Source organism: Ruegeria denitrificans (assembly GCF_001458295.1).
Classification (GTDB): Bacteria; Pseudomonadota; Alphaproteobacteria; order Rhodobacterales; family Rhodobacteraceae; genus Ruegeria; species Ruegeria denitrificans.
In genome coordinates, this window is record NZ_CYUD01000001.1 from 1 (window position 1) to 56,993 (window position 56,993).

Sequence of the window (56,993 nt, forward strand, 5' to 3'; positions counted from 1 at the left end):
GCTTACCTCCCAACTCAACATGGAGATCGTAAAGGGGGGTGCGTTTCGGTTCGGTCATAGTTTCAGCCTTTCAATCAACGGGATTGGTCACGAACGACCATGACAGTGCAATGCGCGTTGCGCACGACACGGGCCAGGTTCGGGCCAATCTCATAGTTCGGGAAATCGCCCTTGGTCGACCCCATGACGATCAGATCAAAGCCGTCCTTGTAGGCAAGCTTCAGGATTTCGCGGTAGACGCTGCCTTCTTCGACATGCACCGGCACATCAGAGGCATTGCCATGATCCAGAATAGCCTGAACCGCATTGCGCACGTGGTCTTTGGCGCCTGCGCCATAGTTGGCGGGCAAGTTCGGCAGTTGGACGATCTCGGGGATTACGGCGACCGCATGCAGTTCGGCACCATAGAATTTTGCCTGTTCCAAAGCGACGGGCAAGGCCAGTTTCCACGAGCGGTCGTCGGTGTGATCAATAGGCAGCAGGATTTTCGTGGCCATCACGTCTCTCCTCGAGATAGGGAATTTTGTTTCAAAGGCGGGGGGCCGGGTTGGCCCCCCGTTTTCGTCAGGGCCGGAATTATTCGGCTGGTGAGCCGCCCGGTTCTTCGGATTTGCCGCCAGAGGCAAAGAACTCTTTCGTCAGTTTGAAGACGATCGGGCTCAGCAATGCCAGGGCAATCAGGTTCGGAATGGCCATCATAGCGTTCAGCGTATCCGCCAGCAGCCAGACAAAGCCCAGATCTGCGGTTGCACCGAAGTAGATAGCAACGATCCACAGCACCCGGTACGGAAGCAGGGATTTGACGCCCAGCAGGAACTCGACGCATTTCTCGCCGTAGAACGACCAGCCCAGGATGGTGGTGAAGGCAAAGATCGACAGAGCAATTGCGATCAGGTGACCGCCGCCCGGCAAAGAGGTTGCAAAGGCCAGCGAGGTCAAAGCCGCACCCGATTCACCGGAGGTCCATGCACCTGTCGAGATGATCGCCAGACCGGTGATCGAGCAGACGATGATGGTGTCGATGAACGTACCCAGCATCGCGATCAGGCCCTGGTTTACCGGACCTTTGGTCTCGGCTGCCGCGTGAGCGATGGGAGCCGAACCCAGACCAGCTTCGTTCGAGAACACACCACGAGCCACACCAAAGCGGATGGCGGCCCAAACGGCTGCACCTGCAAAGCCACCTTCGGCAGCTGATGGGGTGAAAGCATAGGTGAAGACCAGCGACAGAGCGTTGCCGATTTCGCCGATGTTGATGATCAGAACCAGCAGGCCAGCAATGATGTAGGCGATTGCCATGGCCGGAACCAGCTTACCGGCAACTGCACCAATGCGTGTGATGCCACCCAAGATAACGGCTGCGGTCAGGACCATCAGAACAACGCCGGTGACCGAAGTGTTCACACCGAAGTTTGCTTCCAGAACCTGTGCCACACCGTTGGCCTGTACACCGTTGCCGATGCCAAAGGCCGCGATTGCGCCGAACAGGGCGAATGCCACGCCCAGCCACGCCCATTTTGCGCCAAGGCCGTTCTTGATGTAGTACATCGGGCCGCCGACAAAGTTGCCCAGCTCGTCCTTTTCACGGTATTTCACCGCGCAGACGGCTTCGGCGTATTTGGTGGCCATGCCCACCAGGGCGGTCATCCACATCCAGAACAAGGCGCCCGGACCGCCCAGGAAGACAGCAGTGGCCACACCGGCGATGTTACCCGTGCCGATGGTCGCTGACAGCGAGGTCATCAGCGCGTTGAACGGACTGATCTGACCGTCTCCCTGACCTTCGCGACCTGCAAACAACAGTTTGAAGCCGGTGCCAATGCGCAGGATCGGCATGAATTTCAGCCCAACCTGCAAAAAGAAGCCAACGCCAAGAATGAGGACCAACATCAGCGGCCCCCATACGACGCCATTTATGGCCCCTACGATTGAATTTAACGCTTCCATGGTTTCCCTCCCAATAGCGTTAGGTTTATGCCCCGTTAGCAATAGCCCGCTGACGGGCTTGCTTGAGGGCGGCAAAGTCTTCGTCCGCGTGGAACGAGGAACGGGTCAACGGAGTGGCTGACACGTGCAGGAAGCCCTTGGAGCGCGCGATCTGCTCCAGTTGGGCGAATTCGTCAGGTGACCAGAAACGATCAATCGGGTGGTGCTTTGGCGTGGGCTGCAAATATTGACCCACTGTCAGAAAATCGACATTCGCCGCGCGCAGATCGTCCATGACCTGCCGTACGTCATTCAAACTTTCCCCTAAACCTACCATAAGTCCGGATTTCGTAAAGATATTTTGGTTTGCACGCTTGGCATCGTCCAGCAGCCGCAGCGAGGCATAGTAGCGCGCGCCGGGGCGAACGGACGGGTACAGGTGCGGAACGGTTTCCAGATTGTGGTTGAAAACGTCGGGGGCGGCGTCGAACACAACATCTGCCGCGTCGCCTTTGCCCAGGAAATCGGGGGTCAGAACTTCGACCGTTGTGCCGGGGTTCTGATGGCGCACGGCACGGATGGTCTGAGCGATATGTTCGGCCCCGCCATCGGCCAGATCGTCCCGGTCAACGGATGTGATCACCACATGGCGTAGACCCAGCTTTTTCACCGCGACAGCCACGCGGCCCGGTTCAAATGCGTCCAGTGCATCGGGTCGGCCGGTGGCCACGTTGCAGAAGGAACAGCCGCGGGTGCAGATCTCGCCCATGATCATCATGGTGGCGTGACGCTTGGACCAGCACTCGCCGATATTGGGGCAGGCGGCCTCTTCGCAGACGGTTGCCAGATTGTGGTCGCGCATCAGGCGGCGGGTTTCGTAATATTCGGCGCTGTCGCCCTTTTTCTTGCGAATCCACTTAGGCTTACGCGGGATGACACTGTCTGCCTTCTTGGCCTTTTCAGGGTGGCGGGGGCGAAGCTGGATGGTCATCTGGCAGGTCCCTCTTAGGCGTGGATTGCGCGGCCCATGGCGTCAAGGCAGGCTTCTTTGACCGCCTCGCCCATGGCAGGGTGTGCATGGCAAGTTGCGGCAACCTCGGCGATGGTGGCGCCTTTGGTCATGGCCAGAACCAGCTCGGCAATCAAATCGCCGCCATGGGCGCCACAGATGTGGGCACCCAAGATTTTGCCGCTTGGATCCGCCAGAACCTTGACTGCGCCGTCGGTTTCACCGGTCGATCGGGCGCGTGAGTTGGCCATGAAGGCGAACTTGCCAACCGAATATTCGGTACCTGCCTCTTTCAGCGCTTCTTCGGTCAGGCCGACCGAGGCGACCTCGGGGTCAGTATACACGACGCCCGGCACGGTGTTGTAATCGACATGGCCAGCTTGACCTGCCAGTGTTTCCACACAGGCGACTCCGTCCTCTTCGGCTTTGTGCGCCAGCATCGGACCGGGCACGCAGTCGCCGATGGCGTAGATGCCGGGAACCGAGGTCTGGAACGTCCCGTCCACCTCGATAAAGCCTCGCTGGCTTACAGCAACGCCAAGCTCTTCCAAACCCAGCCCACGGGTGACAGGGCGGCGGCCAACGGCGATCAGGACCTTATCGGCCTCGATCACTTCTTCCTTGTCTTTGCCAACGCGATCAACGGTCAGCAACAGACTAGCGTCGGTCTTTTCGACTGATTTCAGCGCGCGACCCAGTTGGAATTTCAACCCACGCTTGGAAAGCGCCCGTTGCGCCAGCTTGGCGATTTCGCCATCAATGCCGGGCAGAACGCGGTCCAGATACTCGACCACGGTGACTTTTGCGCCCAAACGGGCCCAAACCTGACCCAGCTCAAGCCCGATCACCCCTGCGCCGATCACCACCAGATGCTCAGGTACATTCTCCAATGCGATTGCACCGGTCGAGCTTAGGATATCCTGCTCGTCGATCTCGATCCCAGGCAGAGAAGTCGGTTCCGAACCGGTGGCGATCAGAATGTTTTTCGCCTGATAGACATCGTCGCCCACCTTGACCTGACCGGCCGAGGGAATGCTGGCCCAACCTTCAATATGGTCGACCTCGTTTTTCTTGAACAGAAACGCGATACCTTTGGTTAGGTCGCCTACGATCTTGTCCTTGCGCCCCATCATCGCGGGCACGTCGATGCTGGCCCCCTCGACCGCAATACCGTGGGAGGAGAGATGTGCAAGTTCGGCATACTTGGCCGAGGAGGTCAGCAACGCTTTGGAGGGGATGCACCCCACGTTCAGACAGGTGCCGCCAAGTGCCCCGCGCCCTTCGACGCAAGCCACTTTCAGTCCCAGCTGAGCCGCGCGGATTGCAGCGACATAGCCGCCCGGTCCGCCCCCGATGACAATCAGATCGTAGGTCATGGCGTATTCTTTCAGTAAATCGGATGGCTTGCGCACAGGGCGTGCACTTTTTCGCGGGTTGCCTGTTCGACGGCTTCGTCCCCATCCGGGTTCTGCGCCAGCGCGTCCAGCACGTCACCGATCAGATGGCCGATCTGCTTAAATTCTTCGGGACCAAATCCCCGACTGCAACCGGCCGCCGTGCCCAGACGGATGCCGCTGGTAACGGTTGGTTTTTCGGGGTCACCGGGCACGCTGTTCTTGTTGCAAGTGAAGCCCGCACGCTCTAGTGCGGCTTCGGCATCCTTGCCCTTCACACCGATGGGGCGCAGGTCGACCAGCATAAGGTGGTTTTCCGTACCACCGGAAACGATGTCACAGCCGCGCGCCATCATCACGTTGGCCAGGGCCGAGGCGCTGTCGACAACGCGCTGCATGTACTCTTTGAATTCAGGTTTCAGCGCCTCGCCAAAGGCGACGGCCTTACCTGCGATCACGTGCATCAACGGGCCGCCCTGCAAGCCAGGGAACACGGCTGAATTGATCTTTTTTGCCAGCGCTTCGTCATTGGTCAGAATGACTCCACCGCGCGGACCGCGCAGGGTTTTGTGCGTGGTCGATGTCACGACATGTGCGTGACCAATGGGCGAGGGGTGCAGGCCGGTTGCAACCAGACCTGCGATATGGGCCATGTCGGCCAGCAGCCATGCGCCAACCTCATCGGCAATTTTGCGGAAGCGGGCAAAGTCAATCTTTTGTGAATAGGCCGACGCGCCAGCAATGATCAGCTGGGGCTTTTCGGCCTTGGCCAGCGCTTCGACTTGATCATAGTCGATCAGCCCGGCATCGGTCAGGCCATATTGGATCGGACGGAACCATTTGCCGGATTGTGCCGGTTTCGCGCCGTGGGTCAGGTGGCCGCCCGCATCCAGCGACATGCCCAGAATGGTGTCACCGGGGCTGAGAAGCGCTAGTTTAACTGCTCCGTTGGCCTGTGCACCCGAATGCGGCTGCACGTTTGCATATTCGCAGCCGAACAACTGCTTCAACCGGTCGATGGCTTCCTGCTCAACCTCATCCACATATTCACAGCCGCCATAATAGCGGCGGCCGGGATACCCTTCGGCGTACTTGTTGGTCAGCACCGAGCCCTGGGCGTCAATTACAGCCTGAGAGACGATGTTTTCAGATGCGATCAGCTCGATCTGTTCGGCCTGACGTGCGCCCTCGCGTGCAATCGATGCAGCAATGGTCGGATCGGCCTGTGTAAGCGACGTTTTGAACATGGTCATCTCCTCTGATTTCGAATCTCCGGTCCGAAACTAAGTTTCCTATAGTGGAATTGATCCCCTTATGGCAACATAAATCTCTTATTCGTGAAGTTGCGTGCAACTAGGGGAATATGTAATCTTGAAAAAACAGGGAGATTTTCATGGGCGAAGACCAAAGAAACGAGGGTGCAACACCCGAAGAACTGGATGAAGGAGCGGCCTTGGGGCGTTCCATCCGCGATGCGCGTCGGGAAAAAGGCTGGACTTTGGAAGAGGCCGGGCGCGCGGCAGGCATCGGTCGTTCGACCCTGTCAAAGATCGAAAACAACCAGACCAAACCCAGTTTTGAGATCGTTCGACGGTTGACACAGGCGCTGGACCTGAAACCCCCGCAACTTTTTCTTCAGTCGGGTCAGTCAGGCATAAATGGTCGGCGGGACTATACCGCCAAAGGGCAGGGCGAGTTTCGGGAAACCGCCACTTATCTGCACGAGTTGCTGTGTTCGGATCTGACAAGCAAACGCATGCTGCCCTATGTCGCCACGATCCGGGCGCGTGATATCTCCGAGTTCGACCCCTGGATTCGTCATTCAGGTGAAGAATTCATGTACGTGCTGAGCGGTGAGCTGATCTTTATCTCGGAACACTATCGCCCCTTGCCGATGAAGTCGGGTGATTCACTTTATTATGACAGCAGTATGGGTCATGGATGTGTGTCGACCAGCGAAGAAGATGCTCAGGTCCTTTGGGTGTCGCTGGAATAAGTTACGCCCACGGGTCGGTTTGCACCCCTTCTGTTCCTCTTACGGAGCGTGATGGCTTGGAAGGTTCTACGAAACCTATTCAATCAAGAGACCACGGGAACTTTTCTAAAGAAATATTGCGGGCTTGATTGCGTTTGTTGTCCAGAATGCGATTTTGAATGTGGAAGCTATCGCGACGATGGTATCGACGGCCAGCTGGTGATCGCTCAACCATGCTGCACAAACCGCGTCGGTTCAGCGACAACGGGTCCAGCGACATTTTCGGAGAATTGGCCGGAAGACATGAAAATGAATCATATGCCTGGCGGGCCATACCATCCGCGAAGTTCGGACTGCGCTCGAAGCCGTCGATTGTCGTGATCGGCACCTAGGCAGCTTCAGTGCGGACGGAGGTCGGTCTATGTAGGCGGGATCGACAGAAATGCGTGAAAAGCAGATTTAATCGGTGCACGAGCAATGACCGCTTTCGCTGACTTTTGGTTAAGGCACAAAACTCAAATTGACATGAGCCACTTCTTGAAAATTCTCACCGTGATCCGCTCTTGATCGCCTGGGCGGCAGACAAAGTATAACCCACGATTCAATGGAACACTGCTTTGGTCGAGACGGATCAGCCGACCAAGTTCTATGTCCCTCTCTGCCAAGAGATGTCTCGCCAGTGCCACGCCTTGCCCGTCAATCGCGGCCTCCAATAGGACAGCACTATCGACGTACTTGATGCTCTGCGCGTTGATCCGACCAGCGCTCAGCCCAACTTGCATTGCCCAGTTTTCCCATCCGACGTTGAAGGCGTCGTGCAAAAGCGGCAGATCAGCGATGTCTTCGGCGCGCATTGGCAGGCTTATTTTCTCAACAAGGGACGGCGCTGCTACGACAATCAACGCCTCATTTCTTATTTGCTCATGATACAATCCGTCCCAACCGGGTTCACCGAACCGCAGGGCTACATCGACCTCGGATGTATCGAAATCTGCAAAAGCATCATTTGTGTCCAGTAGTAATGCTATGCCCGGATGCTCTTGCTGAAACGAACTTAGCAACGGGACAAGCCATTTGAGCGCCAGCGACGTGGACAAAGACACGGTAATCGACTGACGGTGATGTAGTCGCTTCACCTCCTTTACGCCCAATTGCAACGCAGAAAATGCGCCGCGCGTTGATTGATGCAGACGCTCTCCTGCTTTGGTCAGTTCAATGCCATTGGGGCGGCGATGAAAGAGCGTCACGCCGAGATGCAGTTCCAGCAACTTGATTTGCCGACTGATCGCCCCGTGGGTGACATTCAGAACGTCTGCGGCCTTCGTCAGGCTGGAGTGAGTTGCGGTTTCGTCAAAGGCCTGAAGGGCACGAAGGTGTCTGAGGTTTTCTGCCATGTGAGAAAACCTAACAGCCATGCTTCAAAAACTCGATAGGTCCGTGTCATTGCATAAAGTTACACTGACTGCAGTTCAATAATTCTCACACACTTTGCGGAAGGAAAGGGGATATCATGCCCGATATCAAAGTCGCGCTGATGACAGGTACAGGACAGGGCATTGGCCGGGGCTGCGCCATTGAAATGGCAAAGGCAGGCTACAAGGTCTCGCTAATGTCCCCATCCAACCGGTCAGTCGAACTGGCAGAGGAACTTGGGGGCATTGGCCGCCGGGGCTCTGTGTTGGATGTCGATGATTTGCAAGCGATGATCGACGACACCATGAGCAAGTATGGACGGATTGATGTCATCGTCAGCAACATGGGTCACGGTGGAACGGTGCCAGAAGCCATCAAGACCGTGGGTTTCGATCCTGATTTTGACGGGCCGCTTTTGGAACTCAGCGACGCATTGTGGCACGAAAGTCTGGACATGTACGTTCTGAATGTTGTGAAGATTGCCCGTATCGTCACGCCTATTTTAATCGAACAGGGCGGGGGGGCTTTCGTAAACATCTCGTCCATGAACACAATCGAGCCGCGCGCGCCGTACCCCATGAGCATGTTGCGCGGTGCTCTGCACAGTTTTTCAAAGCTTTATGGGGATCGTTATGCGCGACACAACATTCGCATGAACAACCTGCTTCCTGGGTTTTGCGAGAACGTGAATCTGTCGGAATTTGCCCGCCGATCCATTCCTGCGCAGCGGCCTGCAACATTTGAGGAAATTGGACAAGCTTGCGTATTTCTCGCCAGTGACGGTGCCCGGTATATTAATGGCCAGAGCATCTTATCTGACGGCGGGATGAACCGCGCGGTGCGCTAGCAAAAAAAGGCGATGAAAAATGATTGTAACGGCACTCAACGATATACTTGATACAGATCGGGACGTTTCCGGTCCGGGTTGGAACAGCAGAAGATTGTTACTGGCTTCTGATGGAATGGGGTTTTCGCTGACGGATACGATCATCAAAAAGGGTGCCTTGCTTGAGCTTGAATACACCCATCATTTAGAGGCGTGCTATTGTATCCAGGGGAAGGGTCAGATCAGGAAGGCTGACACCGAAACCTGGCATTTCCTTGAGCCATTTACTCTCTATGCATTGGATCAACATGACCGGCATTTGGTGCGAGCTACAGATGTCGACTTGAGGCTTGTCTGCGTCTTCACCCCGCCGCTCAGCGGGCGTGAAGTGCACCGCGATGATGGAAGCTATGCTCCAAATGTATCCTGACGAGGACGACAATTGAGCAAAGCTGCCATTCATGCAAAGTGCAGATTCGTTTGCATAGGGCTCTTTGCCGACCTCGGCGGTGGCGCAGCATCAGTCCAGCGCCGAAAGAGGGATCTTCAGGGGTGGCCCTAACGTGCCGAGTTCTCCAGATCACCGAATATCACTGGGAAGTACTGAGTTGCCGTGCGCCACAACGAACCGGCGGTCGCCTTTATCTCATCAGGATACTCGATTGCCGATTTCAAGGCTTTGCAATCCGCTTCGCGATTGCGAAACAACTTTGTCGCGGCCTGCTCAGGTGATTCCAATAACTTGGAAAAGCGAGCAGATATCTATTATATCATTGTTTAATATCAAAAATTTCCATTAAGTGCAGAGCGGCTAGTGGCGCAGTGAATATTTTTGATTTCTAAATATACAATTTCCCCCTCATTCTTCACTGCTATGTTGGCGTTATCGCTTTGAGATTGACGCTTGTTCTCACCGGTTAGCCGACACCCAGCACATTCTGCGAAGCATTTCGCGTTGCCGACCCAATTGGCCCGGCAGCCCAGGAACATACACCGGAGGAAATATGTTCCTTTTGCAGAACATTAGTCGCTGGTGCTGGCAGCAAGGGGCTTTTGGTGCGGTTTGGATGTACAATCCCAGTTCACCGAATGACTGTTGAGAGCCCACTTTGACCGATGCTACGCCTTTTCGGAATGGGCACTATCGCACGGATTACTAACTTTGCTTTCAACCCGCGGCCAAACCAGAACTAAACGGCATTTCGATCTGATTTGCTTACTGCTTCAAGGAACGCATCCACTCTTTCTTTTGCTGTGGCCCACGATGTGACCAGCCGCGTGACCGAGGTGTCAGCATCATACGGTTCCCAAATGTAAAAATCGAACTGCTCTTTCAATTGGGCAATCAGATCATTGGGAAGGATCGGGAACAACTGGTTGGTTTCAGTCTTAGCGACAAACTCGAACCCGGCTTTGGCGATCCCGTCTGACAACCGCTCCGCCATCGTGTTAGCGTGACGCGCGAGGTCGAAATACAGCCCGTCGCCGAACAATTCTCGGAATTGAAGGCCCAGAACGCGACCCTTTGCCAGCAATGCACCACGCTGCTTGATGTGAAAGGCGAAATCCTCGCGCAGATTTGGATTGGGAATGACGATGGCTTCCCCCAGCAATGCACCAACTTTGGTCCCTCCGACCCAGAAGATGTCGGTCAGTTCGGCAATGTCGTTGAGTGTCAGATCATTCTTGTTGGCAGACAGGGCTGCCCCCAATCGCGCCCCGTCAAGCAGCAACAGCAATCCTCGTTCCCGGCACAGGGTCGAAATTGCCTCAAGTTCTGCCTTTGTGTAGAGCGTTCCCACTTCGGTGGCATTTGAAATGTAGACAAGACGCGGTTTGGCCATATGTGGGAAGTGCGCGTTTGCGTCAAGCGCCGCATGGATGCTGTCAGGGGTAAGTTTGCCCTCGACGGGTGGAACCGTAATGATCTTGTGGCCGGTCGCCTCAATCGCACCAGTTTCGCGCACGACGATGTGCCCGGATGCGGGTGCAATCACAGCCTCATGCGATCTGAGCGCACTGGAGATGGCAAGGATATTGGCAAGGGTTCCGCTGGCCAAACCGATAGCTGATCGCAATTAAAGCAGCGGCTGAACCAAAGGTTCCCAACGTGATAGTTTGTATACTTTTCATTTTTCTCAAAAAACGGAGCGCCGCTTGCCCAACGCTCAACTAAACTTCGCATATCATCGCGTACTTCGTCCTTAAACTGGTCAAAGTCGAAGTTGTCCGCTCGTTCGCGCGTCCAAATTTGAGGTGTCGCGTCTTTGTCCATTGGATGCGCGTAGGCAGAGCGCCAAAACTGTTAGGCCAGCGCGCCGCAATGTGGGCAGTTGAACGCAGTTTCTTCAGCCGACGGTGGAACGTATTTCATCTTGCCTCAAACAAAAAAGGACTACCCAATTATTTCAAAGCCTTAGTAAAAGCGCTGGGTGCAGGCAACTTCAAAATGTTGCGGGAAAATTGTGGCTGGGGTGGTAGGAATCCTTGCCGTTCGATGATTGTTATAGGCTTTTCCAACCGGCGGCCGAAACTGGGGCGGTTTCGGGGGCATTCGCTAAGCTCTGCGACGGGCATTTCTAACCGCTAGGGGACCGCCCTCTGGCGCTGAGACGACCGCTGGTGACTGGTTCCGGGTGCTGACGGGTGGTCGCTGGTGCTGGCGGTTGGGGGGCTGGGGCTGCGGGCGTTCAGGCCTAGCGCTGCGAAGAACTGCTGAGAGGCCAATGCGGCCGTAGTTTCGAAAGAATACGTCGCTTTTTAAAACAGTATAGCGTAAGGGCTAAGGATTTTCCCTACTTCAACAGGCCATAAGCTCGCATCATAGTTAGTGCTGCGAGTGGATTGACCAACTGGTAGGTGCCGACAGTCGGGCATTTGGTCCAGAACGCAACGTGGAAATTTCGACCGAAACTAGGTAATATCTCGGCGGGAGGCAGCTCGTGACCCGTCGACTTGCAGCCATTTTGTTTTATGATGTGGTCGGTTTCAGCCGGGCCATGGGAAAGAATGAGGCCTCAACACTCGACGCTCTGAAGAAAAACCATGACAAAATCATCGCCCCTTTTGCCAGAAGCCGAGGTGGCCGCATGATTAAGGCAATGGGCGATGGCGGTTTTATGGAGTTTTCCAGTGCGGTTGATGCTGTCCGCTTCTCCGTATCCATGCAGTATGCCGTTTCAAAGGCCAACCAAAAGCTGCCAGAGCAGCAAAGACTAATTTATCGTATAGGTATCAACATCGGCGACGTCGTGGCCGACGGCAGTGATATTTTCGGAGATGGTGTGAATATCGCCTCCCGCCTAGAAGGTTTAGCTCAACCAGGTGGTATTTGCGTTCATCAAAGCGTACGGGACCAGATTGGCGGCAATCTGGACATTGATTTTTCTGACTTGGGAGAAAAGAAGCTCAAGAATATCGACCATCCGGTTCATGCTTTCAGTATCGTAATGAATCAAAAAGCCGGAGCGGTTGCAAAGAAACCGGCTCGGGATGCAGCCGGAGAACGACGCATATCGATTGCCGGACGACTTGCCGTCGGAGCCGTCGCATGCCTGCTGGTCATCATTGCAGCCTTCTGGTGGAAACCTTGGGTGCATGACGTTACCCCTGCATCAGTTGAACGCATGGCCTTTCCGTTGCCGGATAAACCCTCTTTGGCGGTGCTGCCGTTCACGGACATGTCCAAAAATCAAGGGCAGGAGCATTTTGCCGACGGAATGACTGAAGATCTGATAACAGACCTGTCAAGGATATCGGGGCTTTTCATCGTCGCTCGGAATTCCACCTTCGTCTACAAGGGCCGGTCGGTGAACATCGCACGCGTCGCCGAAGATCTGGGAGTGAGATTTGTACTGGAGGGCAGCGTCCGCCGCATTGACGATCAGGTGCGGGTCAACGCCCAACTTATAGACGCAACAACCGGTGGGCATGTCTGGGCAGATCGGTTTGACGGAGACACAAGAGACATATTCGCGGCCCAGGACGAGTTCATCCGCAAGATCGCCAAAGCAATGGCCGTTAACCTAACCGAAGAGGAAATGCAGGAGATCGCGCTGGGGCAGACCACTGACCTTTCGGCCAGAGAGGTGTTCCAAGATGGCTGGGAGAGCTATCTCCGCTATTCGGCCAACGACAATGCCAAGGCTGTGGATCGGTTCAAGAAGGCCCTGGAGATCGATCCGGAATATGGCCGCGCCCATGCCGCTCTGAGCCTGGCGTATCTGCGGGGATGTCAGCAAAGATGGAACGAAGCTTTGGGTATGTCCGCCGGCGAAGCAAATATCAAAGCTCAGTCGGCACTTGCAGAAACCAGATCCAGACCATCCTCGCTTGCCAATGTCGCCGCCTCCAGGGTCCATCTCTACAATGAACGCTACGATATCGCCCAGGTTGAAGCGACAAAGGCAATCGCCAGGGACCCGAATGATCCGGAAGGCTATGTGGCAATGGCCTGGGCTATGATCACCACCAACCAACCCGAGGCGGGACTGGACCTGATGGACCGCGCCATTCGCCAAAACCCGGCCTATCCGAATTACTACATTTTGGCCCTCGCGATGGCGTACTATACGCTGGGCGATCTGGAGAAGACCGCTGATATTCTGACCAATGCCTTGGAACAGGACCCGAAGGCGAGCGAATTGGCAGCGGTCGCAGCCTCTGTTTATGCTCAGTTGGGTCGTCAGGAAGAAGCACATGCCGCCATGAAAAGCTGGATGCCGGGTGCAAGTTCAGAAGAATTGAGCGCGGCTCCCTATATGTATCATTTTCCGTATAACTGGCGGCAAGGGCCTGAAACTGTTGATAAAATAGTGGATGGATTGCACTTGGCAGCCTTGCCTCCCGGTGATCCGCTTGGCTCGCTCGTCCGAGACCTCAAAGCCGGAGACAAGGCAAGCCGCATTAAAGCAGCGCGTATGTTGGGAAAATTTGGACCGCGTGCATCCAGCGCAGTTCCTGCCTTGATCGAAGCCCTACAAGATGAGGTGATGGCCGTCCGCAAGGAAGTCGTTATTTCCTTGGGAAAAATTGGGCCTGATGCAGAGGCCGCCGTGCCATACTTGTCGTCCATGACGGAACAACGGATTGTCGGTCGCCGGGCAATCAAAGCGCTTGTACAGATTACTGGAGAGTAAGTGTCATTGGCATCAACTCGCTAATTTGTCCGCAGGACTCGCTTGAAAGGCGCTGAGTTTAGCAAATACGGCGATCGGCGGCTTTGTTGCGTCTAGCGGAAACTCGTCCAGACTGTTTGAATATCCGCTCCCCTAGAAACCGAAAAACAAAGGGCCTTCCTGCATCTAAATAAAGAAGCAACTGCAGGAGTTTGATCCATGAAGTACCTGTCTGCCCTCGGCGTTCTCGTCGGGGTTTTCTATTGCACCCACCGCCCAAGTGCCTGTCGTTGTTCCATGATCCGATGAACTGGCTGGGGTGGTGGGACTATTTGTCAACATATTGAAAAATAACAAAATAAAGGAAATTGGGTCAATGGGAAGTGTTCGGAAATTGGTTTGTGTCCAGTATTGTGCCTCACTTTTCTGCTTTTGACTTCTTGGACGTTAGGGAACTCGCCTGTCATACGACTTGCGTGGGATTGGGCGGAAAGTGTGAATTCGCTGCTTTGCGGTGAAGATTTCGGGCATTCCTAAAAGCGGACATCGGAAAACTCTAATAAGGACGTTCTTGTTGAAGAAGAACAGTATTCCGGGGAAGTGCACTACGCTGTGAAATGGGCAAACGAAATGGGCGGGACTGACAGTAACCTGTGTCTCTGTTTGCAATGCTATTGCACAGTCTCCGAAGTTGGTTTGGAATCCGAAGCAACAAATGCAGTGCAACACATAAACGGGTTCAAACCGCGAAATGCTTGCGCGGGCTACGACAGTATCGCCGTTGTTGATTGAAAATAGCGCGAAGCCCGCCTGTGATCGGGCTTGCCCAAGAGACGACCCGGGACTCCAAAAAGCCATCCGAAGGTCTGGCCGCGTCAGGGGTTAAACGATCAACTTGTCCGTTGCTTGTAATAGGTGTCCTTATGGACAATCAGCCCATCACGGTAGGTCAGGATGTCGACGCTCAGAAACTCTTCTTTCGAGCCATCCTTATGCGCCGCGGTGCGGCGGTATTCGCAGTAGGCTTTGTTGCCTGAGATCGCGCAGTCCAGGGTTTCCCAATGTACGTTTTCGACTTTTTCGAACAGCGCAGAAAAAGCACCGCGGATCGTTTCGGCGCCTTCAAGACGCACGCCATGTTCGTCCGGGCCGACGGCGTGGTCAAAGGTGGCGTCGTCTGCGAAGTTCTTCATCACTGCATCGATGTCGTTGGCGTTAAACGCGTCGCCGACGGCGTCGACGAGGGCTCGGGTCAAAGCGGTCATGATTGCGGTCCTTTTCCATGAAGCATATCGCAAGTGTGTTTGAAGAACGGGCTTGCCGGGTCGACAAGCACGTTCAATTCGTCAAAGTGATCGACGTCCGGGACGATGTAGAGGCCGACCTTGCGGTCTGCGGTCCCAAATTTTTCGACATACATCCGAGCTTGCCGGTGGAATTCGTCGGTTTCCGAACCACCGACGACGACCAGCTGCGGCGCATTCGTGATCGGCGGGTGGTTGGTCATCGGGCTTTCCGCTTCGGCCACTTCCGGGGTCATCCGGATACCGGCATTGAGTGCTTCTGTCAGACGCACCGGTTCAAGGTAACTGAGCGGAGAAACCGGGATGCCGGATTTGATCAGGTCCGCAGGAAGATCGTCGCCAAAAGCAAGCCAGTTGGTCGCCATCATCATCTGGGTGATATGACCTCCAGCCGAGTGGCCCATCACAGTGATACGGTGTGGAGAAATGCCCAAGTCGCGCGCATTGCGCCAAATATAAGCAATCGCTTCGCGGATTTCTTCAGAAATACGAGTGATGGTCACCGATGGGCAAAGGTCATAGCCAAGCACAACTACATTGATCCCCGCCGCGATAAAGGGCGGTGCAATGAAGCTGTAGATCGACTTGTCGCCGCGCTGCCAATACCCGCCGTGCACATACACCAACGTCGGTGCGGTCGCATCCGGACAGCGGAAGACATCCAGCTTTTGCTTCTCACCTTCGCCATAGCGGATATCGAGGCTGCAATCGCTTGTGGCACGCGTGGCCTCGCTGTCGCGGCTCCAGGCGGGAACGACGGTGACTTCATAATCCGGTCGTCCGGCCCGCAGATTGTATTGCGCGTCGAATTCTTCGGGGCTGAAACGGGTGTGGTAGGTCAGATGATCACTCATGACGAAACCTCGGGATTGGGGGCCGCGAAGAAAGCACCGCGGCAAAAGACAAGTGGCGGAACCGGTGCGTGGGCGTAACTGATGACGCGGCCCAGAAGGATCTCATGATCGCCTGCGTCGACCCTGCTATGCGCCGCGCATTCCAAGTGCGCCGAGGCACAGGGGATCAACGGGGTCGCGGTTCCGGGAGTCCATTCGGTGTTGGTGAACCGGTTTTCGACATCACTGGCGAAGTGCATCGCAAGGTCTTTCTGTTCGGCCGACAGGATGTTGACCGCGAAATGATCCGATTGCGACAGCGTCGGAAAGACCCGGCCTGACTTTGCGACACAGACCGAGATCACCGGCGGCTGCAGTGAGACCGAAGTGAATGAATTGGCGGTCAAACCCCATGGTTCACCGTCCGCGTCATAGGTGGCGACGATGGTTACCCCCGTCGGAAAAGCGCCAAGGGCGCGGCGATAGTCCCGGACTTCCACTATAGCACCCCTTCGCTGGCACAGGCTTTTTCCAGCGCAGACCATTCATCAGGGTTTGTCCCAAAGTGACGCATGACGTGATCGCGGTAGGCAGGACGTTCCGCCAGTCGCTGGTACCAGGCTTCGACATTCGGCAGCGGCGGGCGGTCGACCTCGACGTTGAAATAGCGGTAGGCCACGCACCCCAAAGGAATATCCGCCATGGTAAAGCTGTCGCCGCAGACATAGGCCTTATCCGCCAGATGCTGATCCAGAAGGGTCAGGGCCTCGTGCGCTTCGTCGCGCAGCTTGGCGATCTTTTCCGGGTCGCGCTGATCAGGTTGAGTGCGCACGGTTGCAAAGAATAGGTAGATGACTGGCCCAAAGGCGCGGCTGGCCGACCACTCCATCCACTGATCTGCAATCGCGCGGGTCTGAATGTTGGACGGGCTGAGCGTTCCTGCGCCGTACCGGTCACAGAGATAGCGCACGATGGTGAGGCTTTCCCAAAGCGCAAAGTCTCCATCCCGGATCGCCGGGATCATCCTGTTGGGATTGATCTGCGCATAAGCTTCGGTGTCGAGCTTGCCAAAGCTCCCCCCGGCCAGTTGCAGCGTGTAGTCCAGCCCCAGCTCATTCGCTGCCCAGATCACCGGAATGACGTTCGACGAATAGGGACGCCCCCATATCTCAAGCATGTTCCAGCATCCTTTTCTGGGCGATGGACTGCGTGCCGAATTTCGGAACAACATGCTCGAACAGACGATGCCAGCTGGCGAGGATCTTTTCGTAAGGCACACCGGTATATTGCTGCATAAGCATGAGGTGATCGAGGCCGATGGTTTCCTGCCGTTCCGCAAACCGATCCGCAACATATTCGGCGTCGCCCACCACGATGATCCCGCGTTTGTTGAGGAAATCGAACCAGTCCATTTCTTCATCCTCGGGCGTCATCTCTTCGCCCACGTCCAGATAGCCGTGCTTGGTCCATTCCCCCTTCGGGCGAGACCCGCCAAGGAATTCGTAATAGGCGTTGATCGGGCTGCGAATGGTGTTCACCGCTTCTTCCATGCTTTCACCAACATAAAAAGCCGTGCAGACACCGACACCTTCGCCAAGCTTCACCTCGCGCCCTTCGCGTTGCGACAAGGCCTGGCGATAGGGCTCCCAACAAGCCAGCGTCGCCTTGGGGCCAGCCGCCATCGAGATCACGCCCCAACCGCGCTCTCCGGCCAACTTAAATGTGGGTGGGGCATTCGACATCAGCCAGACCGGCGGATGAGGGTTGGAATAGGGACGTGGATGCACATACATCGCTTTGTATTCGCCATCTTCGCCGTGATAACGGGGATCCAGCGGATCAAAGAACCGGTTAGTCTCTTTCCATCCGGGGACCGGGAACTGATAGAATTCACCGTGATGGGTGAAGGCTTCATTGGTCCAGGCTTTCAGGATGATCTCAAGGCTCTCCTGATACAGCCGCATGACCTTGGCATTGTCGCGCCGGTCCGCATCCGCCTTGAACTGGATGGTCGAGCGTTCATTGATGCCCTTGGCCACGCCGAAATCAAACCGGCCCTGCGTCATGTTATCAAGCATCGCGGCATCTTCGGCCACCCGCAAGGGGTGCCAATCGGGCAGGATGATCGGCGCCGTGCCTACCCGCAGTTTCTTGCAATGCGCGGCCACATGGGTGCCCATCTGGATCGGGTTGGGCGGTGCATTCATATATCCGTTATGGGCAAAGTGGTGCTCGGTGAACCATGCGGTCGTGAAGCCCGCCTCTTCGGCCAGCGAACACTGTTCGAGGATCATTTCCAGCGTGCGCGCCCAGGGAATCGTCTCACCAGGGCTAAAATTGGCAATCAAATCAAAGCGCATAACTTTCTCCCGGCCGGTAGAAGATCAGTTGATTTATCATCTCATTTTCAACTAAGTTGATTTGCGCTCGAAAAGTCAACTAAAATCATTTATTCTGAAGTCATGAAAAATGACGTGTCCCAGACCCACGCCCAAAGGCTCGGAAGTGAAATTCGCGAAGTGCGCAAAGCGCGTGGGCTGACCCTACAATACCTGTCCGAGGCGGTGTCATGTTCCAAAGCCTATCTCAGCCGGATTGAGCTTGGGACCGCTAAGGTGTCGGACGACCTGCTTGGCGAAATCAGCGATGCGCTTGCGGTTGACCCGGGCTGGTTCTTTCCCAAGCAGGCAGGCGAAGGCCCGCTGGAACGCAAGCACGTCGTGCGACGTGAAAATCGCAGGGCGTTGTCGGCGATGTATACGCGGTCAACGGATGAATTGGGCTTTGAGGACGAATTACTGTCCAGCACGTTGTCCGGCCAGTGTTATTTGATCCTGTCACGATTCCGTCCCGGCGCAGGACAACCGCCCGAGCCACTGGAAGGGTATTCCTTTGAAGGTGAGCAACACGCCATCGTCCTTAGCGGCGAAGTTGAGCTACGTCTCGGGAGCGAGGTCATTTCATTGCGTGAAGGAGACAGCTTTTCCTATCCATCCATGATCGCCCACCGCTTTCGCAACAAGACCGTAAAAGAGGCAACAATGGTCTGGGCGATGTCGCCGATACGTATTACGTGGTAACTGTTGGTCTGCTATTGCAAGTGCACGAAGTACTTTTCTGTGTGGTGCGCTGAAACGACTCGTTATTTGCGCTTCAGCGGGGATCTCATGCATTTTCCCGTCTTCAAGAGCGTCCCCGTCGTCCAGTAGTATTTGGGGAGTGAGGCGCCCGTACGGAAAACCAGGGACACGATGGTTCATGGATTGTAGATGCACCTTCTGAGAGCGATGTGGACCAACTGGTGCAAGACAACCCATTTGAGCCGGTTGGCCTAAGGAAGTCGTTTTCGATCATCAAAATGCAACAGGTTTAGGCGGACGGCTTGAAGCTGACCCATTTAGACAGAAGTATAGGCATGCATGAAAATGCGCCATTGCTGACGGGATTTTTTCAAGTGATGTCGTCTCAAGAACCGGACCCTTTTTCAGAGGTGTCGGCAGGCTCATCCAGGTCCAACACCGCTGGGTCAATCATGCGGTTTTTTGCGCTCACTTTGACGGAGTTTCGCATGGCTTCACTTCGCCGGAGCAACCGCCGGAAACGCGTTTCGTCGAGTTCAAGCAATGTCGAAGGTGCCAACGCCCGAACATTTACGCGACGGGGCCGCTTTAATAGCATGGCCAATTGCCCAAACATTTCACCACGACCTAACCGCGTAGTATGTCTGCCGAGTTCCACCTCGACTGCCCCGGAAGCAATGAAGAATACGCTCCGGGCGAGTTCGTCTTGGGCAATGATGGTGTCACCCGCGTTGGCATAACGGGTGCGCAGCGCTCTGCTGAGTTTCCTGAGCGAAGCTTTGTCGAGATCAGAGAACAGCGGGAACTGCCGGACCAGATCTCGTCCTTTAAGGGCTATGTCCAGTACCGGACGCCCTTCAGTTAAAGCACGTCGGGCCGCCACTTCCTGCATCAAAACCGAATAGAGTTCTTCGCCCACCAGGCCGTCTTCGCGCATGACGGCGTATTCACGCTCTTCCAGTCGCAGCGCCGTCCGTCGGATGAACCGTCGCTCAAACTTTTCGGCGTAACCGGGATACTGTAGCCGCAAACCATCAAGCGCTGCCTCAACCGCCTCGGATCGACGCGCCAACAGATCATCAAGCAATTCGGCAACTCGGCGGCCGTGAATCCGGCGTATGCGGCCACGGACGAATCCGTCAAGATCTCGAAGGATCAGGCGTTGCATGAGCAATCTTTCAAATCGATCCGTTGTAATACGCGTGAGTGGGAGCGAGATTCGAAGACGATTGTGCAAAAACACGGCGACCCGAAATGACTTGCCGTAAACGACGGACCGATTTGCCGCGCGCTGATAGCCGATCCGACCTCCGGTTCGCGCACCTTCAATGAGCCGATCAGCATCCGACAGAATTTTCTCACTCAGAACCGATGACATGGTGCGCTCTCGCATTCGGGCCAACACGGAATCCCGCTCTGCACCGGCCAGCGCAATAAGGCCCAACGTGATCCGGTCACGATCAAGGATCTGCGCGCTGTCTTCGGCGGCCTTCACAGCCTCGTCGAGGCGTTCGCTAAACTGTTTGGCTTCGTTTCTGACGATATCGTGGGTCAAATCGTAGTTTTCTGCGGTGCGGGACATGTCCTCGCGAACCGATTGCAAGGCGACTGCGATCACTTGGCGTGATAGTGCCGTATCAAGCGGAGAGAGCTTGTCGAGCCCCAGTTTTGTGATCACCGAGCGCAGGGTTGTTCCCTGAACAATCAGTGTAAACAGCGTAAGGCCTGTGGCCAGGATGCCGACCAGACGCTTGGTCTCGAGCGGGATATGCGTGCTTTCCGTGACGGCCAGCGCCAGCGCCAGGGTCACTGCACCCCGCAGCCCACCCCACAGCATCGCGGTGCGATACGGGCGTTCAACAGCTGGAGACAGACCAATTGTCGTGAGCAATGGCAACAACCCGAACAGAACCGCTGCCCGCGCGAGTGTTGCGGCAAGAACCACCACAGCCAACAGGCCAAAGTCAGACGGCTGCGCGCCTTCTAACATTCTCGGTATAAGCAACGCTGCGAGAATAAAGATCAGCGCTCCTGCCCAATGAGCCAGAAGATCCCATACTTCTTGCAGGTTTGTCCAAGCGACCGGGGACAATCGACCGGGGCCCGTAAGGTTGAGAGTAAGGCCAGTCGCCACAACGGCGATGACACCAGAAGCGCCGACGCTTTGTTCTGCAACGATATAAGCAAGATAGGGTAGCGCAACTGAAATAGAAATCTGCGCCATTTCCCAGCGGCCTACAAAAGCCATCAGCCAAACGGCCACGCGCGCTGTAAGCCAACCGGTGAGTGCTCCGCCTACGATCAACAGCGGAAATTGCCCCACGGCTTCACTTAGTAAGGGATCGGGTCTTCCGAGCATGACAAAGCTCATGAATAGCCCGAAAAGAGCAATCGCAGCAGCATCGTTAAGAAGGCTTTCGCCCTCAATAATTCGTGACAGCCTGCGCGGTGCAGAAATCGATCGAAATATGCTGACAACCGCCGAAGGATCAGTTGTCGACACAATTGCCCCGATCAAGAGACACGCGGCCAGCGGTAACGGGCTTACCCAACTGAGTGCATAGCCAATGGAAAGTGTTGCCACAATCACTGCGACAATGGCCATCATCAGGATGGGCATCCAGTCGTCCAGCATCCTGCGAAGGTTCATGCCGAGTGTCGCCTGAAAGAGCAGCGTAGGCAGGAAAACGTAGAGGAATACGTCAGATCGTATTGGCAGATCAATGATCGCCTGCGCTCCCGGATTCAGCGCATCCGTCAGGTCAGTGTCGAGAAAGAAAACTGCTCCAAGCCCAATCGCCATCCCCAGGACGGCGAGAATAACGCTGAAGGGCAAGCGCAACCGCGCAGCCAGTGGCTCCGCCACGCCGATAACAACAAAAAGAGAAGTGATGATGGTCGTAATGACGACAATATCCATCAGTACGTCTTACTTGAGAACACGTGGTAATGGAATCCACTCCTCAAGCCAGGTCGACCAAAAGGGATCATTGTGTGAACTTGCACTCTTCCAGACTGTGCAACGGCAGCGAATGGCGGTAATGCAGGCTGCAACCGCAGCATCGCGCCCTGCTGATGGATGTCTGGATTGGGCCGGCCCCAATGCTTGGCTTTGCCGAGCGTCGCTGGAGCCAGAATGCGCTATTCCTTCAGAATGCGTTCATCTATCATTCGGAAATGCGCAGTTCCAAACTCATCCACACAGTGAGTGCCCATGCCGCAGGCGAAATTGGAGAGGTCATCGTCGCGGGAGTCGCGCCGCCGAAAGGAGCAACCCTCTGGGAGCAGTGCGCTTGGATTGCAGAGAATGACAGCTTGCGTCGGTTTATGCTGAACGAACCACGAGGGGGCGTGTTCAAACACGTTAACTTACTTGTTCCGCCGAAAGACCCGTCAGCCGATGCGGCGTTTATCATCATGGAGCCAGAAGACACGCACCGATGTCTGGGTCCAATGCGATGTGCGTGGCGACGGTTTTGCTGGAAACGGGCATTTTACCGATGCAAAGCCCCGAAACGCGGCTGGTGCTGGAGGCGCCCGGTGGTCTTGTTCAAATTCGCGCGGAATGCTTGGACGGGAAAGTTGCACGGGTCGCAATTGCCAATCTCCCAAGTTTCGTTGATCGTTTGGGCGTGCGGCTGTCAGTGCCCGGTCTGGGAGACATTTCGGTCGATACGGCCTTTGGTGGTGATAGCTTTGTGCTGGTGGATGCCGACGCTTTGGGAATCTCGCCTGTACCCGAGAATGCCCGCCGGTTGGCGCAACTTGGCATTCAAATTACTGATGCCGTGAACGAACAGTTGGGCTTTCATCACCCCAACTTACCGGATTGGAAGCATATCTCGTTTTGTGAGTTTACCTGGCCGGTCCAGCAGGGGCCGGTTGCTGAAAACACGGTCGTGATCAAACCAGCAAAGCTGGACCGGTCCCCCTGCGGCACCGGAACCTGTGCGCGCATAGCAGTGCTTCACGCCCGTGGAGAGTTGGGGCTTTGCGAGACCCTTATTTCTCGCTCTTTGATCGGATCAGAGTTTGAAGGAAAGATTCTGCAGGAAGTCATGGTCGGTGAGCGCCGCGCAATTTTGCCGGAGATTTCTGGACAGGCGTGGATCACGGGAACCCATCAGTGGATGCTTGACCCTTCGGACCCGTGGCCAGAAGGCTATCGGTTGAGCGATACCTGGCCCGGGGCCGCCAACTGAGTTCTGCCACGCGGTCCGCTCCCCAAGCCAAGTAGTAGCTGGGCAATTTAAGCCTGAGCTGGCCGGTGTGTTACACCGATCTGCGTGATCAAAAGCGCGGCACCGATCAGGGAAAAGCCCTTGAGAATATGTGCCTGCTGAAGCGCCCAAATGACTGGGTCAATCTGTGTCGCCAACTCGTAGCCATGAACCACCAACGTCACCGGCAGAAGAAACGCGATCAGCAGCCATCCACCCAATCGAGGACGCCAATTGAAGAGGATCATCGCGGCACCCACAAGCTCAACAACCCCGGAAAACAAGGTCAAGGCGACCGGGAATGGCACGGCATTGGGCATCAAAGAGACGTAGTAGGGAATGCTGGTGAAGTGAGTCACGCCGGACAAGAAGAACAGCGAGGTGAACAGGAACCGCGCGGCAAGCGTGAGTACCGGGTGGTTCGGGAGACGTGTTTCTGCAAGCATGGGGTTATGTGACTAATTGGAAGAGGCTGCTTCGACGGCGCTCAGGATCACCTCGGCGACGGCTTCAGGTTGGGACAACATCGCGACATGGCTGGACGCCAACGTGGTAATCTCGGCACCCATCTTCTGTGCGAAGTAGCTTTGCACTTTGGGAGAGATAATCTGGTCGTCTTCCGCAATCACATAGCTTGAGGGCTTCATGGACCACGCAGCCACGGTCGGTGCATCGTAGTTGGTGTTGTATTTCAGCGGCCCTTGGGTAACGGCCATCAAGGCGGCTTCTTCGGCGGGTAGGTCGGGCGCAAAGTAGGTCGAAATCCCGTCGGCGGTTACCCGGATCTGGTGCGCGCGGCCCGCGCGCTACGTCAGAAATTCAAGCCTAGGCTGATCGTTGTCGAGAAAGCCGGCGTCGGCTTTGCGCTCGGGACCGATCTGCTGCGGGACGGTTTGCGAGACGTTCAGGGACTGGACGTCAAGGGCGACAAAGTAGAGCGCATGTCAGTTCAATGCGCAAAGATTGAGGCTGGATTCGTCCGCCTTCCGAAATCGTTGCCTTGGCTTGAAACTTATCTAAAGGAGATGGGTGAGTTCCCACAAGGCCGCTACGATGATCAGGTCGACAGTACGTCTCAAATACTCAGGACGCTGGACATGCGGCCGTGGCAGATAAGAGGTTTGTCGCGGTACAAGTAAACCGAAATGAGGTAGTCGCGCGATTGATCGCGCCGTAACGTAGTGGTGCCCTGGAGCTAACAGATATCAAGGGCGATCTCGCAGCATTGTGTCGAGGAACAGCTGCTGGACGCACGAGCCGAACCGCAATCACAGAGTTCAAGGCAGTGGGGACTTCTCTTTAGGATCTGGCAACCGCATCTTTGATATACGGTAAGCGATACTTATCGAAACAAACTAAACCCCAGCCGGGTTCTCCACATCCCTTCCCAAGGCAGCGAGGTCTGAGTATCGGTCACCGATCCGGTGGTGCGGGCGACCACGGGTCGATGCCCCCAGTGCCACAACAAGTTCATCCACATCCGGCGCGTCGTAGATCGAGAACTGCACCGTCAGGTAATGCGACCGCCGCCCGGTATCATGTTTGTCCATCAGCGGGATCTGAATTTGGGTGTTTGCGGGCCCTCGAGTGTTTGTGAAACCGAGGTAGCTTTTTGCACCCACTGCCTCACGATAAAAATTTCCGTATTGCAGGGTGTGAATAAGCGCGGAGGCATGTTCAATCTCACAACTTGTCCCGGCGATACAGGCTTTTCCGTAGGCTTCTATCGCATCGCCCGACCCCGCCAGAGCTATCAGCCTGTTGGTGAGCATCTCTCCCAGAACCGGCGCCATGCGCTGAATCTCTGCCGAAAGATCATCGACAAAACCACGTCCTGCCCAAGGGTTTCTGACCACCGCTGCCACGCCGATCATGCGCAACACGGGTTCCGAAGGTCGGCCTCCTTCTGTGTGAATATCCTCATCAAAGGTGACTACCTTGCGCAATTCGGGGATCATTTTAGTTCTCCTGTCAAACGTGATAACTGTGGTGCCCGGACGGTGTGTGTACGACGCCTTCGACTTCAGTTCCGTGGTAAAAACCAAATGTACCGTGGCTGTTTTCCTGTGCGTAACGGCGCAACATCGAATTTTCAGCCCCGTCGCGTACGCGTTCCAGCGGCAAGTCGCCGAGATCAAAGTACTGCATGCCGTCAGGGGCCTGCCCGTGAACGCTACCGTGGTAGATGATCCGCTGCGTACCGCTTTTGGATATTCGATAAACCGCATAAGGATGCGCCAGCTCTACAATCAAATCTCGGTTTGACAGATCGGTGATCAGCCCATCTGCAGAATTGTTATTTGCAGGAGCAACCGGCACTGTGATGTGCCCGCTTTTGTCGACGGCGAGTAGAACCTGATCTTCGTTGGCTAGTACCGCTCCGACGGTCACGCCACCTGCCGTAGCGGCCTCTGTCAGCGCACTGTTGAGCCCTAAATCGAAATAGGCACCGCGAAAGTAGCCCAGCGGATGTCCCTCGCGCGTCTCGAAATCCTCCACGCGGCCGATCAGGATCAGATGGTCGCCTGCATCGACCAATCGGTGTCGGGCACAGCTGAACCGGACGAGCGCGCCGTCGATCGTAGGCATGTTCCGCGCGTCAGGTTGCCAGGCTGCAATATCGAATTTTTTGGCTGATTGAGACGCGAAAAGGCCCGAGATTTCTTTTTGGTCGTCCGCCAGGACGTTGACCGAGAAATGATCCGCCTGCAGGAAGGTTTCAAAGGACAAGGCCTGCTTACCGACACAAACCAGGAGTAGAGGTGGGTCGAGAGAAACGGAGGTAAATGAGTTCGCCGTGAACCCGCGCGGGGTCCCGTCCGGCTGCCGGGTAGTGACCACTGTCACACCGGTGGCAAAGCGCCCGAAGGCGTCGCGCAGCGCCTTCCCGGCTAAGGTTTCCGTCGACTCCGGTGGGGTCAATCCTTCCAGAATGCTATTGTGCTCACCTAGCGCAGGAGGGGTCGTCAGTGCACCTCGGCGGTGCCGACCGAACCGCAACGGGTTTGCTGCCACGATCCAAGGTTCATGTCCCGCATCCGGATGCGGGACCTTCGCCAGCATGCCGCGGCTGGCTACATGAGGGTCGGCCGCGATGTCCGAGATAGTGTTCATCGGGCCGAACGGGACCTGGCCACCCAGTGTTGCCGTCAATTGCTCCTTAGTCCGTTGTCGGGTCCAATCGCTTACGATTTTGTTGACTTCGGAAGCATGGTTGGCCCGGGCCGCCCTTGTGGAGAAGCGGTCATCTTGTCCAAGTGACGGTTGCCCCATCAGCCGTGTCAAAAGCTGCCAAAACGCATCATCGACAATACCAAGCGCGATGTGGCCATCGGCTGCAGGGTAGAGGCCAAACGGGGAAAGGAATGGATGCCCGTTGCCTTCCGGTCCGGGCACCTCTCCTGTCACGTCATGCAAATACACCATTCTTTCGCAGAGCGAGATCATGGCATCATACATGGCCACATCCACAAACTGCCCTATGCCTGTCGCTTCGGCCTCGCGCAGGGCGGCCATGATACCGAAAGCCATCATCATGCCGGTGAATATGTCACCCACCCCAGGTCCGGTCTTGGTGGGTGTGTCAGCTTTCGGTCCGGTGACGGACATCAGACCGCCCATGGCCTGCGCAACCACATCGTACGAAGGCCAGTGGGCATAGGGGCTTTGGCCTGTGCGCGGGTCGCCAAAGCCACGGATCGCGGCATAGACGAGCCGGGGGTTGTCGGCAGCAAGGCTTTCATAAGATAGGCCAAGGCGCTCCATCACACCCGGGCGGAAATTCTCGACGATGACATCCGCCGTTGCCGCAAGTTCTCGAAAAGTCGCGCAGCCCTCGGGCGATTTCAGATCAAGCTGCACGCTTTTCTTGCCGCGGTTCAGACTTACAAAGTAGCCGGCCCAGGCATGATCCGGATCGTCTTGACGGAACGGTCCGTTGCCGCGGCTGGTGTCGCCATGCTTGCTTTCGATCTTGATCACCTCGGCCCCGTGATCCGCCAGATGCATTGTACAATAGGGACCTGAAAGCATCCGGCTCAAATCCAACACACGCAGGCCTTTGAGGATTTTGGTGCTCATGGCTTCAGATCCAGATTGTTGAGAAAGCTGCGGAGTAGCTTGTTCACTGCGTCCGGGTCTTCAGCAAGTGCCATATGCCGCAGTCCCGGGAGGATAAGTGCACTGCCCCCCGCAATCTCGCTTGCGATGGCAAAGGCCATGTCGGGCCCGTTGCCGAAATCCTCATCACCAGTAATCACCAGCGCAGGGCAAGAAATCGGCGGGCTTGGCGCAACAATTTCGTCGATACCATCGGCCAGCACGCGATAGATGGTGTGGTAAATTGCTTTGTCATTGGCTATGACCCAGTCACGAACCGTCTCCATCATACGAGGGTTGGACTGGCGGAACGCATCGGTGAACCACCGGTTCAGCGCAGCTTCGACCGTTGCCTTTGGTCCGTCCCGCCGTGCCTGTTCCACCCGTTTCAAGATTGCCTCTTGTGCGGCGTCGGTCCGTTTGTGAGGGGAATGAAGGATCACCAGAGCTGAAACCCGTTGCGGCACATCCTGAGCAAACCGACGCGCGATCATGCCACCCAACGAGAACCCTGCGATAACCGCGCTTTGGATGGCGCAGTGGTCCAGCAAGCTCTCTAGCTGGCGTGAAAACATTGAAAGGCTGGGGCGTTCGGGTGGCGGGGCACTTTGCCCATGACCATATAGATCATAGGTGAGAACGCGAAAGCGACCAGACAGTGCAGGGATCGTCCATTGCCAGCAATCCTGGTTCAGGCCCAGCCCATGGATCATTACCACAACAGGCGCACCTTCTTGTCCTGTCATTTTGAAATGGGTTCCGTCTGGTGTTATGCCCATCAGGATTGGTCCTTGAGGGGGCGATAGGCCACGACTTCGACCTCAACGCGGGCATCCACCAGAAGATCGCTGACCACAGCCGACCGGGTTGGAGGCTCAACTGGAAAATAGTCGGCGTAGACGGCGTTAAATCCAGGGAAATCGTTGCGCTCCCGCAGCCAGACCATGGCCTTGATGACATCGTCGCGGGTGCAGCCTGCCTCGGCCAGTGTCTTGGTGATGTCGTCCAAAACTGCGCGGGTCTGCTCTTCGACGGTGCCATCGGTCATAGGCACGCCGTCTCGCATAGGAATTTGCCCTGTCAGAAAAACGAAATCACCTGCCCGAATGGCGCGGGACAGCGACAGAACCCGTCCGCCAATTTCCAGTGGACCTCCGATAACCTGCTTTTTGCTACCCATTTCCAAGCCTCCCTTCGGAACAGCCTGCACCCATGATCGGATGCGAGACCCGGATTTTTCGACAGACTGCGTCGTATTTTCATAACCCTGAGGCGCGAAAGCAGACATGAATAGGGAGGCAACAATCAGGGGGGAGGCACGCCATGGCTGATGTCAAAAACTATCAGATGCTGATTGATGGCGACTGGGTCGACGCTGCGGATGGCGGTACTTTTGACAGCGTCAACCCAGCCAATGGTGAGGTCTGGAGCCGTGTACCAGAGGCAACCGAGGATGATATCAACCGCGCAGTCACCGCGGCGCACACTGCTTTTGTCGGCGGGCCGTGGGCGCGTATGACACCGACCGAGCGCGGCAAATGCCTGCGCAAGCTGGGCGATCTTCTGGCGGATCATTCCGAAGAGCTGGGACGAACTGAATCCATCGACACCGGCAAGATGCTCAAGGAAACGCGTTGGCAAGCCAAATACATTGCCGAGTTTTTCCAGTTTTTTGCTGGGTGTGCGGATAAGGTAAGCGGCGAGACACTGCCCATCGACAAACCTGACATGTTTGTCTTTACCAAGCGCGAGCCTCTGGGCGTGGTTGCTGCCGTGGTGCCCTGGAATTCGCAATTGTTCCTTGTAGCGGTCAAGATCGGCCCGGCATTGGCTGCCGGGAATACGGTTGTTCTGAAAGCATCCGAACATGCCAGCGCGGCCATGCTGGAGTTTGGGCGACTTGTCGAAATGGCCGGTATCCCGCCTGGTGTGGTCAACATCGTAACGGGTCATGGTGAGCCCTGTGGACGGGCTTTGACCGGGCATCCACTGGTGGCGCGCGTCTCTTTTACCGGTGGCCCAAATGCCGCGTGCCATGTGCTGGAAAACGTAAAACGCAACTTTGCCGAGGTCTCATTGGAACTGGGCGGCAAGTCGCCCTTCGTTGTTTTTGATGACGCCAATATCGAAAGTGCAGTCAATGCCTCGATTGCCGGTATCTTTGGCGCGACAGGGCAAAGCTGCGTCGCCGGATCGCGGCTCTACTTGCACGAGGACATCGCGGATGAGTTTCTCGACAGGATGGTGGCGCAGGCGCAGCAGATCCTCATTGGCGATCCACTGGCCGAGGAAACTCAGATGGGGCCGCTTTGCACCCCCGGACAGTTGGACCACATCCAACGCGAGGTTGCCTTCGCTCAGGAAGAGGGCGGCACAGTTCTGGTGGGGGGCAAGCAGCCGGAAGGCAAAGCAGGGCTATATTTCGAGCCAACCATCATCGACTGCCCACGGCAGGATCTGCGTATCGTCGATACAGAGCTTTTCGGCCCTGTACTTTGCGTCCAGCGTTTTAAGACCGAATCTGAGGTGCTGGAACTGGCCAACGATACCGAACATGGGCTGGCGGCGGGCATCTTTACCACCGACGGCGCGCGATCCTTGCGCATGGCAAATGCAGTGCGTGCCGGCATCGTCTGGGTGAACACCTACCGTGTTGTGTCGCCGATAGCGGAGTTTGGTGGCGTTAAAGGATCAGGCTATGGCCGCGAAAGCGGGTTCCAGGCGATCTACGATTACACCCGGCCCAAGACGGTCTGGATGAACACATCGGATGAGCCGATGGCGAACCCGTTTGTAATGCGCTGAGGGAGGTGAGCATGAAATTCCAACTTGCCGTAAACATGGAGCGGATCGACAACAGTCTTGATATGAAAGACGTCGCGCGCCACACATTGGAGATGGTGCAAATCGCCGAGGATGGCGGTTTCGATATCGTTTGGGCTGCTGAGCATCACGCGCTGGAAATGACGATTGCGCCCAACCCGTTCCAACTGCTGACTTGGTGGTCATCCGAGACCAGCCGGATCCGGCTTGGTACGGCGGTGGCGACCGCTGCGTACTGGCACCCGATTAACCTGGCCGGTGAAGCCGCGATGCTGGATCTTTTAAGCGGCGGTCGGTTGGAGTTTGGTATCGGGTCAGGTGCCTATCAGCGCGAGTTCGATCGCATGAAGCCGGGCCTCAAGCAATCTGATGCGTGGCGCTATATGCAAGAGATGCTGCCCACGGTGCGCGAGTTGTGGAAGGGCGATTATGCGCATGAAGGCGAATATTGGCAATTCCCGACATCAACCTCGGTGCCCAAACCATTGCAAGCCGAGGTTCCGGTTTGGGTCGCGGCGCGCTCGCCGATCACCTATGACTACGCCATGCGTGAACGCTGCCACGTGAATTGCTGGCCTTTCACCCGCCCGTTCGCTGAGGCCGAGCTGTACAAAAAGCAACTCGATGAGGCGATTGAAAAAGCGGATAATGGCTGGGTGCCACGTTTTGCGCTGATGCGCCATTCCAGCGTTTACGACAATGCGGCCGATGGCGAAAACGCGATGAAGGCGGTGCGACGATTGCTGAGCCAGTTCGAAAACCTCTATCGCAATTTGGGCGATGTCAAAGATGGTTTTCCTGCTTCCATTCCGTTGGATCAGTTGGAGGGCCGGGAACAGTATGATCCCTTGATGCTGGAAGAAAACCTAATGTTCGGTTCACCTGAGCGTGTGATTGGAAAGCTCAAGAAATATCAGGGGCTCGGTGTGAACGAGTTCATCTACTATGCCTCGATGGGGCTTGATCACGCGGCGCAGCAGCGATCCTTGCGCATGTTCTGCGACGAGGTCATGCCGGAATTCAAGGAGGACTGAAGCAATGGCAGAAGGGGTCAAAACACACCGTGACGGCCACGTTCTGGAAATCACACTAGAGCGGGGCAAAGTAAACGCCATCGACGTTCCCACCAGTCAGGCCTTGGCCGCGGCGTTTCAGGAGTTGCACGAGAACAAAGACTTGCGTTGCGCGATCCTGACCGGGGGAGGAGATCGGATTTTCTCGGCCGGTTGGGATTTGAAGGCCCTGAATGAGGGTGAGATGCAGCTCGACAACTGGTGGGAGAGTGATGACTACGGGTTCGGCGGGTTCACGGGTCTGACCGAGAATTGGGCGCTCAACAAGCCGGTTATCGCTGCCATCAACGGTCTGGCCATCGGCGGCGGGTTCGAAATGGCCATGGCCTGTGATCTGCTGATTGCGGCGGAACATGTGGAATTTGGCTTGCCTGAAATGCCTTTGGGCATCGTTCCGGATGCGGGGGCGCTACAACGCCTGCCTCGGAGAATACCACACAATATCGCGATGGAGATGTTTCTATTAGGCCGTCGCATGACTGCTACAGAGGCAGCGCATTACGGATTGGTCAACAAGGTGGTCCCAAAGGATCAATTGATGACAGCGGCCCGGGAATGGGCGGCCTCGATTGCCTGGTCAGCGCCTCTTGCGATGCAATCTGTCAAAGAAGTGCAGCGAGAGATCGAGTGCGTGCCGCTGGAACAGGCCTTTCACAAGATGCGAACCGATCCGATGCCGATCTACCGCAAGATGCTGAAATCTGACGACGCGGCAGAAGGTGTCGCGGCCTTTGTCGAAAAGCGTGAACCCAAATTCAAGGGTGAGTGATGTATCCTGACCCCTCCTCAATCACTCGCATCACCAGCATTGGAGCCGGCCCAATCGGCGGCGGCTGGGCAGCGCATTTTCTTGCGCGTGGCTATGATGTGACCGCCTATTTGCATGACGCAAGCGAATCCGATGCCTTTCACGCAATCTTACGCACTGCTTGGAAGAGCTTGACGGATTTGGGGCTTGCCGCCGGTGCGTCGCTTGACCGCTTGCGCATCGTTACAGATTTGGAGGCTGCGCTGGACGGCGCCGAATTTGTGCAGGAAAGCGCGCCCGAGCGTCTTGAGATCAAGCAGGCACTTTATCAACGACTCGGGCTCATTTTGCCAACAGACGTCGTGATTGGCTCTTCCACGTCCGGCTTGATGATGACCGACATCCAAGCGACTTGCGCGACCCCGGAACGCTGTGTGATCGGCCATCCCTTCAATCCACCCTATTTGTTACCGCTGGTCGAAATCGTGGGCGGCGAACAGACATCACCAGAGGCGGTGGCTTGGGCCGGGAAATTCTACGAAATCGCGGGCAAGGCCCCGTTGATGATGAAAAAAGAGATCCCCGGCTTTGTCGCGACCCGACTGCAAGAGGCGCTTTGGCGAGAGGCCCTGCATATGGTCGCCAATGGAGAGGCAACGCCGGAAGACATCGACATCGCACTCATGAACGGCCCGGCGCCTCGTATGGTCTCGCAGGGTCAGTGTATGGCTTTTCACGTGGCCTGTGGTGCCGGAGGCATGGCCACCAACCTGGATCAGTTCGGCCCGGCGCTGAAGTTGCCCTGGACCCGGTTGGAGGCACCTGAGCTGACGAAGGAATTGCGCGATCGCATGGTCGATGGCTGCAACGCTGTCTCCGGCGACCGAGATTTCGAGGACATGGCAGCCCAACGGGATCGCGAAATAGTTGCTGTGCTGAATGCCCTGCGTCAGTCTCGCGGGGGATGACCCTGCGCCGGGATGTTGTTCAAAATGGACAAGAAATCCGAAAGTGATCCGGGCCAGCTGGGTGCCGGCTCGCTTTTCGGCCATGCCTCACGGTATTCGGATGGGCGCCGGCCGAAGAATTTACCGAATGAATAGGCAAAATGTGACAGTGTATTGAACCCTGATGCGGTGGCAATCTCGCGTACACTGAGGTCGGTCGAAATCAACAGCAGGCGAGCATTCTGCAATCGGCGCAACAAGCCGAATTGCACGACGGTACAACCCACATTCTTCTTGAACTGACGTTCGAGCTGGCGTTGAGAAACACCCAGAACATCAGCGATTTGGGGCACTTTGAGCGGCTCTTCTATGTTTTCTTCGATCAGGGTCATCGCTTCTCGGATTAACGGCAGCATGGTTTCCGTGCTTCGACCCATGGTGCTGCGCTGGGGTGAGGCGGCGTCGCGAATGGGGTGATGCAGCATCTGGTCTGCAATCTCCCCCGAAAAGCCGCTGTCGCTGATGGATTCAATCAGCCTTAGCATCAGATCGACCCCGGCCAACCCGCCCGCGCACGTCATTACCTTGCCGTCAATAGTGAACAGACACTCGTGGACATCGACCCGATCAAAGGATTCCCGGAACCCGCTTAACCAGGACCAGTGAATAGTTGCAGGTTTGCCGTCCAACAAGCCTGCCCGCGCGACGATGTAGCTGCCCAATTCAACACCGCAAACAGTTTCGCCTGCGCGTGCGCGTTTTCGCAACCAGGAAAGTAAAGTGGTGTTTTCGTAGTACTCAGTGCCCCAACTGCCCAATACAAACACAAAATCCGCCGGAGTGAGGCTGCTGCAATCAGTGTCAACTGCGGTCGTCATGCCATTGCTGGCAACAATCTCAGGACCGTCGAACGAGACGATGTCCCAGGAAAACATCGGTTCTGGCGCCAGGTAATTTGCGATCCGCATGGTTTCGATCATGGTGATCAGCGTGGTCAGGTTGAAGCGCGGGACAACGACAAATACGGCATGCCGTTTAGCCCGAGCCATATGCGTTGTGATGTCGACATGCATTGGTTTTGCCTAGCAGACTTTGGTCAGATTTTTCGTCACTCTAACCCAATCTGTGGCGGATAATCGACATCTTTGTCTGTCAATCGCGCTTCAATCTATGTGTAAAGGGGGGCTCGGATATGACCTACGATGTTGTGCTGACCTGCGCGGTTACCGGAGCAGGAGATACGACCGGCAAGAGCCCGCACGTGCCGGTTACTCCGAAAGAAATCGCTGATGCGGCAATCGAAGCCGCCAGGGCAGGGGCCTCTGCTGCCCATGTGCATGCGCGTGATCCTGAAACGGGGCAGGGCTCGCGCGATCCGGCGCTCTTCAAGGAAATCGTGGATCGAATACGTGAAAGCGATACCGATGTGGTCATCAACGTTACGGCAGGTATGGGGGGCGATTGGATTTCAGATCCTTCAAACCCCGCCATGCCCGGTCCGGGCACCGACATGATCGGCCCAGAAGAACGGTTGGCCCATATCAAGGAATGCCTGCCTGAAATCTGCTCTCTCGATTGTGGCACGCTGAATTTTTCCGACACGGACATGATCTATATTTCCACGCCACCGACACTGCGCCGGATGGCGGCGCTGGTTCAGGAATGGGGCGTAAAGCCCGAGCTTGAGGTCTTCGATCTCGGCCATATCCGATTTGCCAAGGCAATGGTGGAGGAGGGGCTGATTGATGCGCCGCCAATGTTTCAGTTGTGCCTTGGGATTCCATGGGGGGCTGATCAAACGGTGGAAACCATGGCGGCCATGAAGGCGCAACTGCCCGTAGGCGCCAGCTGGGCCAGTTTTGGGATCGGGCGGGGGCAGATGCCGATGGCCGCTGCCGCTGTCGCGCTTGGGGGGAATGTGCGTGTCGGTCTTGAGGACAACATCTACCTTGACCGCGGGGTTCTGGCGACAAACGGCCAGCTTGTCACCCGCGCCCGAGAGATTATCGAACGGATGGGTGGGCGGATCCTGACACCGCAAGAGGCGCGCAACAAACTGAACCTGAGGGGGGCGGATGGCTGATCCAACCCAAACCGGTAGCTTGCAAATTCGCAATGTCTCCAAGTTTTTTGGTCAGTTCCGCGCTGTCAACGACATCTGCCTGGATATCCGAAACGGAGAGTTCCTGACGCTGTTAGGCCCGTCGGGATCGGGCAAAACCACCTTGTTGATGATGATCGCCGGGTTTCTCGACATATCGAAAGGTGAGATTGCGCTGGACGGTGCGTCCATCTCGGATGTGCCGGCCGAAAAGCGCAATTTCGGCATGGTGTTTCAAGGATATGCTCTGTTCCCCCATATGACTGTTCGCGACAACGTGGGTTATGCGCTAAGCGTGCGTAAACGCCCCGCCGACGAAATTCGGAACCGTGTCGACGAGATGCTGGAGCTGGTTCAGCTTCAGGAGTTTGCAGATCGCAAACCGGGGCAGTTGTCTGGTGGTCAGCAACAACGCGTGGCCCTTGCACGTGCCTTGTGCTTTGCGCCGCCTGTGCTGTTGCTGGACGAACCGCTGGGAGCGCTGGACAAAAAGCTGCGTGTCGAAGTGCAGGAGCAGCTCAAGGACATTCATCGCCGCGTTGGCACTACCTTCATCTATGTCACTCATGATCAGGAAGAGGCACTGTCGATGTCTGACCGCATTGTGATCATGCGCGACGGCGCGATCGAGCAGGTCGGAACGCCAAAAGAGCTGTACGAGCGCCCGATCAATCAGTTCACCGCCAGTTTCCTCGGGAAATCGAACTTTATTCATCAAAACGGAAAGGTCTTTGCCCTGCGCCCGGAAAAAATTGATCTGATGCCTGGCAACGAAAACGCCGAGGCCCGGATGAGGGGTGCCATTCGCAACATAACCTATTTTGGCTCGATGCAGAGGATCATCGTGGATACCGACGAAGGGGCCGAGATCGAGGTCGATATCGACGTCTGGCGCAACGCCTCTGATCTGGCAGAGGGGTTGCGTGTGGATTTGCTTTGGAAAGATTCAGCAGCAGTGGAGCTACAAACGGGCTAGGCACCCCAACACAAAACGCCCAGAGGCGTCACGACCGAAAGCCGGGTCAAATCCCGGATCAAATGGGAGGAAGAAAATGCACGATAAACAATTCAAAAAGGAAATGCTTGCCGAAAGTGCCCAGGCGTTCCGGGCTGGCCGTATGGACCGGCGCACGTTTCTGGCGCTTTGCGGTGCTTCGGGTGTTGCAATGAATGCGGTACTGGCAGGCGACGCCCAAGCGGCGGCAGACCATGTCGTGATGTGGAATTGGGGCGGCCAATCCGAAGAATGCCATGGCTCGGCCATCGGTGAGGCCTTTACCGCCAAAACCGGCAAAGGTTTGAAATTTGACACCTCTGGTCCGTTGGAAGGTAAGATCAAGGAAATGGTCGACAGTGGCAATGTGACTGCCGACGTGGCGGATGCGGACTTGTTCAACGCCGTGTCACTTGGACCAACCGGCCACCTGGAGCCGATTGACTATTCCGTGGTGTCCAAGGAGAAAACGCTGCCCGGCTATGCGTTGGAATATGGGGTGTCGATCATCCTCTACGGGTATGCCTTTGTGTATGACACCGAAGCCTACGGCGACAATCCACCGCAAAACTGGGCCGATTTCTTTGATACCGAGAAATTCCCCGGGACCCGAGCGCTCTACAAATGGGCAAATGGGTCGCTCGAGGCCGCATTGATGGCGGATGGAGTCGCTGGCAGCGATCTCTATCCGCTCGATATGGATCGGGCCCTGAACAAGATCCAGTCAATCAAGGATGACAGCCTCTATTGGGGCTCGGGATCGGAAGTTCACTCTATGGTGGTCAACAACGAGGTCTCGATGGCGATCATCTGGCAGAACCGGGGTCGCAACATCGAAAACGACACCGATGGTCAATACAAGCTGGTGAACAATCAGGCGATGGCGATGCCAGGGGCATATATCGTGCCCAAGGGCAACCCGGCGGGTGCCGCTGTCATGGAGTTCATCGCCACGGCGCAAGACATTCCGGCGCAGTTGGCACTGTTGGATTGCCTGGGCATGACACCATCGAACCCCGAAGCCTTTGGTCAGATTCCTGAAGACCAGCAACCTTATGCGATCACCTCGGCCATGAACATCGACAAGATCGTCTACAATGATCCGGAGTGGTGGGGCAAAAACGGCGGCGACGCGGTGAATGCCTTCCTCGAAGCGATTAGCTGACCACTCAACCTTCTGGTCGCCTGATCCGCAGTATCGGGCGGCCAAACCCCTCTCGAAAGCTTTGGATGCAAGCCTTAAACCGTCATATCCACCCAGGATGGCTGATCATCGCGCCCTTGATGCTGATGGTCGTCGCGCTCTATCTCGGGCCGATCTTGAATATCCTTTGGCTGAGCGTAACAGACCCTGAGCCCGGGTTCAGCAACTATGCCAAGCTGACGGAGGGTGATGCGTTGATCCGGATTGTCTGGACCACGGTTCGCATTTGCATCATCACAACGCTCTTCAGCGTCATATTCGGCTATTCCATCGCCTATGCGATGGTCCACTGCCACCAGCGCCAGAAGACCTATATGCTAACGCTGCTATTGGTGTCCTTCTGGATATCCATTCTCGTACGCACCTTCGCCTGGCTCATGCTGCTGGGACGCAAAGGATTGGTCAATGTCACGCTTGAGGACATCGGCCTGATTGCCGAACCCGTCGCCTTCATGCGCAATGAGTTGGGTGTTCTGATCGGAATGGTGCATTACATGATCCCCTATGCGGTGTTGCCACTGCTGGTCTCGATGCAATCCATTGATCAGAGGGTGATGGACGCTTCGCGCAACCTGGGGGCCAGCGGAAGCCAGACATTCTGGCGCGTCTACCTGCCGATGACCATGCCGGGGCTTGTGGCTTCGACCCTGTTGGTCTTCATCCTCAGCCTTGGGTTTTATGTGACCCCGGCGGTATTGGGCGGCGGCAAGGTGCTGATGGTGGCGGAATACATCTCGGTTCAGTTGCTGGTGACCTTGAAATGGGGCACGGCGGCGATGTTGGCGGCCATTATGCTGATTGGTGTTTTGGTGATGCTTTGGATCATGTCGCGGTTCATGAAACTGAGCACGGTGTTCGGGGGGGCAGCGCGATGAAGCCGGGCCTTTTCTCGTTTTTCAACCGCGTGGGAGCCTGGGTGCTGCTGTTGTTTCTGGTGACCCCGGCCCTGATTGCCATCCCTGTCTCACTTACGCCGAAACGCTTTTTGTCCATGCCACAGGGAGAGTATTCTCTGCGCCATTTCGAGAAGCTGTTCACCAGTGAGGAATGGCTTTCGAGCTTTTTCCAAAGTGGCGTAATTGCCGTTTCCTGTTCCGCGCTGGCTACGCTTTTGGGCACGCTATGTGCGATCGGGCTGTGGCGGGTTTCGTCGCGATATAGTGAATTGGTTCGCGCCTTTCTGCTGCTTCCATTGATCATACCGCAGATTATTTCCGCCATGGCGTTTTATCGGCTATGGATCCCTCTGGGTCTATTGGACAGCTACGCCGGTTTGATACTTGCACATACGATCCTGGCGGCCCCTATGGTGCTGATCACGGTCAGCGCGTCCTTGGCAACGTTTGATCCTAAGCTTGAACAAGCCTCCAAGAATCTCGGGGCCTCTAACTGGACCACCATGCGCCGGGTGATCCTGCCTTCGATCAGGCCGGGGGTTTTTGCCGGGGCGCTTTTTGCCTTTATCCTCAGCTGGGATGAAATCGTGGTGACCTTGTTCATCTCGAAATACAGCGTCTACACGCTGCCGCGCCGCATGTGGAACGGCATCCGTGAAAACACCGATCCGACAGTGGCTGCCGCTGCCGTGATCCTGATTGCCATCACCCTGATTGCCTTTGCCGTCTCTGCGGTACTGTCGCGGCGAAACGCACGGGCTCAGGCAGAATGAATGAGGCTGCCATGAATCTGGAAACCAGTCACGAAACAGACCTGCTGGTCAAAACGGTTCGCCGATTTGTCGAAACAGAGATGTATCCGCATGAAGAAAAGGTGGATCGCCTAGGCTATGTGCCCGAGGAGATCGGCCGCCAGATCGAGGCGAAGTCGCATGAATTGGGCCTCTTCGCCTGCAACCTGCCCGAAGAGGTCGGCGGCGGAGGGCTGGGATATGGGCCGATGTCGCTGATCGAGCGGGAATACGGCCGCACAAGCCATGCGCTACAAAGCTGGGCGGCACGCCCCACGGAATTGCTGATGGCCTGCGAAGGGGATCAGCGCGAGCGATACTTGTATCCTGCCGTGCGCGGTGAAAAGCGTGAGCTCTTTGCCCTGACAGAGCCTGACGCAGGTTCGGATGTCATGGGGATGAAAACCAATGCGATACGCGATGGGGACGACTGGATCCTGAATGGATCCAAGCACTTTATCTCCGGTCCCTGCATGCCGGATTTCGCGATTGTCTTTGCGGCAACTGGTACAGATGAAACACCACACGGCCCACGCAAACGGGTGACGGCTTTTCTGGTCGATGTGGGCCTTCCGGGGTTCGACTGCCGCGAAGGGACGCATTGCGTCAGCTATCGCGGTTACAAGACTTTTGAGTTGAGTTTCGACAATGTGCGCCTTGGTCCAGACCAGATCCTGGGCGAAGAGGGTCGCGGGCTCGAGCTGTCGGGAAAGTGGCTCGGCATGGGGCGCATCTGGGTCGGCACGACCTGCTGCGGAAAGGCCGAGCGCATCCTCGACCTGGCGACCGACTGGGCCGCAACGCGCAAGCAATTCGGCAAACCGATCGGTACGTTTCAGGCCACCGGCTTCCGTCTGGCAGACGGTGCAATGACTTTGCGCGCGGCCGATCTGATGGTGCAAGACGCCGTTGCGCGCGCCGAAGCGGGTGTCATGGGTGATGCAGATGCGGCAATGGTCAAGGTTTATTGCTCAGAGATGCTCAACAAGATTGCCGATGATGCCGTGCAGATATTTGGTGGTATGGGACTGATGGAGGAAATGCCGATCCAAAGGTTTTGGCGCGATAGCCGATTGGAGCGGATTTGGGACGGCACCAGCGAAATCCAGCGCCATATCATCACCAGGTCCATCCTGAGGCCTCTTGGCGCATGACACCGGCGCGGCGCGAAAACCTCGAGCGTCTTTTAAAGCCGCGCCATATCGCATTTATTGGCGGACGCGATGCGACTATTGCCGTGCGCGAAGCGCGTCGGCGTGGATTTCACGGGCAAATGTGGGCCGTTAATCCCAAACGCGCCGATCTGGATGGCGTGACCTGCGTTCCTCGCATCGCGAATCTGCCGGAACCACCTGATGCGGTCTATCTCGCCATCCCTGCCGCCGGGGTTACCGATGCCCTGAGAGAATTGGAGCAGATGGGTGCAGGTGGCGTCGTTTGTTTTTCCGCGGGTTTCAAGGAAACTGGCGACACACAATCAGAACGAGATCTGATCGAAGCCGCAGGGGATTTGGCTCTGATCGGTCCAAACTGTTATGGCATGATCAACTATATCGACAATGCCGCTCTTTGGTCATTTGAACATGGCGGCTGGTCGCCGGGATACGGTGCAGCGATCGTTACCCAGTCCGGTATGTTCTCATCTGACATCACAATGAGCGCGCGTTCGTTGCCAATGGCGTATATGGTTTCTGCCGGCAATCAGGCGGTCTTGGGGATTGAGGAATTCCTGGATACCTTTGCTGAAGACCCGGCTGTGCGCGCCATTGGATTGCACATCGAAGGGTTGCGCGATATTGCTGCTTTTGAACGCGCCGCGCTGAAAGCCCTGGATCAGGGGGTCCCGGTGGTTGCACTGAAGACCGGCAGTTCCTCCATCGGAGCGACGCTCACGTTCAGCCATACCGGGTCGCTTTCGGGTTCGAACGAGCTCTATCAGGCGCTGTTTGATCGAATTGGGGTGATCAGCGTCACCAGTCCCTCCCAATTTCTCGAATCGTTGAAGTATTTCTGCGTGGCGGGCCCTCCCAAGGGTGCGCGGATCGCTGGGTTTACCTGTTCAGGCGGTGGGGCGACGATGCTGGCCGATCATGCAGAAAAGATTGGGCTCAATTTTCCCACCATTGGGCCCGACGGCCAGAATACATTAACGAGCCTGCTTCCCGACATCGCCACGGTATCCAACCCACTGGACTATACGACCCCGATCTGGGGGCACGGCGAGAAGACATATCCAGTCTTTGCCACAGCGATTTCGGCACTTCATGCAGATCTAGCCGTTCTGGTGCAGGACTACCCGGCAGAAGGGTTGGACGCGTCTAAGATCTACTACCAGAACGATGCTGCAGCTTTCGCGCAGGCCGCTCAAGAACACTCTGTACCGGCCGCGATCTGCTCAACCTTGCCTGAAAATCTTGATCGTGGGACCCGCAGACATCTCATTGAACTGGGGGTTGCGCCTATGCAGGGTATTCACGAGACGTTGAATGCCATGCGTGATGCTATTTGGTGGTCCGAAACAAGGGCACGGACAAGGGTTGACCGGCTCGCCGCCTTGCGACCCGGTGCAACTATCCCAAACCCAATGGTATTGACCGAAGACAAAGGTAAATCCTGGCTCAGGCAAATGGCTGTTGCTGTGCCAAACGGACATGTCTGCAACGCGGCCGAGGCAGCTGGCGTTGCGCAAGATATCGGCTACCCGGTCGCGCTGAAAATGATGTCACCAAGCTTGCCTCACAAGACCGAAGCGGGCGCGGTCGCTTTGGGGATCAAGGATGCAGAGGGGCTGTCTTCGGCGATCAAGGCAATGACGGCAACGGTTGCGGCGTATGACCGCGCGGCGGTGACGGATCGCTTCCTGATCGAAGTCATGTCGCCCAAGCCACTTGCAGAGCTGATCGTCACGCTGCGTGCTGATCCGCAATTTGGTCCCAGTTTGGTCATCGGTAGCGGCGGTGTTTTGACCGAATTGGTCCGAGATGCGCGCACTGTGTTGTTGCCTGCCTCAAAAGACGAGATCGAGCGCGCATTGTGTTCGCTCCGTGTAGCTCGCTTGTTAGAGGGGTACCGGGGCAGTCGACAGGCGGACATTCCGCGAATTGCGGATGCGCTACACCGGTTGTGCACTGAATTCCTAAAGGCGCGCGGCGAGGTCGCAGAGATCGAGATCAACCCGATGTTTGTCTACCCAGATCACATCGTCGCCGTTGATGCCCTGATCCAGGTGCCCCGGTCATGAGCAGGCATAGAATCATACCCAATCCTGATCTGACTGTCGGAGACGACAACAAGCAGCGCTGGAACCAGCCGGAATTTCGCCGCCATGGGTTCCACAACGCACATCGGCTGTTCCGCCGTTGTCTCATGGTGCGGTCCAGAGAGGTTTTGGAACTGGAATCTGCAGAACAGAATCTTTGCGCCCGTGTGCCTGAACTGGCAGAGATGCTTGCCCATCCGGCATTCTCAGCGTTCTGTTGCTTGAAGGATGACCAGATCATCCTGGAAAAGGCCGCAAATGATTTTTCGGCCTTAGCGCCGCATTCTATACAGTCGGTGACGAAGCTACACATCCACATAATCATCGGGCGTTTGCTCGGGCAGGGGCATCTATCGCTGGACGCGCAGGTCTGTGACTATCTGCCGGATATGGGCAGCGGCTATGCCAAGGCAACAGTGCAATCGCTGCTCGACATGAGTGTCGATAACGACTTCACAGAAGATTATGCTGACCCGAAGGCCGATTGCTACGCCGAGGAAGTTGCACTGGGATGGCGGTTGCCTGACGCAGACGAAGCGGAAACCACACTCGCAGAGTTCGCCGCCTCGATCACCGGTTTCAGGGCAAACTCGGGGGTGCGACAAGCCGATTATAAATCCGCGAACACGGATGTCCTGACCCTGATAGCGGCCAAAGTTTCGCCCATTCCACTGGCTGAACAAATCGAAGAGATTGTTGATGCCTCAGGATACGAGGGCGCTTTTCACATCAGCCTCAGCAAGGACGGGTACCCTGCATTTTCCGGTGGCGGTTGCCTATGCGTGCGCGACCTCGCGCGGTTCGGGTTGCTATTGGCGCGGGAAGGCCGCGACCTGTACGGTCGAACTATGGCCAACACCAGTTTCCTGCAAGAAACTCTGATCCGCCACGCGCCAGCGATGACACCACCCAAGAATTGGCTCAAGTACTCAAACCAGATCATGACCGACGGTCGATTGATCGGTCATGCTGGCTATGGAGGGCAGTTCCTCATGGTGGATATGGTCAGCGGCACCAGCTGTGCATTCTTAAGTGTGCTTGAGAATGACTCGGGTTACGATGATGCCTATATGGGAGAACTGGCCACAACGCTTCGAGACGTCTGCTTTTCTGTCATTTGACGGGTTTGCAGTTGGCGAGCTAGGCTCAGGACACATTGATTTCTGCTTGGCCGCGTGATTCACGGTTCGAAAAACGAGCGGTGAACATGTCTGATCTTTTCTGGCTAACGGATGCGCAAATGGCACATCTTGAGCCCTTCTTCCCAAAGTCGCACGGCAAACCTCGCGTTGACGATAGGCGCGTGTTGAGCGGTATTATTTTCATCAATCGCAATGACCTACGGTGGCGCGACGCCCCAGCGGCATACGGGCCGCACAAGACGCTTTACAATCGTTGGCAGCGGTGGAGCGACAAGGGCATCTTCGCCGAGGTGATGATGGGATTCCTGCGCTGGAAGGTCAACTATAACCCCTTCAAAAGTTTGCGACACAGCCGGTGATGTTTATGGCGATGTCCAAGCCATTGCCCATTCGAATGCTCCGGCATCACTGGGAGGCGTTAGTCTCGATGTTCAGTTCGATCAGGAGCATAGCTTTCAATTGGGCGAGAACACGATCGAACTGACCTATCTTGGGCCCGGAGACGAAGAAGACATGATCGCAACGGTCGTGCGCCCCGAGAATGTTGTCTTTCTTGTCGATATCGCTGCACCCGAACGCATGTTCTACACCAGCCTGGGCGGCGACAATGTAGAGGGTTGGTATCAGCAGATACTCACCGCCGAAGCGCTGGATTTCGATATCTTCGTGCCGGGTCACGGCCGTGTGGGCAATCATGACGATCTGACAAACGTTAGGCTCTATATGGAAGAGCTGCGCGCAGATGTCTTGAAAGGGTTGCAAGCTGGGAAGTCACCGAACCAACTGGTTGAAGAGCTCACCTACCCGGACCGAAGCCACTGGCAGCAATACGATGCCTGGGGACCGAGCAATGTGCGCGGCATGGCTCAACATTTGACCAACAGCGGAACAGTAGAGCAATGAAAATCTTGCCGATTTTGAGTTTGTAGCACAGGGGCTTGCAGCCCATTGTGAAATCCCAGATACGCTCCAATTTTGCAAATACCGATACTGCGAATAGGAGCCAATATTGGATTGGAATTGGCCGTCGATGGAGCGCGATTCAGGCGATCCGCAATCTCCGACAACGCCTTTTAGGCTTGTCACCAGTTGACAGTCTAACGACGACCCTCCAAACTCAGCTGAGGGCAACAGCTTCCCATTCAACATCCTCCATGCAACACTCTGTTTTGATACAGAATTTGCACTTCGTTTTTGAATCAACCCCCACCTAATTTGTCGCTAAAGCAAATGCGCGATGCAGCCCTTCGGCCACATGTTCCACATCGTCCATTGACAGACACATAGGTGGCACCATGCGCAAGCAGGATTGATATGCGCCCGATTTCGAAAGAATGATTCCGCTTTCTCGCGTAGCCTCAAAGACAGCGGCTGTGGTTTGCGGGTCGGGTTTTTTGGTTTTGCGGTCCTTGACCATCTCGATGGCAAGCATCATCCCGCGTCCACGCACATCGCCGATGACCGGGTATTTGTCCTTCAGTTCATGGAGATGCTTCAGCAGCGCGGCGCCAACGTCGCGTGCGTTTTCACGCACCTTGTCTTCCTTGATTACCTGCAGAACAGCCCGCCCCGCAGCGCAGGAGGTTGGATTGGCGCCATAGGTGTGGAACATGAATTTCTCGGCCATTGGTGCAGCGATTTCCTTGCGCGCAACCACTGCACCCAGCGGAAAGCCGTTGCCTATCCCTTTGGCCATGACCACGATGTCGGGAATGACGCCATCAGCCTCGAACCCCCACATGTGATCGCCGGTGCGTCCGAACCCGGCCTGAACCTCGTCCGCGATCAGTAACCCGCCTTTGGCCCGGACGCGTTCTGCAGCACCGGTCATATAGCCCTTGGGCATTTCGACGATCCCGCCATAGCCCTGAACACTTTCGATGAAGATGCCAGCGACCTGTCCGGTCGTTGCCGAGTGGATCGTACGGTCGATCTCGTCCAGATAAGGTACGGCTCCAGCATTCTCACCGAAGATGCCACGATACTGATGCGGGTCAGGGACGAAAGCAACGTTGCCCGGCATTCCCGGATGGCGCCAGCCGCTGATGCCTGTTATCGACTGAGCAGCCGCCGTAGGGCCGTGATAGGCCGACCGTAGCGCCAGAAGGTCAAGGTTGCCGGTATAGCTGCGGGCCATGGTCATGGCGAGATCGACAGCCTCGGAGCCCGAATTGGTGAAATGCACCACCCATTCTATGTCGCCGTTCGGGTTCGGCATGGTAGCGGCCAGTTCTTCGGCAAAATGCGCGGGTACCGGATGGTAGAACATGGTGGTGCAATGGGTCAGTTCCTGTGCCTGCTCCATCGCGGCAGCGACGACCTTGTTGGCGATGATTATTGATGGCAGAACGTTCTCAGAAATTGCGGAGACAGAGGGCACTTCCAAACGACGAGTTCAGGATGTGGTCGATCTGGCCACGCTGGCGCCTGACGTCCTGGAGGCCATCGCTGCAGGCGAACAACCTGACGGTCTGACCACGGATTACCTGATCAAGTCCGGCTTCCCTGCTATCTGGTCAGATCAGCACGAACAGTTCGCTGCGCTCTGATCTGCAGACTCTCCCAAAGTTACCAAACTCGTACCGCCGGAATCGCGAACGGAGACTGCGGTCCGAAATCGACCATTGTTGCTCATAAACTCAGGTCTCAGCTGGAATAGCCGGATGATAACCTGCTGAAAACACGCGGTAATAGGTGGCCAAATATTCAGTGTGTGATTTTAGGGAAAATCATGGCTGGGGTGGTAGGAATCCTTGCCGACCGATGATTGTTATCGCCTTTTTAGCGAAGCCCGAGAAACTGGGGCGGTTTCGGGGGCATTTAGGGTCCGAACTTAGTGAGGGTCAGATAAGCTCTGCGTCGGGTGGAACGCTAGTGAGCACGGGGGCATTCTCAACCGCTGGAGAAGCCGCTTACTGGCGCTGACGACTGGCTGACGACCCGCTGATTGGTGGTGGGGGGGACGTACGGCTGGCACTGGGTGATGACGGCTTTGTGAGCCCTAAGCGGGTGGTTCTATGAGCCTGATTTTTTCAAGTCAGTTCTGCCCAAACCGATCCAGAATGGCCTTGCGCTCTTCCTGACTACCTTTTGCCAGAATGTCGATGAAGCCGTCTTCGTACCTCTCTCTCGGAAAGTTATCCCTAATATCAAACCAAGGTATTTGGCTTTCGATCCCATAGTGGCGCTTGGGCGCATAGTTCTCAGGATTATCAAGGCTCGCGATCGTTATGATGAGCCAATCGGACCATTCTTCGATGAGAGGGCGGTAGAGTAGATAGGTGCCGCAATCGCCGCAAAAGCCCCGCTCAACTATTGGGGATGATCTGAATACCTTTGGCTCTCCGTCTATAAAGTGCAGCGCATCTCGTGAAAGAAAAGCACCCGCAATTGCTGGCGCGCCGCTCGCCTTCTGACACGTCCTGCAATGGCAATAGTGCAGATCATATAACGGTCCGTCAGTCCGATAGCGGACATTGCCGCAAAGGCATCCGCCCGAAGCATTCTGGGGTTTTGTCATTGAGCATACCTCCCCTGTTTAGGGCAGTGGATGTCGCAGAACCTTTATGACATCATCGCCCCGGCGGACAAATCGTCGGTCCCGCCGCGTCATGATCTGTCCATCGAAAGGCGAAAGTATCTCCTGATTTTTTTCTCCTGGCTCTGACATGACCACCGCAAGTCGCTGTCCTTTTTTTACCCAATCACCCACATTAACGTCGTAAAGAAGTGCACCAGGCACCGGCGATGGGATTAGCTCAGCAGAATCAACGTCGCCCACAATCGGGTCATCGGGATCAATGTCAGGAAGTACATCGACAATGGTGCCGAGGTCGACAAGATACCTGTAAAGACCATCGGAATCTTGTTGGGCAAGATCAGGCGTTACATCCATCATTCCGCGCAATTCGATTGTTGCCGCGAAACGCGTATCTTCTACGCGGTTCTCTGCGGTCCATCGCCCCCCAACCGCCAGATCGAAAGAAATGGGGTCGTCACTGGCGTCGGTTAAGATGACCCTGGCCTGCATCGCGTGCGCGAGGCGGCGGCCTTCGCCAAGTTGATGCTCGGAAACGTAAAGATATACCGGCCCCTCGTCATCGCAGTGAAGGTCTAGAACGACGTCAGCGTTTACTGCGATTTCGATTAAGGTTGCTTTTAAGCGTTCCGCAGCAGGCCTGCCGGACAGTTCCTTAGCCATCTTGGTTGGGAAGGATCGGTTAAAGTTGATCCTCCCGTTGAGATCAAAGCGCCCAAGTGTTTCCCCGTGCACTCCCTGAGCTAGTCCAATTGGATTGGCGTGGGGAACTAATGTAACGTTTCCAGACAATCGCCCCTCACTCTCTGCCTTGACAAGACGCGGGATTAGACGATCGAGAGCGACCATCCCGGGCATCTCGTGAGCATGTAACGCCGCCTGAATGTAGACAGAAGGGGCGCTCCCTGAGCATTGGAAGTATAGGACGCGCAAAGAGAATTCTTGCCCAGAAGTATCCGAATGCAAGGTGATTTTTTTGATCTCCATGGGTCCGGAATATATCACAGTCTGCATTTGTTTTCGCAGGCAGTTTCGCGACCAAGAACCCAGGGGCGAACGGCAGTTCTGTTCGCAACTCGGTCATTCGCCCTAATTATGCCAACGTCGACTTCGGCAAAAAGAAAGCAAAGAATACGTCCCCCGGCAACCCGCTAAGGGCCGCCGAGGGTTGGTTGTCAGGGTGGTCTTCGGTTGACGACATAGTCGGCCAACCACTGCCAGTAGGCTTCAGCGTCCCGGAACCCCTGAGCGCGAGCAGCCAGATCTTCCGCAGCTTTACGGGTGCATCCGCCATCGTATTCGGCGATGGCAGCCCGCTCCTCAAACGCATCAATGTCCGGGAAACTCATACCGGAAAGTAGCCATTTTGGCTCTGACTGAGTTCGCCAACAAGGCAAGCGGTGGGCACTTTGCCGCGGAGATATCAAAAAACGGCAAACAAGACATAAATGCCGTGCAGAAGAGCAATGAGGCAATGTTTCATGTCACACCCTTTGAACCCTGCAATCGAAATGGCGATGAAAGCAGCTGATATGTCGGATGAGTTCAAGGACCTTCCGGGCGCGGGCAAGCCGCTGGGGTTTCTGTCCCGCCCTAAGGACGCGGTGATTGATCGATTGTTGAAAGAAAACCAAGCAAAACCGCTGGCGGTGGAGTTGAAGAAGAAGATTTCGGACCTTCGCGAGGCGCTCAAAGCCGAAACCGATGAAGCCGCCCGGAAAGCTCTAATGAAGGAAATCGCAGAGCAGCAACTTCGGCTGGATTTGGAACTAGAAGCACTTCGCAAATACGGCTGACCTGCCCTCTCTAGTTGACCCCTTCGGGGGCATTTCTGACCGCTAGATCGACCGTTCACTGCCGCTGAGACGACCGCTGACGAGACGTTCCGGGGGCTGAAGACTGGTCGCTGGTGCTGGCGGTTGGCGGGGCTGGGGCGGAGCGGACGCTCATTCCTAGTGCAGCGAATGACTGCTGAGAGCTCGAAGCAGACACTAATTTGCTTGACTATTTGCGTTTATGCGCCGCTTTTTCTAGCGCTTCCGGTCGGCTTTCCGCAGACCGTCGATTAACAATGCATTGTGTTCGGGCAGGCGATAGAGGACCAAGCCGCCGGACAGGATACTCCCGAGAAAGGCTGGGGCGAAATCTGCGAGCGCCTGCTCGTGTTGCCGACCGACTTCAGGTCGATCGAGATGCGCGGCACTGGCGATCATTAACGCACGGCGGATCGGAGCGCGGGGCGTCATCTGGATGGCTCGCTCGCCCCATAGCATGGCGTCCTCGAAATCCGCGTCAGCAAAGGCTGCCTGAGCAAGCGACAAGTAAGCATCACCGACCCATAGATCCGTGTCGCGTGGTGAGAGCTGGAGTGCGAGTTGGGCGTGCTTACGCGCTTCAATGGTTCGACCCACCAATGACTCGTGCCATGCCAGAAAGAAGATGTTGCGGGCGAAGTTCGGGTTTAATTGGAAACCCAAGTTAAAATCAGCCTCGGCACCATCGAAATCGCCGCGGAAGTGACGAACCATGCCGCGGACGGAAAGGGCACGTGGGTCAAGCTGACCGCCCCGGAATAGGGGCTCGACGCTCTTCTCCGCCAAATTCAGTGTTTCGGCTGGATCCTCATCGAACTGATACAAGTATCGCATTAGGTAGGCATATGCCTTGATCCAATGGGCCTGGACGTTGCGCGGATCGAGATCGATAGCGCGATTGGAGATCAAGATAACTTCGTCGAATTTCTCCTGGGAGTGGAAGCCACCCGCATAAAATATTGCCATCGCCTGAAGCGAGAGGTCATACGAGTTGAAGTCGATGCTTTGTGCATTGGAAACTCGGCCGATTTCAGCCATAGAGATCTGAGGGGCGATGGCACCGACGACGTTGCGTGTAATTTCGTCCTGCAGCGCGAAAATGTTTTCAAGTGTGCGGTCGTAGCGTTCGGCCCAGACATGCGCTCCATTTGTGCAGTCAATTAGCTGAGCAGTAATACGAACACGGTTGGCGGAGCGCCGAATGCTGCCCTCGAGCATGTAGCGTACCCCTAACTCACGAGAGACTTGGTGATGAGTGACCGGGCGGCCTTTGAACGAGAAAGAAGAGTTGCGGGCGATAACAAAAAGCTCTGGGAAGCGCGATAATTCCGTGATGATATCTTCCGAGACGCCATCGCAGAAATATTCCTGCTCCAGGTCATTAGACATGTTCTGGAATGGTAGGACAGCGACGGAGGGTTTGTCGGCCGGTTGCAACGACATAATCGTATCGTCAGGGTTGTCTTCCATTTCCATCTTGTAAACGCGCATGGGCACAGGAATGTTTTTGAGTGCGAGGTCGCCGAGGTCGACGAAGGAAATTTTAGTTTTGCCTCGGACTTGCCGATAGGCGTCGTCAGATATTAGGACGCCGCCCGGCCTGGCCATGCTTTCGAGCCGGGCCGCAAGGTTGACCCCTTCACCGTAGATATCGCCCTCGTCCAAAATTACGTCGCCAAGATGTAGTCCGATGCGGAAGCTGATCCGGCAATGGGCTGGGTTCGCGGCTTCGGCTGCGGAGAGTGCTTTCTGGAGGGCGGCCGCGGCCTCAACGGCTGCGACGACAGAATCAAATAGTGCGAGCAGGCCATCTCCGGTAAGTTTAACGATCCGCCCATTAGCACCTTGGATGCTCGGGTCGATAATATCCCGTCGCAGGTCTTTAAGTCGAGAAAGTGTACCCTCCTCGTCGGCCGCCATGAGCCGGGAGTAACCGACCATGTCGGCGACAAGTATAGCGGCAAGTCGGCGGGTCATATGCAATTCCTGTCGGTGATCACCCGTTGAAGCTATCAAGATTGGCAATTGCCTGCCAATAATCGCGATTGAATGTATCGAGCCCGTTGCCGTTTTCCATTGAGTGAACTGCTTTCTGAGCCCAATACACGTCAGATTAGGCTTATTTCTTAAGCTATGTTAGCCTGCCGAAAGACCGCAGTTCATAAACCGACCAGTGCTTTCTTTGCGATCGGCCTTTATTTCGTGCGCCCAGGTCCACTGATCGGCTCTGAGGGAAACCGTCTATTAGGCGGGCGAACTTGAAACGACGGGGGAAGATTATGACAGCCAAGACATTAAGTGAACTCCGTGACTATTTACGCGGGGAAGTCATAACTGAAGATGACGCCAGCTATGAAGACTCGCGTAAAGTCCACAACGGGATGATCGACAAAAGGCCCGCCGCAATCGTGCGGACCGCCAATGCCGGGGACGTGATGACGGTCGTCAACTACGCGCGTGACAATGGGCACGACCTTTCGGTTCGTGGCGGCGGGCATAGCGGCCCAGGCTTTGGCACGAATGACGGAGGCGTCGTCATTGACCTGTCGCACATGCGTAGCGTCCGTGTCGATCCCGGCGCAAAGACGGTTCGCGCCGAGGGTGGCGCAACGTGGGGCGATTTTAACTCTGCTACTAGTGCGTTTGGCCTTGCCACGACGGGTGGCGTAATATCGACGACTGGCATCGCTGGGCTCACGCTTGGTGGCGGGATCGGTTACCTGTCGCGCGGGCATGGTCTCTCGCTCGACAACCTTATTTCGGCGGACGTAGTGACAGCGGATGGCAAGATGTTGATCGCCAGCGAAGACAAAAACGCCGATCTCTTTTGGGCGATCCGTGGCGGTGGCGGCAATTTCGGTGTCTGTACCTCACTCGAGTACAAGCTTCAGCCGGTGGACACAGTTTACTGGGGCCCGATGTTTTTCGAGATCGAAGAGACCGAGACGATCTTCAAGTTCTACCGAGATTACATAAAGACGGCACCGCGCGAGATGGGAGCCTTTCCGGCTTTCCAGATAGCACCGCCGCTGCCTTTCATCCCAGAAGATCGCCACGGCGATATGTTTTGCGCCATCGTCGCCTGCTGGTCCGGCGATCCGGCGGAAGGAGAAAAGCAGTTCAAGGCATTTCACGAAGTCGCCGAGGTCAAGGCTGAACATGTCGGTCCTGTGCCTTATCCAGCCATCAACGCGGCCTTCGACGGCCTATTTCCAAAGGGTATCCGACAGTACTGGAAGGGCAATTTCGTCAAGGAACTTACCGATGAGGCAATCGCCGCCCACGTCCAGCACGGGCCCAACGCGCCGACGGTCAGTTCCACCATGCATCTTTACCCGATCGACGGCGCCTGTCACGACGTGGACGCGGACGCAACGGCATTCGGGCATCGGGATGCCAATTTTTCGATGGTTGTTCTGGCCGCATCTGACGATCCGGCGGACGACGCAGCGCATACCAAGTGGGTGCGTGACTACTCAGATGCGATAGCGCCGCACTCCGAGCCTGGCGGGTATATCAATTTCATGGATGACGATGATGCCGGGCGCGCGCAGGAAAATTTCGGCGGCAACTATGAGCGGCTTCTCAAACTGAAGCGTCAGTACGATCCGGACAATCTGTTCCGCATCAACCAGAACATTGCTCCTTAGATCGAAGGTACTGAATTAGATAAGGCCTGCCTGGTCATCTTGGTTGTTGCTGACGGAGCAGGTCGGAACATTTTTCACGTATAGGAAGGAACAGCTCATGATGATCGCGCGCTGGACCTGCGAGGCCAAGTTCGGAATGAAATCAGAGACGTTGGCGCTTCACAAAGAATGGGCCGAGCAGATCGGCTCGCAGACAGATATTGATATGTCGAAAAGCCGGATCGTTACCGGTTCGGTTGGCGCTAAGGAAGCAATAATTCAAGACGAATTCGAGATCGATAATCTCGCCGAACTGGATGCGTTTTTCAATAAAATCGCTTCGATCAAGATGCATGCCGACTGGGGAAAAAAGATGGGGGAAGTGATAGTTTCCGGCTCAACATATTGGGAGGTTTTTCGCGTCGTGGAGTAAAAGACCTGGATCGCCCAGAACGTCATCTTAGCGACCGGCTGCGAATAGCTGCTTTGAGCCCTAAGCGGACTTGGCCGCCTCAATACTCCACGACAGTCGTAGATTGTACGAACTGACAAGATGATAAACAGAATTGGGCCAATCTTTAGTATGCATTTCGAGAGGATCTGTCCTCGGACAGCGAATTTTGCTTGAGTTCTACCAGCAATTCGATTGCGTCCGCTAGGTGTTCCCGATCGATATGATGATCACCGCGAGCAACACGAATCTTGTGCGCCTCGATCATCACCTCAGCGTGGCGGCAACCCTCAGGTGGTTCGAACCTATAGCTTGCGAGCTCGAGCCGGAGCCCCAAGGGATCACGGAAGTAAATTGAATCCATGAAGCCTCGGTCGACAGGTCCGGAGTGATCAACACCACGAACATCCAAGCGCGCTGCAATCTGCCAGAATGTGGCTTGGCTCACATTGAGCGCGAGATGATGCAAAGAGCCAACAGCCTCAGGTACTGGGGTCGCATCCGGTTTCAGGTCTTCGTTAGTGAAAATCGTGATAAGGCGGCCATCGCCGGGGTCGAAGTACAGATGCCCCTCGTTAGGGTTGTCGAGGTTTGGCTGTTCAAAGATGAAAGGCATCCCCAGAACACCTTCCCAGAAATCAATCGAGGTCTGGCGGTCGGCGCCGTTGATAGTGATGTGGTGTACTCCCTGTGTTTGAATTTTTTTTATCTGACTGGACTTTGACATTTTGTGACTCCGGGTTTGTTCACTGAGGCCAACCGGGCCTAGTCTGACGGATTAGATTTCTGGTCTGGCACTGGAACTGACCCAAGTTTCTTGGGCTTGTCTGCGCGGCAAACGTATGAGTAACCTCCGGCAAACGGCTGCAACTAGCCCAATGCAGACTAGAACTCGCCCTATCTTAGCTTTTTAAGAAGTTTCAGTCAGGTTCTTGCGAGTGTCGTTGACATAACGCGAAAAAATTTCCGAATGGCTCACTTGGTCAGCCGATCTTCCGAGTATACATTCGGGTCGATGATCGCGACTATGTCGCTGCCGCTATCCTCCAAGCCAAGTCTTTCGCACAACCGTGCTGAGGCAGCGTTGCCAGGAGCGATGCCTGTCTTGAACCCTGTTGCGCCAAGCTTTTCATGAGAGTGTATCATAGCTTTGGCCCCCAAGACTTTTGCAATACCTTCACCCATGCGGTCAGGTTTGGTCGAGAGTTGCCCCCATTGAGCGCGACGATGCAACCGACTGCTGGGCGGATGACACAGAACCGAACCCGCAGTTGCAACTGGAGCACCTGATCTATCAACGACGACCATAGCAAATCCGGGGCGAGATAATCCGCGCATAACTGGCCCTATTGGCGGCAGAACACCGTGGCTCATCGCGACTTCTGCGAAAGCTTGAAGCCATTCTGGCGGAGAGTCGCGATCAATCACACGTACGGTCAAATCCTCGGGCAGCGCCCGTGTTGCGAGTACTTTCCGAGCGATGTCAACGCACTTCAGGCCACCAAGATAACAAGCGATTGTGTCAGTTTTTAATCCCTGACTTTCAATGACTTCTCGCGTCTTTGTTACCTCCTGACGCGGTATGCTTTCTATCGCCGTGATGCCAAGTATTCGGGCCATTGAAACGGCATCATCCAAAGCCCCGCTGTACTCGTTGGCAATTTGAATACCGCGTCCATGGCTACAAAATCGAGGGTCATCGCCCAACAGCTGGATAAGATGCTCACCCATGGTCGACATACGCCGCTGTGCATCACTTCCAAATACTTCCATGGGTTATCCTTTGGGCCGCTGCAAAATGGTTCGACGATGATCGTTTGATATAAGTTGCGTCGTCAAGCGCACGTCAGACGCGAGACCGCGACGAAAAGAGAGTTATTGGTCGAGGGTGAATGGCAACTATGTCCGCAGAACGGTCATTCAACCAACCGTCAATCAACGCCTGCTTTGGAACAAAGAAATCAAGGTGATAGGCGCCCGCCCGATAACCCGCTACGCTAGGCCCTCTCGACTCCACCGGGCCTTTACTTGGCAGGGGTTATGCTTGTTCTCGGCGTCCTGATGGGCTTGCGTATGACAGCTTGGGCATAGGGCAATCGTGATGAACGTTTTCTTGCCCGTTGAAATGTCGGTGCAAAGTTCCTCACCGCAAATCTCGAGCAACTCCCCGCGTGACATTAACTCATTGGTGGTGATGCCACAGTGCTGGCACTGCGCTTCTTCAAGGGCGCATCTGACTTCCTCAACCGAAACAATCCGTTGATAGTTGCATGCAGTATCGGCCATTTTCTTACCCCGCGAAATCGTTAACAACTCAACCCTGTGCAATAGACCTGCTCTGGCCTCACCCAGTATTCGCCATGGGAGACTCAGGCTAACGCAGGTGTCACTCGCAAACAAGCCAGCGGGTATCACTCACTCCGCTCCCATCAAAACCGAGGACCCTCCTGCATCTAAATAAAGAAGCAACTGCAGGAGTTTGATCCATGAAGTACCTGTCTGCCCTCGGCGTTCTCGTCGGGGGTTTTCTTTTGCACCCACCGCCCAAGGCCGTCCTGACGACGATGCTCTGGGTGGTCTCTCGGTCTCACCCCGCTGTCTCGGCGCTGGTTCTGCTGGCGGTCCTCTGGACGTGGAGGTCCGACGATGGCTGAGCTGAAACTGAACCCCGGTGACGTCGTGGTCGTCCGCGCCTTTGATGACGTTCCTGAGCATCTGTTCCGCGTGGAAGAGGTGTTCGAAGACTGCGTGACCGGCTTTGCCATCACCGGCCCTCTGGCTGGTTCCTACGGCGAACCGGCCCTCGAGATGATCGTCAGGCTCGTCTCAACCAACTGATCCCAACCCACATTCCAAATCTGAAAGGAGAAGACCATGTCTGCTCACATTCGCTATGCCTATCTGAAGGGCCATACGTGGTTGTTCAGACGCAACTATCCCGTTGACGTGGCTCTCGCGCTGGGCGCTCAGGCGTTGAAGCAAAGCCTCAAAACCGGAGATCGCAACACTGCCCGTGTCCGAGCCGCTGAAGTCAATGCCCGGTTCGAAACACTGGTGGAACAAGTTCGGTCGCAGGCAGAAGAAGCCCTGTCTGCACCGGAGAGAACCGCTGACGTTCCTGATTGGGTTGACCAGCCGGAGTCGTCTCTCGTCCGTCTCCGGGCCACTCTGGAGGACTCTGGATGCAATATGGAGCGGTCTAAGTTCATCAGACCATCAGCGCCCGTGAAGGTACCGGTTCGTGACCTGAGCCGCGCCTATCTGAATAAGCGCAGTAATGAACTGCGACCCAGCGGGTTCAAATCGGTCCGATACTCTATCGGGTTATTCACTAGTCGATTTGGTAACCAACCGGTTTGCGGGCTGACCAGAGCAGACGGACGAGAGTTCCTGACGGCAATAGCCCAACTGTCCCCAATGATCGGCAAGTCGGAGCGGACACGTGGGCTGGCCCTGGACCAGTTAGTCGAGTTCTCGTCTCGTGGGTCGTTGACCATAACGGCCAGAACCCAGCGGCGTATCTGGTCTCAGGTCAATCACTTCCTCGACTGGGTGGTCTATGAGGGGCATCTGGAGGTTAATCCTTTCCGAACTGTTCTCTTCGATCGAAAGGTGCGCCCTCAACCCTATGCCGTCCCGACTGACGATGAAGTCGTGCGGCTGCTGAGAGCCAAAGACCGGGAACTGCATCCAGTTCTGCTGACCTGTTTGCTATCAGGAATGCGAGCGGGGGAAGCGGTTGGGCTGCTTCGGGAAGACCTCGTGACCAAGGGCAACCTCGGTTGCTTCGTTCATGTCCAACCTAACCAACTGAGACTGCTGAAGACTGACGCGGCGGAGAGACTGGTGCCGGTTCACCCGGTGCTGGATGAGACCTTCCGGCAACTGCCTAGCCATGGCCCTCTGTTCCCTGACCTGACCGTGGCGCACGTCACCAAGGGGTTTGCGAGACTGAGACGGCGGCTGAGTCTGGAGCGACCGGGACTGGTGTTTCACTCGACCCGCAAGTGGTTCATCACCCAGTGCGAGCGAACGGGTGTTCCTGAGCACTTCACGGCATCTCTGGTCGGTCATCAATCGGCACGGTCAGAGAACGGGATCACCTACGGCATCTACTCAGCTGGCATCAGTGACGAGCAACGCCGGTCCATCGTTGACCAGATAAGACTCCCGCTAGGGACGGTTGCCTCATGAGTTTCCCAGACATTGATGCGTTTGAGGAACGGGCTGCTATCGCCGAGTTCGATGGCGGTTGCACCCGTAAAGCGGCGGAGAATCTGGCGGCTCAGGCTCAAGGGTTCCGTGACGCTGAAGCCTACTGGCAGTGGTTGGCAGACTATGTCGTTAACCGAAGACCACCCTGAAAACTAACCCTCGGCGGCCCTTAG

54 protein-coding genes and 2 pseudogenes are annotated in these 56,993 nt (G+C 55.9%); 28 read left to right on the plus strand and 28 right to left on the minus strand.

Annotation, left to right across the window (positions count from 1 at the left end; genetic code table 11):
* Window positions 1–74: 74 nt before the first annotated feature.
* The 5 genes from RUE5091_RS00005 to glyA form a co-directional block, all read right to left on the minus strand.
* Entirely contained in the window at window positions 75–497 is a 423-nt protein-coding gene (locus tag RUE5091_RS00005; RefSeq protein ID WP_058279849.1) for a universal stress protein, read from the minus strand.
* 79 nt (window positions 498–576) lie between these two features.
* Window positions 577–1,947, minus strand: a complete 1,371-nt coding sequence (locus RUE5091_RS00010; RefSeq protein ID WP_058279850.1) for an alanine/glycine:cation symporter family protein — start codon at window positions 1,945–1,947, stop codon at window positions 577–579.
* Window positions 1,948–1,972: 25 nt separating this feature from the next.
* A complete protein-coding gene (gene lipA, locus RUE5091_RS00015) occupies window positions 1,973–2,917 on the minus strand; it encodes a lipoyl synthase (protein ID WP_058279851.1) in 945 nt (314 codons plus the stop codon).
* 14 nt (window positions 2,918–2,931) lie between these two features.
* Window positions 2,932–4,311 (minus strand): dihydrolipoyl dehydrogenase, encoded by a 1,380-nt coding sequence (gene lpdA, locus RUE5091_RS00020; RefSeq protein ID WP_058279852.1) that lies wholly within the window; start codon window positions 4,309–4,311, stop codon window positions 2,932–2,934.
* An 11-nt stretch (window positions 4,312–4,322) separates the two neighbouring features.
* Window positions 4,323–5,576, minus strand: coding sequence for a serine hydroxymethyltransferase (gene glyA, locus RUE5091_RS00025; protein WP_058280322.1), 1,254 nt, complete (start codon window positions 5,574–5,576; stop codon window positions 4,323–4,325).
* A gap of 146 nt (window positions 5,577–5,722) precedes the next feature.
* Between glyA and RUE5091_RS00030 the strand changes: the two genes are divergently transcribed.
* Window positions 5,723–6,325 (plus strand): helix-turn-helix domain-containing protein, encoded by a 603-nt coding sequence (locus RUE5091_RS00030; RefSeq protein ID WP_058279853.1) that lies wholly within the window; start codon window positions 5,723–5,725, stop codon window positions 6,323–6,325.
* 79 nt (window positions 6,326–6,404) lie between these two features.
* Here RUE5091_RS00030 and RUE5091_RS23000 read toward each other — a convergent pair whose 3' ends face one another.
* Window positions 6,405–6,692, minus strand: a complete 288-nt coding sequence (locus RUE5091_RS23000) for a hypothetical protein (RefSeq protein ID WP_131726246.1) — start codon at window positions 6,690–6,692, stop codon at window positions 6,405–6,407.
* Between the two features lie 127 nt (window positions 6,693–6,819).
* The gene (locus tag RUE5091_RS00035) at window positions 6,820–7,719 is read right to left on the minus strand and encodes a LysR substrate-binding domain-containing protein (RefSeq protein ID WP_306346219.1); all 900 of its coding nucleotides are present in this window, start codon (window positions 7,717–7,719) and stop codon (window positions 6,820–6,822) included.
* Between the two features lie 95 nt (window positions 7,720–7,814).
* Between RUE5091_RS00035 and RUE5091_RS00040 the strand changes: the two genes are divergently transcribed.
* Together RUE5091_RS00040 and RUE5091_RS00045 are read left to right on the plus strand one after the other, a co-directional pair.
* Entirely contained in the window at window positions 7,815–8,564 is a 750-nt protein-coding gene (locus RUE5091_RS00040) for an SDR family oxidoreductase (protein WP_058279855.1), read from the plus strand.
* A 19-nt stretch (window positions 8,565–8,583) separates the two neighbouring features.
* A complete protein-coding gene (locus tag RUE5091_RS00045; protein WP_058279856.1) occupies window positions 8,584–8,973 on the plus strand; it encodes an ectoine synthase in 390 nt (129 codons plus the stop codon).
* 760 nt (window positions 8,974–9,733) lie between these two features.
* Here RUE5091_RS00045 and RUE5091_RS00050 read toward each other — a convergent pair.
* Window positions 9,734–10,603: a threonine aldolase family protein gene (locus RUE5091_RS00050; RefSeq protein ID WP_207383703.1), complete on the minus strand. Its 870-nt coding sequence runs from the start codon at window positions 10,601–10,603 to the stop codon at window positions 9,734–9,736.
* A gap of 882 nt (window positions 10,604–11,485) precedes the next feature.
* Here RUE5091_RS00050 and RUE5091_RS00055 point away from each other — a divergent pair.
* Entirely contained in the window at window positions 11,486–13,681 is a 2,196-nt protein-coding gene (locus RUE5091_RS00055; protein WP_131726247.1) for an adenylate/guanylate cyclase domain-containing protein, read from the plus strand.
* An 869-nt stretch (window positions 13,682–14,550) separates the two neighbouring features.
* Here RUE5091_RS00055 and RUE5091_RS00060 read toward each other — a convergent pair.
* Genes RUE5091_RS00060 through RUE5091_RS00080 form a run of 5 tightly spaced genes read right to left on the minus strand, consistent with a single transcriptional unit; the run spans window position 14,551 to window position 18,157 of the window.
* Window positions 14,551–14,925 (minus strand): nuclear transport factor 2 family protein, encoded by a 375-nt coding sequence (locus RUE5091_RS00060; protein WP_058279858.1) that lies wholly within the window; start codon window positions 14,923–14,925, stop codon window positions 14,551–14,553.
* Window positions 14,922–15,818 carry an alpha/beta hydrolase gene (locus tag RUE5091_RS00065; protein ID WP_058279859.1) on the minus strand — a complete coding sequence of 299 codons (897 nt, stop codon included), beginning with the start codon at window positions 15,816–15,818 and terminating at the stop codon, window positions 14,922–14,924. Before RUE5091_RS00065 ends, RUE5091_RS00060 begins: the two co-directional genes overlap by 4 nt.
* Window positions 15,815–16,297 (minus strand): flavin reductase family protein, encoded by a 483-nt coding sequence (locus tag RUE5091_RS00070; protein ID WP_058279860.1) that lies wholly within the window; start codon window positions 16,295–16,297, stop codon window positions 15,815–15,817. The genes RUE5091_RS00065 and RUE5091_RS00070 overlap by 4 nt, the downstream gene beginning before the upstream one ends.
* Window positions 16,297–16,974, minus strand: coding sequence for a glutathione S-transferase family protein (locus RUE5091_RS00075; protein WP_058279861.1), 678 nt, complete (start codon window positions 16,972–16,974; stop codon window positions 16,297–16,299). The genes RUE5091_RS00070 and RUE5091_RS00075 overlap by 1 nt, the downstream gene beginning before the upstream one ends.
* Window positions 16,967–18,157 carry an LLM class flavin-dependent oxidoreductase gene (locus tag RUE5091_RS00080; RefSeq protein WP_058279862.1) on the minus strand — a complete coding sequence of 397 codons (1,191 nt, stop codon included), beginning with the start codon at window positions 18,155–18,157 and terminating at the stop codon, window positions 16,967–16,969. Before RUE5091_RS00080 ends, RUE5091_RS00075 begins: the two co-directional genes overlap by 8 nt.
* Window positions 18,158–18,271: 114 nt before the next feature.
* Between RUE5091_RS00080 and RUE5091_RS00085 the strand changes: the two genes are divergently transcribed.
* Complete coding sequence (locus RUE5091_RS00085) at window positions 18,272–18,877, plus strand: helix-turn-helix domain-containing protein (protein ID WP_058280323.1); 606 nt, start codon at window positions 18,272–18,274, stop codon at window positions 18,875–18,877.
* 385 nt (window positions 18,878–19,262) lie between these two features.
* Here the strand turns inward: RUE5091_RS00085 and RUE5091_RS00090 are convergent, their stop codons facing one another.
* On the minus strand, window positions 19,263–21,797 hold the full coding sequence (locus RUE5091_RS00090) for a cation:proton antiporter (protein ID WP_058279863.1): 2,535 nt from the start codon (window positions 21,795–21,797) through the stop codon (window positions 19,263–19,265).
* Between the two features lie 257 nt (window positions 21,798–22,054).
* On the opposite strand from RUE5091_RS00090, the pseudogene RUE5091_RS00095 reads away from it, so the two are divergent.
* Window positions 22,055–23,079: pseudogene (locus RUE5091_RS00095) on the plus strand (proline racemase family protein).
* A 47-nt stretch (window positions 23,080–23,126) separates the two neighbouring features.
* On the opposite strand, the gene RUE5091_RS00100 reads toward RUE5091_RS00095, so the two are convergent.
* Window positions 23,127–23,543 (minus strand): DoxX family membrane protein, encoded by a 417-nt coding sequence (locus tag RUE5091_RS00100; RefSeq protein WP_058279864.1) that lies wholly within the window; start codon window positions 23,541–23,543, stop codon window positions 23,127–23,129.
* Between the two features lie 12 nt (window positions 23,544–23,555).
* A complete protein-coding gene (locus tag RUE5091_RS00105; protein ID WP_370731847.1) occupies window positions 23,556–23,882 on the minus strand; it encodes an alpha/beta hydrolase in 327 nt (108 codons plus the stop codon).
* 3 nt (window positions 23,883–23,885) lie between these two features.
* Between RUE5091_RS00105 and terL the strand changes: the two genes are divergently transcribed.
* Entirely contained in the window at window positions 23,886–24,236 is a 351-nt protein-coding gene (gene terL / locus RUE5091_RS00110; RefSeq protein ID WP_058279866.1) for a phage terminase large subunit, read from the plus strand.
* A gap of 216 nt (window positions 24,237–24,452) precedes the next feature.
* Here the strand turns inward: terL and RUE5091_RS00115 are convergent, their stop codons facing one another.
* Genes RUE5091_RS00115 through RUE5091_RS00130 form a run of 4 tightly spaced genes read right to left on the minus strand, consistent with a single transcriptional unit; the run spans window position 24,453 to window position 28,375 of the window.
* Window positions 24,453–25,055: an amino acid synthesis family protein gene (locus RUE5091_RS00115; RefSeq protein WP_058279867.1), complete on the minus strand. Its 603-nt coding sequence runs from the start codon at window positions 25,053–25,055 to the stop codon at window positions 24,453–24,455.
* A 13-nt stretch (window positions 25,056–25,068) separates the two neighbouring features.
* Window positions 25,069–27,177 carry a CoA transferase gene (locus tag RUE5091_RS00120; protein ID WP_058279868.1) on the minus strand — a complete coding sequence of 703 codons (2,109 nt, stop codon included), beginning with the start codon at window positions 27,175–27,177 and terminating at the stop codon, window positions 25,069–25,071.
* Window positions 27,174–27,974: an alpha/beta fold hydrolase gene (locus tag RUE5091_RS00125; protein ID WP_058279869.1), complete on the minus strand. Its 801-nt coding sequence runs from the start codon at window positions 27,972–27,974 to the stop codon at window positions 27,174–27,176. Before RUE5091_RS00125 ends, RUE5091_RS00120 begins: the two co-directional genes overlap by 4 nt.
* Complete coding sequence (locus RUE5091_RS00130) at window positions 27,974–28,375, minus strand: RidA family protein (protein ID WP_058280324.1); 402 nt, start codon at window positions 28,373–28,375, stop codon at window positions 27,974–27,976. The genes RUE5091_RS00125 and RUE5091_RS00130 overlap by 1 nt, the downstream gene beginning before the upstream one ends.
* A gap of 143 nt (window positions 28,376–28,518) precedes the next feature.
* Between RUE5091_RS00130 and RUE5091_RS00135 the strand changes: the two genes are divergently transcribed.
* From RUE5091_RS00135 to RUE5091_RS00150, 4 genes are read left to right on the plus strand one after another with little or no spacing between them, the layout of a single operon-like run.
* A complete protein-coding gene (locus RUE5091_RS00135) occupies window positions 28,519–30,000 on the plus strand; it encodes an aldehyde dehydrogenase (protein WP_058279870.1) in 1,482 nt (493 codons plus the stop codon).
* Between the two features lie 11 nt (window positions 30,001–30,011).
* Window positions 30,012–31,052 carry an LLM class flavin-dependent oxidoreductase gene (locus RUE5091_RS00140; protein ID WP_058279871.1) on the plus strand — a complete coding sequence of 347 codons (1,041 nt, stop codon included), beginning with the start codon at window positions 30,012–30,014 and terminating at the stop codon, window positions 31,050–31,052.
* A gap of 4 nt (window positions 31,053–31,056) precedes the next feature.
* Window positions 31,057–31,860 (plus strand): carnitinyl-CoA dehydratase, encoded by an 804-nt coding sequence (locus tag RUE5091_RS00145; protein WP_058279872.1) that lies wholly within the window; start codon window positions 31,057–31,059, stop codon window positions 31,858–31,860.
* Window positions 31,860–32,807, plus strand: coding sequence for a 3-hydroxyacyl-CoA dehydrogenase NAD-binding domain-containing protein (locus tag RUE5091_RS00150; protein ID WP_058279873.1), 948 nt, complete (start codon window positions 31,860–31,862; stop codon window positions 32,805–32,807). Before RUE5091_RS00145 ends, RUE5091_RS00150 begins: the two co-directional genes overlap by 1 nt.
* Here the strand turns inward: RUE5091_RS00150 and RUE5091_RS00155 are convergent.
* Window positions 32,789–33,859 (minus strand): GlxA family transcriptional regulator, encoded by a 1,071-nt coding sequence (locus tag RUE5091_RS00155; RefSeq protein WP_058279874.1) that lies wholly within the window; start codon window positions 33,857–33,859, stop codon window positions 32,789–32,791. The genes RUE5091_RS00150 and RUE5091_RS00155 overlap by 19 nt on opposite strands.
* A gap of 119 nt (window positions 33,860–33,978) precedes the next feature.
* Here RUE5091_RS00155 and RUE5091_RS00160 point away from each other — a divergent pair, with 119 nt between their 5' ends.
* The 10 genes and pseudogenes from RUE5091_RS00160 to RUE5091_RS00205 all read left to right on the plus strand — a co-directional run bounded on the left by RUE5091_RS00160 (window position 33,979) and on the right by RUE5091_RS00205 (window position 44,076).
* On the plus strand, window positions 33,979–34,869 hold the full coding sequence (locus tag RUE5091_RS00160) for a beta-keto acid cleavage family enzyme (protein WP_058279875.1): 891 nt from the start codon (window positions 33,979–33,981) through the stop codon (window positions 34,867–34,869).
* Window positions 34,862–35,863, plus strand: a complete 1,002-nt coding sequence (locus RUE5091_RS00165; protein ID WP_082643491.1) for an ABC transporter ATP-binding protein — start codon at window positions 34,862–34,864, stop codon at window positions 35,861–35,863. The genes RUE5091_RS00160 and RUE5091_RS00165 overlap by 8 nt, the downstream gene beginning before the upstream one ends.
* A 76-nt stretch (window positions 35,864–35,939) precedes the next feature.
* Window positions 35,940–37,046: an extracellular solute-binding protein gene (locus RUE5091_RS00170; protein WP_058279876.1), complete on the plus strand. Its 1,107-nt coding sequence runs from the start codon at window positions 35,940–35,942 to the stop codon at window positions 37,044–37,046.
* A 65-nt stretch (window positions 37,047–37,111) separates the two neighbouring features.
* Window positions 37,112–37,960: an ABC transporter permease gene (locus RUE5091_RS00175; RefSeq protein WP_058279877.1), complete on the plus strand. Its 849-nt coding sequence runs from the start codon at window positions 37,112–37,114 to the stop codon at window positions 37,958–37,960.
* Window positions 37,957–38,754 carry an ABC transporter permease gene (locus RUE5091_RS00180; RefSeq protein ID WP_058279878.1) on the plus strand — a complete coding sequence of 266 codons (798 nt, stop codon included), beginning with the start codon at window positions 37,957–37,959 and terminating at the stop codon, window positions 38,752–38,754. The genes RUE5091_RS00175 and RUE5091_RS00180 overlap by 4 nt, the downstream gene beginning before the upstream one ends.
* An 11-nt stretch (window positions 38,755–38,765) precedes the next feature.
* Window positions 38,766–39,926: an acyl-CoA dehydrogenase family protein gene (locus RUE5091_RS00185; protein WP_058280326.1), complete on the plus strand. Its 1,161-nt coding sequence runs from the start codon at window positions 38,766–38,768 to the stop codon at window positions 39,924–39,926.
* Window positions 39,923–42,013 carry an acetate--CoA ligase family protein gene (locus RUE5091_RS00190; RefSeq protein WP_058279879.1) on the plus strand — a complete coding sequence of 697 codons (2,091 nt, stop codon included), beginning with the start codon at window positions 39,923–39,925 and terminating at the stop codon, window positions 42,011–42,013. Before RUE5091_RS00185 ends, RUE5091_RS00190 begins: the two co-directional genes overlap by 4 nt.
* Window positions 42,010–43,152: a serine hydrolase domain-containing protein gene (locus RUE5091_RS00195; RefSeq protein ID WP_058279880.1), complete on the plus strand. Its 1,143-nt coding sequence runs from the start codon at window positions 42,010–42,012 to the stop codon at window positions 43,150–43,152. The genes RUE5091_RS00190 and RUE5091_RS00195 overlap by 4 nt, the downstream gene beginning before the upstream one ends.
* 86 nt (window positions 43,153–43,238) lie before the next feature.
* Window positions 43,239–43,475, plus strand: a pseudogene (locus RUE5091_RS00200) (transposase); the annotation flags it as partial.
* 157 nt (window positions 43,476–43,632) lie between these two features.
* A complete protein-coding gene (locus tag RUE5091_RS00205) occupies window positions 43,633–44,076 on the plus strand; it encodes an MBL fold metallo-hydrolase (RefSeq protein ID WP_058279881.1) in 444 nt (147 codons plus the stop codon).
* 307 nt (window positions 44,077–44,383) lie between these two features.
* Here the strand turns inward: RUE5091_RS00205 and RUE5091_RS00210 are convergent, their stop codons facing one another.
* A complete protein-coding gene (locus tag RUE5091_RS00210; RefSeq protein WP_243470685.1) occupies window positions 44,384–45,553 on the minus strand; it encodes an aspartate aminotransferase family protein in 1,170 nt (389 codons plus the stop codon).
* 22 nt (window positions 45,554–45,575) lie between these two features.
* Between RUE5091_RS00210 and RUE5091_RS23155 the strand changes: the two genes are divergently transcribed.
* Complete coding sequence (locus RUE5091_RS23155; RefSeq protein ID WP_165590724.1) at window positions 45,576–45,722, plus strand: hypothetical protein; 147 nt, start codon at window positions 45,576–45,578, stop codon at window positions 45,720–45,722.
* Window positions 45,723–46,210: 488 nt separating this feature from the next.
* Here the strand turns inward: RUE5091_RS23155 and RUE5091_RS00215 are convergent, their stop codons facing one another.
* The 3 genes from RUE5091_RS00215 to RUE5091_RS23160 all read right to left on the minus strand — a co-directional run bounded on the left by RUE5091_RS00215 (window position 46,211) and on the right by RUE5091_RS23160 (window position 48,060).
* Window positions 46,211–46,693 carry a GFA family protein gene (locus tag RUE5091_RS00215; RefSeq protein WP_058279882.1) on the minus strand — a complete coding sequence of 161 codons (483 nt, stop codon included), beginning with the start codon at window positions 46,691–46,693 and terminating at the stop codon, window positions 46,211–46,213.
* Between the two features lie 18 nt (window positions 46,694–46,711).
* Window positions 46,712–47,698 carry a succinylglutamate desuccinylase/aspartoacylase domain-containing protein gene (locus RUE5091_RS00220; protein ID WP_058279883.1) on the minus strand — a complete coding sequence of 329 codons (987 nt, stop codon included), beginning with the start codon at window positions 47,696–47,698 and terminating at the stop codon, window positions 46,712–46,714.
* A gap of 188 nt (window positions 47,699–47,886) precedes the next feature.
* On the minus strand, window positions 47,887–48,060 hold the full coding sequence (locus RUE5091_RS23160; RefSeq protein ID WP_165590725.1) for a hypothetical protein: 174 nt from the start codon (window positions 48,058–48,060) through the stop codon (window positions 47,887–47,889).
* Window positions 48,061–48,192: 132 nt separating this feature from the next.
* Here RUE5091_RS23160 and RUE5091_RS00225 point away from each other — a divergent pair, with 132 nt between their 5' ends.
* Window positions 48,193–48,507: a DnaJ family domain-containing protein gene (locus RUE5091_RS00225; RefSeq protein ID WP_058279884.1), complete on the plus strand. Its 315-nt coding sequence runs from the start codon at window positions 48,193–48,195 to the stop codon at window positions 48,505–48,507.
* Window positions 48,508–48,741: 234 nt separating this feature from the next.
* On the opposite strand, the gene RUE5091_RS00230 is transcribed toward RUE5091_RS00225, so the two are convergent.
* Complete coding sequence (locus tag RUE5091_RS00230; RefSeq protein WP_058279885.1) at window positions 48,742–50,502, minus strand: adenylate/guanylate cyclase domain-containing protein; 1,761 nt, start codon at window positions 50,500–50,502, stop codon at window positions 48,742–48,744.
* Window positions 50,503–50,804: 302 nt separating this feature from the next.
* Here RUE5091_RS00230 and RUE5091_RS00235 point away from each other — a divergent pair, with 302 nt between their 5' ends.
* Window positions 50,805–52,175 carry an FAD-binding oxidoreductase gene (locus RUE5091_RS00235; protein WP_058279886.1) on the plus strand — a complete coding sequence of 457 codons (1,371 nt, stop codon included), beginning with the start codon at window positions 50,805–50,807 and terminating at the stop codon, window positions 52,173–52,175.
* A 97-nt stretch (window positions 52,176–52,272) separates the two neighbouring features.
* On the plus strand, window positions 52,273–52,587 hold the full coding sequence (locus RUE5091_RS00240) for a hypothetical protein (RefSeq protein ID WP_058279887.1): 315 nt from the start codon (window positions 52,273–52,275) through the stop codon (window positions 52,585–52,587).
* Window positions 52,588–52,732: 145 nt separating this feature from the next.
* Here the strand turns inward: RUE5091_RS00240 and RUE5091_RS00245 are convergent, their stop codons facing one another.
* Both RUE5091_RS00245 and RUE5091_RS00250 read right to left on the minus strand, forming a co-directional pair.
* Window positions 52,733–53,314, minus strand: a complete 582-nt coding sequence (locus tag RUE5091_RS00245) for a VOC family protein (RefSeq protein ID WP_058280328.1) — start codon at window positions 53,312–53,314, stop codon at window positions 52,733–52,735.
* A gap of 266 nt (window positions 53,315–53,580) precedes the next feature.
* Window positions 53,581–54,378 (minus strand): GNAT family N-acetyltransferase, encoded by a 798-nt coding sequence (locus RUE5091_RS00250; RefSeq protein ID WP_058279888.1) that lies wholly within the window; start codon window positions 54,376–54,378, stop codon window positions 53,581–53,583.
* 873 nt (window positions 54,379–55,251) lie between these two features.
* Between RUE5091_RS00250 and RUE5091_RS00260 the strand changes: the two genes are divergently transcribed.
* Genes RUE5091_RS00260 through RUE5091_RS23165 form a run of 3 tightly spaced genes read left to right on the plus strand, consistent with a single transcriptional unit; the run spans window position 55,252 to window position 56,969 of the window.
* Window positions 55,252–55,443, plus strand: coding sequence for a hypothetical protein (locus RUE5091_RS00260; RefSeq protein WP_058279890.1), 192 nt, complete (start codon window positions 55,252–55,254; stop codon window positions 55,441–55,443).
* Between the two features lie 36 nt (window positions 55,444–55,479).
* Window positions 55,480–56,799, plus strand: coding sequence for a DUF6538 domain-containing protein (locus RUE5091_RS00265; RefSeq protein WP_058279891.1), 1,320 nt, complete (start codon window positions 55,480–55,482; stop codon window positions 56,797–56,799).
* Window positions 56,796–56,969 (plus strand): hypothetical protein, encoded by a 174-nt coding sequence (locus tag RUE5091_RS23165; protein ID WP_165590726.1) that lies wholly within the window; start codon window positions 56,796–56,798, stop codon window positions 56,967–56,969. The genes RUE5091_RS00265 and RUE5091_RS23165 overlap by 4 nt, the downstream gene beginning before the upstream one ends.
* Window positions 56,970–56,993: the final 24 nt, after the last annotated feature.

Coding starts and splice junctions, on each gene's coding strand:
- RUE5091_RS00115 (WP_058279867.1), bottom strand. CDS start 25,055: ATGATCCCCGAATTGCGCAAGGTAGTCACCTTTGATGAGGATATTCAC.
- RUE5091_RS00230 (WP_058279885.1), bottom strand. CDS start 50,502: ATGACCCGCCGACTTGCCGCTATACTTGTCGCCGACATGGTCGGTTAC.
- RUE5091_RS00215 (WP_058279882.1), bottom strand. CDS start 46,693: ATGACAAAACCCCAGAATGCTTCGGGCGGATGCCTTTGCGGCAATGTC.
- RUE5091_RS00010 (WP_058279850.1), bottom strand. CDS start 1,947: ATGGAAGCGTTAAATTCAATCGTAGGGGCCATAAATGGCGTCGTATGG.
- RUE5091_RS00100 (WP_058279864.1), bottom strand. CDS start 23,543: ATGCTTGCAGAAACACGTCTCCCGAACCACCCGGTACTCACGCTTGCC.
- RUE5091_RS00125 (WP_058279869.1), bottom strand. CDS start 27,974: ATGGGCATAACACCAGACGGAACCCATTTCAAAATGACAGGACAAGAA.
- RUE5091_RS00250 (WP_058279888.1), bottom strand. CDS start 54,378: ATGGAAGTATTTGGAAGTGATGCACAGCGGCGTATGTCGACCATGGGT.
- RUE5091_RS00065 (WP_058279859.1), bottom strand. CDS start 15,818: ATGAGTGATCATCTGACCTACCACACCCGTTTCAGCCCCGAAGAATTC.
- glyA (WP_058280322.1), bottom strand. CDS start 5,576: ATGTTCAAAACGTCGCTTACACAGGCCGATCCGACCATTGCTGCATCG.
- RUE5091_RS00075 (WP_058279861.1), bottom strand. CDS start 16,974: ATGCTTGAGATATGGGGGCGTCCCTATTCGTCGAACGTCATTCCGGTG.
- RUE5091_RS00235 (WP_058279886.1), top strand. CDS start 50,805: ATGACAGCCAAGACATTAAGTGAACTCCGTGACTATTTACGCGGGGAA.
- lpdA (WP_058279852.1), bottom strand. CDS start 4,311: ATGACCTACGATCTGATTGTCATCGGGGGCGGACCGGGCGGCTATGTC.
- RUE5091_RS00060 (WP_058279858.1), bottom strand. CDS start 14,925: ATGACCGCTTTGACCCGAGCCCTCGTCGACGCCGTCGGCGACGCGTTT.
- RUE5091_RS00225 (WP_058279884.1), top strand. CDS start 48,193: ATGTCACACCCTTTGAACCCTGCAATCGAAATGGCGATGAAAGCAGCT.
- RUE5091_RS00190 (WP_058279879.1), top strand. CDS start 39,923: ATGACACCGGCGCGGCGCGAAAACCTCGAGCGTCTTTTAAAGCCGCGC.
- RUE5091_RS23160 (WP_165590725.1), bottom strand. CDS start 48,060: ATGAGTTTCCCGGACATTGATGCGTTTGAGGAGCGGGCTGCCATCGCC.
- RUE5091_RS00030 (WP_058279853.1), top strand. CDS start 5,723: ATGGGCGAAGACCAAAGAAACGAGGGTGCAACACCCGAAGAACTGGAT.
- RUE5091_RS00045 (WP_058279856.1), top strand. CDS start 8,584: ATGATTGTAACGGCACTCAACGATATACTTGATACAGATCGGGACGTT.
- RUE5091_RS00040 (WP_058279855.1), top strand. CDS start 7,815: ATGCCCGATATCAAAGTCGCGCTGATGACAGGTACAGGACAGGGCATT.
- RUE5091_RS00180 (WP_058279878.1), top strand. CDS start 37,957: ATGAAGCCGGGCCTTTTCTCGTTTTTCAACCGCGTGGGAGCCTGGGTG.
- RUE5091_RS00150 (WP_058279873.1), top strand. CDS start 31,860: ATGTATCCTGACCCCTCCTCAATCACTCGCATCACCAGCATTGGAGCC.
- RUE5091_RS00035 (WP_306346219.1), bottom strand. CDS start 7,719: ATGGCTGTTAGGTTTTCTCACATGGCAGAAAACCTCAGACACCTTCGT.
- RUE5091_RS00135 (WP_058279870.1), top strand. CDS start 28,519: ATGGCTGATGTCAAAAACTATCAGATGCTGATTGATGGCGACTGGGTC.
- RUE5091_RS00090 (WP_058279863.1), bottom strand. CDS start 21,797: ATGGATATTGTCGTCATTACGACCATCATCACTTCTCTTTTTGTTGTT.
- RUE5091_RS00170 (WP_058279876.1), top strand. CDS start 35,940: ATGCACGATAAACAATTCAAAAAGGAAATGCTTGCCGAAAGTGCCCAG.
- RUE5091_RS00160 (WP_058279875.1), top strand. CDS start 33,979: ATGACCTACGATGTTGTGCTGACCTGCGCGGTTACCGGAGCAGGAGAT.
- RUE5091_RS00220 (WP_058279883.1), bottom strand. CDS start 47,698: ATGGAGATCAAAAAAATCACCTTGCATTCGGATACTTCTGGGCAAGAA.
- RUE5091_RS00145 (WP_058279872.1), top strand. CDS start 31,057: ATGGCAGAAGGGGTCAAAACACACCGTGACGGCCACGTTCTGGAAATC.
- RUE5091_RS00265 (WP_058279891.1), top strand. CDS start 55,480: ATGTCTGCTCACATTCGCTATGCCTATCTGAAGGGCCATACGTGGTTG.
- RUE5091_RS00140 (WP_058279871.1), top strand. CDS start 30,012: ATGAAATTCCAACTTGCCGTAAACATGGAGCGGATCGACAACAGTCTT.
- RUE5091_RS00155 (WP_058279874.1), bottom strand. CDS start 33,859: ATGCATGTCGACATCACAACGCATATGGCTCGGGCTAAACGGCATGCC.
- RUE5091_RS00005 (WP_058279849.1), bottom strand. CDS start 497: ATGGCCACGAAAATCCTGCTGCCTATTGATCACACCGACGACCGCTCG.
- RUE5091_RS00195 (WP_058279880.1), top strand. CDS start 42,010: ATGAGCAGGCATAGAATCATACCCAATCCTGATCTGACTGTCGGAGAC.
- RUE5091_RS00165 (WP_082643491.1), top strand. CDS start 34,862: ATGGCTGATCCAACCCAAACCGGTAGCTTGCAAATTCGCAATGTCTCC.
- RUE5091_RS00260 (WP_058279890.1), top strand. CDS start 55,252: ATGGCTGAGCTGAAACTGAACCCCGGTGACGTCGTGGTCGTCCGCGCC.
- RUE5091_RS00185 (WP_058280326.1), top strand. CDS start 38,766: ATGAATCTGGAAACCAGTCACGAAACAGACCTGCTGGTCAAAACGGTT.
- lipA (WP_058279851.1), bottom strand. CDS start 2,917: ATGACCATCCAGCTTCGCCCCCGCCACCCTGAAAAGGCCAAGAAGGCA.
- RUE5091_RS00080 (WP_058279862.1), bottom strand. CDS start 18,157: ATGCGCTTTGATTTGATTGCCAATTTTAGCCCTGGTGAGACGATTCCC.
- RUE5091_RS00240 (WP_058279887.1), top strand. CDS start 52,273: ATGATGATCGCGCGCTGGACCTGCGAGGCCAAGTTCGGAATGAAATCA.
- RUE5091_RS00130 (WP_058280324.1), bottom strand. CDS start 28,375: ATGGGTAGCAAAAAGCAGGTTATCGGAGGTCCACTGGAAATTGGCGGA.
- RUE5091_RS00120 (WP_058279868.1), bottom strand. CDS start 27,177: ATGAGCACCAAAATCCTCAAAGGCCTGCGTGTGTTGGATTTGAGCCGG.
- RUE5091_RS00175 (WP_058279877.1), top strand. CDS start 37,112: ATGCAAGCCTTAAACCGTCATATCCACCCAGGATGGCTGATCATCGCG.
- RUE5091_RS23165 (WP_165590726.1), top strand. CDS start 56,796: ATGAGTTTCCCAGACATTGATGCGTTTGAGGAACGGGCTGCTATCGCC.